Source organism: Aliivibrio logei (assembly GCF_001691055.1).
GTDB lineage: Bacteria > Pseudomonadota > Gammaproteobacteria > Enterobacterales > Vibrionaceae > Aliivibrio > Aliivibrio salmonicida.
In genome coordinates, this window is record NZ_MAJU01000008.1 from 646,618 (window position 1) to 704,288 (window position 57,671).

A 57,671-nucleotide genomic window follows, 5' to 3' on the forward strand; every position below is an offset into this window, starting at 1 on the left:
TCTGGCATATACAACCCTTCAAGCATTGGGTAATTTTGGAAATTCCCTAGTGTTTTATCTTTATTTGAAGCGTCTAATTGAGCGTTTTCCCATGATTTTCCACCCAAACCAAAAATACCATCAATCGATGCACTTTCTACATCAATCGCGGCTAATGCATTGTTCTCTTGTAATGCGACATACAACTTACCGTTATCGGCAAAAGTGAGGTATTCAGGTTCGAGATCTTGGGAAACGCTTGCCGTCGGTGCAGAAATACGAACTTTATCTGTTAACTCTGAATGACGTGAGCCCCCCTTGTCAAACGCATTAAAATCAAGTTGAATAACTGACGCATTTAATGGGCCATTAGCAATATCGATTAACGTTACGCTGCCTTCTGGATCAATTGAATAATCGGCATTCGGCTCCCCTTCATTCGCTGCTGCAATATAACGACCGTCTTTAGAAAAACTCACCATATCAGGCAAAGCACCTGCGGGGTATGTCGTGAGTAGTTCAAGAGAATCCGATCGGAACAAAGCAATAATGCCATTCTTCTGTTTATCTTTGTTTTCAACCGCAACAGCAACTAACCCATTATGAGCAGAGACACTGTTTGCTGCACCAATCTCAATACCAGAACGCTTCGCTGCTGATTGAAGATCAATATACCCTGCCGCCTTTGGTTGGCTATTAGCATCAAGAGTTAATACATCAATTTTTTTGGCTTGAGCGTTTACAACATACAACTTATCAGTACACGAGTCGTAACTGACGATCTCTGCAGCAGAGGTAACAAAGGGGGCATCAGCGATGGATGAACCAACGAACGTCAGTCCACGAATGCCTGAACTGCCGCGCTTTGGCTCTTCTTGTGATTTACATTGAATACCAAAAGTGTCTATTGCTGAAAATGTATTTTCTGATGTTGGTATATTTGATTGCTGGCTACAACCTAACAATGCTGAAGTGACCACCGCTAATGTGGTTAAAGTGAGAGTATTACGATTCATATATCCTCCATGATCAATTTGATTTGGCGATCATAGAATGGTTATGTGACAGTTTGTTTTCGGATTTATTGCGAATTAAAGACAAAAAGGCAATAGCTCGATGCTATTGCCTTTTTTATACCCATCACTTTTATAAGTCCGAGTTTTATATTCTTATTTTTATTGCTAGCCAAAGACGAAGTTAGTAATGGAAACCATTAATACTTCATTCCCGTGCATAATAACAACAAATAAGTACGACGTACAGTTTAATGGCTATTATTAATGACTATAGAACCATACTTGCAAAAACAAAACCAAATATGATACTAAAAACCATACTCAATAAACCAGGGATCATGAAACTGTGGTTAAAGATATACTTACCAATCTTGGTTGTTCCTGTTCGGTCAAAATCAATAGAAGCGATAATTGGACCGTAGTTAGGAATAAAGAAGTAACCATTTACAGCAACAAAAGTAGCTATAATCACTTCAGGTGGAAGACCCAAAGTAATCGCAACAGGCACAAGTACCGCAGTGGTTGCCCCTTGGCTGTTTACCATTACTGATAAGCCAAATAATGCAAAAGCAAATGTCCATGGCGCTACTTCAACTAACCCTGAAACCGCTTCTTTTACCATGATGTCATGACCCGCAATAAACGTATCACCTAACCATGCAATACCAAAGATAGCCACAATTGCACGCATACCCGCATGGAATACAGAACCTTGGGTTATTTCATTACCATCAGGCTTACAAAGTAAAATAATCAACGCTGCCATGGCTAACATGACGATCTCAATCGTATGTGCCATTCCCATAGGTGAGCCATTAAAGTTAGGACGTAATGATGGGAACGCGCCCATAATAACAACCACAATTGCGCCAAATAAGAATAAACCCACGGCTTTTTTAGCGCCCGGTTTAATCTCAATCTCTTCAACTTTAACTTCTGCTTCCATTTCCTTACGAAAGACAGGATCTTGCATACGACGCTGATATTCAGGATCGTCTTTTAGATCCTTACCTAGCTTGTTTACGATGACGCAAGCCAGTGCTAAACCACAGAAAGTTCCAGGGATCGTAATCATTAGTACATCAGCAAGAGTAATTCCCTGCGGCTCTAAAAAAGCAACCAAAGCAACAACCGCTGCCGCGATCGGACTTGCTACAATAGCAAATTGTGATGCGATAACCGCCATACCTAATGGGCGTTCAGGACGAATGCCACTACGACGACTCACTTCTGAAATAACAGGCAATACAGAATAAGCAACGTGCCCTGTACCCGCTAAGAAAGTAAACATGTACGTCACTAAAGGAGCAATAAAGGTAATGTGACGTGGATTTTTACGCAAAATACGTGATGCAATCTTAATTAAATATTCAAGACCGCCCGCCGCTTGCATGGCTGCAGCAGCTGCAACAACCGCCATGATCATTAACATAACGTCGATCGGTGGACTGGTAGGTTGTAATCCAAAAACAAAACTCAGTATGGCTAAGCCAATACCTCCCATAACACCTAAGCCGATGCCGCCAATACGAGCACCAATTAAAATACATACTAATACGATTATAAATTCGATTAAAAACACATCAATCTCCCTGATGATAGCTTTTATATACTTAATTTCTAAATTGCTGCGTTATACCGTCAGCAGTTTAAACTCCAAAAATCGAGAGGATAATAATCAGGTTATACATTCAATAAATAGCTGCAGATCACACATCATTAATAATTATATAAATAAATTAAACACACAAATAAACAACATTTAATTTACTTTAGTTACTATTTTCAATCAAAAAAATCATTATACTGAATACTATTCATGCCGTATTTTTCACTCTATAAATAATCATTGCCAAACCCTACCTTACTTGTCACTTAATTCATTCCTCTACAATAAGTAAACAAAAAAACGCGCTAATTTATTCAAATAACGCATTCTGTCGTAAATATTCAATGCTAATCATCATTGTTCATTCATACTCTTTTCAACATACGAAATAGGAATTTATTAATACTATGATCAGAAAATACAATGCAACAGACATCAATCAAGTGCTCAGCATTTGGCTTAACGCATCAATTAAAGCGCACGATTTTGTGGCTGAAGAGTTTTGGCAATCACAATGTGAAAACATGCGTAATATCTATATCCCAGCATCAGAAACGTATGTTTGTGAAAAAGATAACGCCGTCATCGGTTTTTATTCTTTATATGAAAATCATCTTGCTGCTATTTTTGTTTCTCCAGAACATCAAGGCAATGGCATTGGGCAACAATTAATGACGCACGCTAAACAGCAACGAAATGCACTAAGCTTATCTGTCTATAAACAAAACGAAGCCAGTTACCAATTCTACTTAAAGCAGGGGTTTTCAGTGAAGAGTGAACAAGTGGATGAGCATACTGGATACATGGCGTATTCGATGACGTTTGATGTGAAATAATAAGGGAGGAGAGGTAATTAACAACTACCTCTTCTTTTATTTAAGAAGCAAAACAGACAAAATTCTTATCTTCATTTTTAATACGATTCTGGAAATACAATTGATCATCATCAATCATATATTTTAGATCAAACTCAAATCCTTTTAGGGATTCAATATCTCGAATAAAAATAGGCGCATTCTTAGGTTGTCTATGCCAATCTATTTTCTTATAAACCAGTGATATTTTATTCTTAGCAACCGTTTTGTACCCTAATTCATAAAGCAATTCGTACTTTTCCCTCTCTCCGTTTTTAAACACTAATTCCCCGGATTGATAGAGTGTTAAATTCGAAGACGAAGCAAAATCAAATAAATCTCGTTCAAGAATTTCTTGATACTTTTCATAAGGTGCTGAAGTGAAGCCCGTCGACAATTCATTGCAAGACCAACGAGTCCCAGAAAACTCGGTATTTTCTGGCATCCATTTATAAATACCGGCTCCAATTAAAATTAAGAATAGAACTAGATTTACTATTCGCATATTAATTTCGCTCTTTTTAGGCCGTTCGCAATAATGGTTGGTAAATTTTCATGTGAAAACTTACTTAATGAATAATTGCTATTTCGGTTGCTGTTTTTTGCAACAATGTACCCTTTCAATGAGTAAGTATCGTCATCGTACACAGAGTCATACATACGGATATAAATTTCAGCATTACACTCAACTAAATTTAAAGACTCAAGACCCGATTGAATGGCCTCAATATTATCTTTACCTCTTGTGTTATTAAGTATGTAGAAATCTGTATTTTTGATCTCAAAATGATTGTAATTTTCTTTCACTAAAAAATAAGGAACAGACGATGCTTTCTCATACCAGCACACTGCTGCGATTAATGAGCATAAACAAAAAGCGATTAATGCCGATTTCAAAGAAGGCTTTGTTAATAATCGCACGCGAGAACGGCCGACTTCAGTCGTCGGCAACACCGGCACATCGTTACTGATTGCGACATTATCATTAACCATTAAGGGGTCCTCAGCTTGAGGAGACACCAAAATGGCTTTCGGTTCGATATTATCAATAACTGGCGGTATAATTTTGGGTTCAATTACCGGTTGCATAACGACGGTTTCATCTACGGTCAGTAAATACCCTACTTTACTAACGGTTTTTATCGCAATGCCTTCAGCCTCTAACTGGATAAGATTACGTCTTAATCCAGAGATAACATTCGTTAAGGCTTGATCGGTAACAATCGCCCCTTCCCAACAAACATCAAACAGTTCATCACGATCGATGCAATTTCCTTTTTGCTCTAACAATAATGTGAAGACGTTATAAGGCAAAGGCCTAAGTATAATTGCATCATCCGCATTATTACTTAACCTTCTTGTCGCGGGTTCTAAAACCAAATTTGCAATTGTGATTTTCTGCATTTGAGCCTAACGACAGTTAATTCTATTGAGTCATTTTGCTTATTTGAAAACAAAATCAGATGTAATGTAATTAAAATGAACATTTCGTTACGTTTTTTCTTACTAATATGCCAGTCTACCGAAAAAAGAATACAAATCAACGATTCACTATAACTTTGAAATGAAAATCTACGAATTATTTATAAAACAACGGATTAAATAACTTTCATCTTTCAACAGATTTAGTTATCAACCAATTTTGTTTTTTAAAACTGAGATAATAAATCAAACAAAATTCACATATTTGTATTTAGTGTGGAACTCATTTAGTTTATTTCCATCGTCTATTTACTATGTAGTTAACTTTACCTATTAGATTTATACGGGACAACAAAATGAAAAAATCGATACTATTATTAGCGTTACTGCCTGCTTGTTCATACGCAAATGCCGCAACAAATGATGTCTCTGGCGTTTACTTAGGCGGTGGTTTTGGTACGACTGATTTTGATGATGATGGTGGCTTTGGTGCAGCCAACATTAATGATAATGACTCTACCTTTAAATTAATTGGTGGCTACCAGTTTAACCGCATTGTTGCAGTAGAAATGCAATATACAAAATACGGTGATTTAAAACTTACCCATTATAATTCTCCTATTAACGGAACCGTTGAGCATTCTTCTGTATCACTTGCCGCAAACGTAGGTTATACCTTTGACAGCGGTTGGAGACCATTTGCTATTGCTGGCCTAGGTTCAATAGAACAATCAGGAAAAGCATACGGACTTTCTGATAGCGATAGCGGTACTTCTTTCCACTATGGTGCAGGTGTTGAATATACACCTAAAACATTAGGTGGCCTTGCCTTCCGTGTTGCTTATGAAGGCGACCTCTTTGTTGTTGATTCTGGCAGTAATAATATCGATGATGATTACGCAATGACAATTGGTACATTGTACGCTGGCGCAACTTACAAATTCTAATAATAACGATTGTTGACTAGGCTAGGATACGAATAAAAACGGGGAACTTTTGATTGCCCGTTTTTTATTTCAACTCGAATAACAATATGACGTTAAAAATAGACCTATAATTTATTTATCTCACCCAATGTCATTCCATTGAATTTTTCATCGACCGTTTGTTTAAATCAATAGTTAAATAACGCAACCTTAAACATATTAAGAGAATTTAAATGAAGATATTCCTTACTGGATTAACGTTATTGATTGCAGTTCCAACTCTTGTGCATTCAGCGCCATTAGTAACGCCTAATCAAGCAGGTGTTGCTCAAGATCAGGATTACTACACCCAAGACGTGCGTAATACTCGCCTTATTTTTACAGAAGAAAACAAACAACACGCCGAACATGCTGCAGGTGTTGAGAGCATATTACAGCCAGCTTATGAGGACACCTTTGGCTATCAAATGGATGACCGTTTAAATGTCGGCTTGATGTCATCTTATAATCAAATTGCCAATGGTTTTTCGACTCAATTCCCACTTAACCGACAAATCAACTATATGGGTGGAGCACAACTTCCCGACTATTTCTCATCAAGCTCTTGGCTCGATACCTTGTTGTTTCATGAAACCGCTCATGATTACCAAATGAACGCGAAAGATAACGTAGTCTCTAAGTCTATGTTTGCTGTGTTACATAATGGGTCAATTGGACCGATTGGTATTATTCCTGCTGTATTACCTAACTCAACCTCTTCCAGTTTTATGCTTGAGGGTAATGCTGTTTTAAATGAATCTTGGCATGGTCAAGGGGGGCGACTTTATAGTGGTCGATACCGAGCAATGACACATGTACACGCTAAAGCCGGTAACTTATCGCCAGAGCGCCTTTATAACGACACGCTTTTCTTTCCGTATGGAGAGAGTACTTATGTTTTCGGTTCTCAGTACCAATATTATCTCGCCGATACTTACGGTCTAGATGTCACTAATAAGTATTTCAAAAATCGCTCTCAGCATTGGTTATGGCCTTTTCAAGTTAACAAACCAATGAAGAAAACCGTTGGCGAAGATTTTGATAGCACTTTTGCCGCATGGGTTAAAAAAGAAACCCAAGAGGCAAAAGAGATGCAATTAGCACAAGGGAAGGTCATTGCACGCTCTAAATATTATGGTGAACTGAATACCCAGCAAGGCAATATTCTTTTCTTAACCAATCCGACCGCTGTTCGAGCCCCTACTCTGGTTCATTATGATTTAACCAATAATGAAGTAAAAAAAGAAAGTAGCAGCTTAGATATGGGGAAAGTCTATTACAGCCAAGATAAATACTATACGGTTTCAGGACGTCGTACTTCAGTTTGGCGTACCACTCAAGGTTTATTTAATAACGATGCTCAAATTAAAGAAGGCAGCGAAGGCCGAGTTCATCAAGGCTATATGAGCGATGGAAAAGACGTGTATTTCAAAACCACGGAGTCTTTTGTTCAACCTCAACTTTATGTTGGCGACAAGTTTTATAGCGCAGTTAATTCATCGGTCTTAGTTAAGAATGACAACCTCTATTACTTTGTCCAAAAAGGTAATAATCGAACGTTATATCGTAATAAAGAAGCGATCTTAACCCTACCCGCTTTCTATACCATCGTTAAAGATGTGGATAGCCAAGGCAGAGTTTACTTTATCGCAAACACTGAAACAGGTAGCTCTCTTTATCGAACTAAAGACGGGGAAATTGAACGTGTTCTTAGTGCAGACAACGTAATTGATGCTCGATTGATTAATGATGACAAAGTACTAGCAACAGCGATCTCTGCGGATGACTATTATTATGTTGTTGAAAATATGGAGATAACGGCAGAAGCGCCTTATCAAGTTAAGCTTTTTTGGGATGACAAAGGTGGCCTAGCCGATCAACAGCAGCAAAAATTAGCCAACCTTGAAGACAAACAGCTCAACACCGATACGTCTTATGGGCTGTTCAACAATATTCACTACAGCCGAGGGGCGTTAACGGTTGGCGCAGTGACTGAGAAAAAGGATAACGGTGATAGTAAGCAAAAATTACGTTATAACGCGACGTTTGAGTTTACTGATCCTCTAGAGCGTAGCACCTATAGCCTTTGGGCAATGAATGATGATGAATACAGTGATTTGATCGGTGCTGGTTTCAGCAATAACCAATTTTTCATTATGGGTGGTGTTCGTGCTTATTATGTCTTAAATGATAATTACTCTGATAATAATATCCAAAAAGATCAGACTCGCAGTAGCGGGGTTGCTGCTCAGTTACGTTTGCCCTTCCTGCAAACAGGGTTTTGGAATGCGGAAATCTCTAGTAATTTCTATCAAGATTACAAATTAGATGAACGTGAACCCTTATCTGCTCAGTTAGATATATCTCGTACAGAACACTACGGCAATAGCTGGTTATTAAACAAAGAAGCCGCGGTTTCACTTTATGGCGTTCAAGATCGACATGACATGATTCACGGTGCTTCTTTATCTTTTGGCACTGATTTACCTTCTGAGTTTTACATTAACCTATCAGGAAAGTATTCAGGCAGTGATACAAACAAAGCAGGGATATATGAGCGTCGAGGTGTCGAGCTAACACAAGGCAGTGATTTTATAAATAACGACCCTAGTAGCTTTATTATGCCGTCACTTAAAGACGATGCTTTTGCTGAAACTGCTAGCTTGGCTGAGTTAAAACTATCAAAAGTGATTAACCTATCAGCTTATTCTTTCAAAGGCCCAATATCATTGCGTCGTGAGATGATTGAATTTTCTTACCGACGTTATGATTTAGGAAATGTAAATACTCTGGGTGACGTAGCGATTAACCAAGGCGTTGTTGGGCTTCATTTTGATACCTTAATAATGAATGTATTGCCTATTGGATTTTACACTCAATATATTCACAATGATGAAAACCCAATCACCGATAAGAACAGCTTCCAAGCCGGATTATCCGTTCCATTATAATCGCTAGTCTATAAGTACCAAAAATCCCCTTACTCTCAACAAATAAGGGGATTTTTGTATTTATGACGAAACTTATTCAGTGCATATTTGAAGATAAATTAACGATCAGGATATTGGCGTGACTTTTTTCTTATCGAGGATCACATAAGCCATGTATCCTACAACAATGATATTAATAATGAATGCACCAAAACTCAGAATACTTGTACGGAAGATAATTTCATAAAGTTCAAAAGGGATATAGATAGCCCCGCTGACTAAAGCAAACCATTCAGTCCATACTTGTGCTCGCCATAGTCCATAAGCTTCAACAAGTCGAATGATTGAATACACCACCGCAGCAATGGTAAATAACATGATTTTAGCGTCAGTTAATCCACTCGCAGCATCAATAAATACACTAGGTAAATGACTTGCCGGATTTAAGTGTAAACGACTCACTATTAATTCAGCTAAATGGCGTAAATTATGACCCGCTAAAGCATGCACCCCAAAAGCAACCAATAGAGAGATTATCCCCTTACTGGCTTCCAATATGGCAACCGCACGTAGCCCTTTCTTTATTGTTGTCACATTAACCTCTTTCAACTCAACACTTTCTCTTATAGAAAAAGTCATTCAATAGCACGAGTATCCCCCCTAAATTCTATTTTTAAAAGCTTATAAATACACATAGAAGCAGGAAAAAATTTAGGTTGTAGCCCTATCGTTAATATTAACAATTAAGATAATAAACGCATTTACAATAAACATTTGAAAGTAACGATATGTTAACTAAACCAACGATTAACTCATAAATTAGCGATTTAAACACATTCTCAATAGTGAATGATCCCTAATGTAAACTCATAGGGATCTTATCTATTAACCGCTTTATTTGCCTTTATCTAGTCTTAGTTCGATGACTCTAATGCACTCGATTTTCGGTTTAGTAATAGACTAATAAATACGGTTATCACTACAGGTAAAAACCAACTCGCATGAGCCGAAAAGAGAGGAATATAATGAGTTAATGATGCAGATAAAGAATCAGACAATAAACCCAAAATATGCAGTGCATCTAACCCACCAAATACAACGCTAATCATCACAACACTAACGTATGAAATAGTATTGTGTTTTGTCGTAGGTAAAAACCACGCCGCTAATACTAAAGCAATCGCCACCGGACATAATATGAGTATAGCAGGTAAGCTGATAGCCAAGATTTGCTCTAATCCGAAGTTAGCAACAACGCCCGTCATCGCTGTAACGATAATCGCGGTAATCGCAAACGGAGTGCGGAACGTTTGTTGGCTGTACTCAGCACACGCATTCGTCAACCCTACCGTCGTCGTTAAACACGCCATAATAATAATACCTGCTAATAAGTATTGACCTAGTGGACCAAATATCTCAGCAACATAACGCGTTAATAATTCACCACCATTGGTTGCGCCTTCAGCAATAGACGTTGATGTCGCACCAACATAAGCCATCGCTAAATAACACGCCGACATTAGCAGCGCATAAATCAACGTGACTTTAAGCGTTGCTTGAAAAACATCTTTTGGTGATTCACACCCTTTATCACGAATGGCTTTAATGATGACCCAGCCAAACCCAACGGCCGCAATCGCATCCATTGTCATGTAACCTTGGATCAAACCGCTTGTGATGGCTTTATTCTGATAACTGGCACTCGGATCACCAAGAACACCTAATGGCGTAATAATGGCCGCTAACGCTAACGCGGCTAGCATAAGAACAAGCAGTGGCGTCATGACTTTACCAATGTAATCCACCAACTTACCTCTTTGGAAAGCCAACAATAATGTAGCTCCCACAAACATAACCGAGAAAAGCATTAAATGATCACCAGAAAAGAAAGGCTTGATTCCCATTTCATACGCAACCGTTACTGCTCGTGGCATTCCAAACGCAGGACCAATTGCAATAAAAAGTAATACCCAAAAAGCAATCGCCAATGGTTTCGGTAACGCTTGAGTTAGTTGACCACTGTCACTCAGTCGCCCTAAAACAATCAGCGTTAATGCTGGAAGTCCAACCGCGGTAAGTAAAAAGCCGAGCATTGCTGGAAAGAATTGAGTGCCAGCTTCAAGGCCAAGAAAAGGAGGAAATATGATGTTTCCTGCACCAAGGAACATGGCAAACGTCATTAGACCAATCGCAAGCAAGTTGTGTTTTTTCAATGTACAAGTCCTTATTGCTATTGGGCTGTGCCCTATTAGCTTTATTGTGGACCGTCAGATTGGCTGAAAAAAGAAGAAGAAAATTAAGAAGTCCTCCGTCAGCCTGGCTGACGGAAGTGCCGCCAGCCTAGTTAATAATCACTAGAATGACCGCAATAATAGTTGATGTTACACGCGACACAGCACCGAGCACTATTTGGCACAAAGCAGCAAATTTTGGGGCTGTAGAAGAAAACATGGATATATCCTAGTCATTTATCGTGGTAACCAAATCAATATATAAGTAATAAACCACAATGTAAACACAATAACAGTTAAAAATCTTGCCGCTATCACATGAACCAGTTTGATTCACTTTAAGTATTGGAAAATTCTATTTTTTCTGCCACCCAGTCCAAAAGTTTTTTTAATGCCTCATCGGGCATATCAAGTAGCGTATCGCCAATGTACCACTCAATCTGAACTTGATTCTCTAATGACGTGTATTGTGGATTACCAAACCAGACTCCTTTCTCTCTCGCTAATTGATCACGCATCATCGAGGCTTTCTCATAACTTAAAGGAAGATATAAATGCAACATATTCGCATTGGGTTTCGTTGGGTTAACCGTAAATTGAGAGTAACTATTTAATAATTCATACACAGACTTAGTGCGTTCAAATAAGCTAGGCATTGCTTTTATACGCGTCTCAAATTGCATGGCAGCAGAAACAATATATGGTGTTTTGTGATAAACATTACCACCTTGGCGTTTCATCCATATGTCTGCTTTTTCAATCATGGCTTTACTGCCAAGTAGCATTGAACCACCTAAGCCATTAATTCCTTTGTACAAGGAGACATACGTGCTTTCAAAACCCTTAGCGATCTCTTGGTATGACTTGCCATAATAAGCCGCACATTCCCAAATTCTCGCCCCATCCATATGCAAATGAATCTGTTCTTCTTTGCAATGCTGCTTAATTCGTTTCAGTTCAGACCATAAAGGCAATTGCCCTCCAATTTCTCTCATTGGTAATTCATATACCGCAGCCGCTATTTTATCCGGCCATGCTTTTAAATCATCAACATTCCACGTTCGAAATACATGACCAACAGGCAGAACGTTAAATCGATTTTGCAATTGATAGCCTTGACGTTCATGGCGAAAAATATGACAGGTTTCATGCATGGCAACAATATTGTTATTTTTCTCTTCGCACACCATTTCTAATAACGTGGGCTGAGTCATGGTACCCGTCATCACAAACAAGCCCGCCTCATAACCCAATAGATCCGCGACTTTTTGTTCGAAGGCTTGAATTAATGCTCCTTCACCGTACACATCATGATGAATATCATTATCTCTACACCACTCAGCCATTTTTAAAAACTCATCGGCTGGTTTGTTCTCTTTATTACCAGAAAGTTGAGTATGGCACTGCTGTCGTAATGTTACTGTCATCAAAAATATCCTTATTAACAAATGTGCCAGTTATTCTTAGGCCTACGTTATTGTGCCGTTTATAAACAAAGAAGCAAAGCATTGTAAATAGAATAAGGATTGCGCATCTTTTACTGCCGTATTTGCAAATTGATTACTATTTATCTACATTGATATCTCTTTCGTCATAAATAAAGGAATTTTCATGACTATGCTTTCCGACATCACTCTCACCCCTTTTTCAAATTCACTCAATGTTGCGATTCATTTAATGACCAAAGCCAAATCCCATTTTGAAACGCAAAATAGAGAGCAAAATGACATTGTGGGACTTCAATTAGTTAATGATATGCTTCCTCTTTCATTCCAAGTAAGTTCAATTTGTAAGCATACTCTTGGGGCAACAAAAGCCGTATTAAGCGGTGACTTTTATATTCCATCACCTTTAGGTGAAATTGATTTTAATGGCTTAATTGAATTACTTAAAAATACACAAAAAGAGTTGAGTGAAATTACAGAAAATGAGGTCAATTCACGCTCAGGTGAAACCGTTATTTTCCACTATCCAGAACGACCTATGCCGTTTACTGCTGAGAATTTCATTACCTCATTCTCAACACCAAATCTGTATTTTCATCAAACCACACTGTACAACTTACTTCGAAAAGAAGGCGTGCCATTGAGTAAATTAGATTTCATTGGTGCTTTATCTCTTAGCCCTTCAGAGTAAAGTTCACAATAGCCAATTAAAAAAGCCCTGTTTAGCAATCACTAAACAGGGCTTAAATAGAACCAAGGTATTATTAATCGGTTGTTTTTCTATCCAAGTCCACCACATATTCCAATATATCGCCTGGCTGACATTCAAGGATTTCACACAGTTTATCTAATGTCGCTAAACGAACAGCCTTTGCTTTCCCATTTTTTAAAATAGACAAATTTGCTTCTGTGATCCCAACTTCTTGGGCCAAGTGCTTTAGGCGCATTTTTCGCTTCGCCATCATGACATCTAAATTTATACGAATGGTCATCACGAATCCTTAAATTGTATGCTCGTTTTCATCAGCAAGAATATACCCTTCTTTCATGACCCATGAAATTATTAACGTAATAAAACCAAATAGTAACGTTAAAAAATCCATACCAACAAAACTGATCGCTAATATGCGCTCACCGGGAGGATTATTAAATGATAAAATCACGGACATTGCTGCACCATAAATAACAGAAAACCCTACCCAATAAAACAAGCTATATCCTAATTTCTGATAACTCAATGCATTCTCAAGCGAGAAAATTTCATTACGCTCGTAGTTGCGAAACAAATGAATTAATACATTTAAAGCGTACATCACAACACTGCATAACAATAAACTAACGATGATGGCAAACATACGAGTTGTTAACGTTAGTGGTAATTGCGTATAACTATTAACATCGATCGTAGTCTGAATAATTCCGAATGAGGTAAGAAAATCATATTGAGTTTCAATGGTTAACCAATAATAAAGTACAGCTATCGGTGTAAAAACCAAAAATCCTTGAAAAAGTATACGTGCGCGGCGACTTTGTTTTTGAATATTAGACATAATGAATAACCTTATTGATTTGATACACAGACAATACAGTGCAAACAATGTCAAATCAATATAATTTTATCGCAAAACGATAATAAAATATTAAAAGTCGATATGCAAAATACAAAAAAGGCACTATTTCTCAAAATGCCTTTTCATAAGATTGACTAAATTTTTCCGGTAATATCGACAGTATGACTAATAATACTCGTCCCTTCACCAACGTTCCCGTGTCCAGGAACAACAAAATTTGCTTGAGGGTATTTCGTTAATACTTTTTGAGCAGACCCCGCCCATGCTTTCATATCGGCATCACCAGTCCACCCTATCGTATTCACCTCATTTGCTCGCATTAAACAGCCGCCAAGTAATACTTTTTCTTTTGGTAACCATACCACCGCATTATCTTTAGTATGGCCTCCTCCCGGATAGAAAACTTCAATCTTATTTTCTAACAACACAAAATTATCACCTGAAAATTGATGATTCGTCGCTTTCTTGTTATCACCTTTCAAAAATTTGTTCGTTAATGCAGACGCGTAAGTCTCAAAGTGATGTTCTTGCAGATATTCTAAACCACCAGTTTGATCTTCATGAAAATGAGAAAAGACCGTTTTCTTTAATGTTAATCCTCTGTTTTCAATCCACGTCATCAACTGAGGCATGTTCGACGCATTCCATGGCGTATCAATCAAATACGCATCCTTTCCATCAACATACACTAAAGAATTAGCATCGACCAAAATAGGTTTCTTTGGGCTCTGTAAGTTTTTAAATTCACGATACGATTTAACTAAAAACACATTATTCGTGATTTCTTCAAATTGAAGCGGTTTAACTACAGGCTCTGCTGCTGCATTAAAGCCAATAACCGAGCTTAGTAATGCGAGAGTAAGTTTAAACATAAATTTCATTCCTTTTTAAATATGACCGTAAACATACAATATTCTCCCTCTTGCTACTGTTAATTAAATGTAAAATATTCATTGAGATCAACACGGATTTTTCGTTTATTTTCAATAATCGACTTAATAAAAAACAGTTTTGTACAATCTTCATGTCGATTTAATGAGTTATTGTATAAAGAACTCAAGGATGAAAAAGAAAACTTATGACTTTATTTTTAGCAATGGCAATGTTTGCACTCATCACCTCCCTCTCTCCTGGGCCGGTAAATATTCTCGCTACCATTACTGGTGCTAATCATGGGTATGTAAAAACCATTCCCCATATTTTTGGTGCTACTGTTGGGTTTGTCTCTATTCTTATCCTATTAGGATTAGGGCTGATACAAGTCTTAGATAATTCCCATACGGCAACATCCATTTTAAATTACCTTGGAAGCACTTTTCTGCTTTATTTGGCTTATAAAGTAGCGACGAGCGATAGAGCAGACCAAGATAGAGATAATAAAGGCAATGCTCCAACGATGGTACAAGGCTTATTGTGTCAATGGTTAAACCCAAAAGCTTGGATTGTGTCTTTATCTGGCGTGACCATCTTTTCGAGTAACGGTGTGATTCCTCTCGAAGATCTTGGGGCGTTTAGTATGATATTTTTTATCGTATGTTACTGCTGTATATCGACGTGGGCATTACTCGGGTTAACGATTGGACGATATTTAGAGCACCCTATTCATTATAAAATCTTTAATCGACTTATGGGGTCATTGCTCGCATTAACCGTCGTTTATGTCTTCTTTATATCAAATTAACAATGGACGTTATATTGGCTAATTCAAAAACACATTTTTTACGATCATCCGTTCTTCCGTTTGAGTTACGTTATTCTGGTAATTCAAATGCCTGCTATAAAAAACACTCACATCGCGAATTTTCTATTGGTGTCGTAGATAGCGGCGTTAGTGAATACATAAATCAAAATTCAAAACAAGAAATCAGCATCGGCTCTACGGTCATTATCAATCCTGAAACCGTACATTCCTGTAATCCAAAATCGGGGACTAACTGGAGCTATAAAATGCTTTTTGTTGAACCTGATTGGTTAATACAGTTACAAACAAGCATCACTGGTAAAGAGTATAACGAGTTTCATCCCTTTCAACAAAATCACAGCCGGTGCCCTACTCTGTATCAGAATTTCCAATCATTAACGCAAGTCCTAATTGAAAACGAATCGTCATTATTAGTGGAAGAATCCGCCATCACTTTCTTCTCTACTCTGTTTATTAATGATCTTAAAGCAATGCCGTCCCACAAGACCATTCCCAAACAAGCAACTCATCTCGCATATCAATACATCTCTGATAATGTTGATAAAAACATGTCTATCTCTGAGATAGCGAAAGAGTCTGGTTTGAGCGATTTTTATCTTATCCATTCATTTAAAAAACAATACGGAATAACACCGCATGCCTACCAAATGATGATGAAAATAAATAAAGCCAAAGACTTATTAAAAAAGGGAAATGATATTGCGTCGATAGCCACAGATCTTGGCTTTACCGATCAAAGTCACTTTCATCGACACTTTAAAAGCATCGTTGCCGCGACACCAAAGCAATATAAAATAGACAAGCACTCAACGTTTAATGATTAATGATTAATGATTAGCTATCCACAATTTAGCTAAATCACACCAACCAAAACCGTTCATTCTTACCTCTTTTAGATTTTCAGAGGTGATGAGTTCAAACGAATCTTTCTTAACGATATCAATAACGCCTATCTGTTGTAACCAATCATACAGTTGCTCCAACTCTTCAACCGCTAACGCTAAATCGGGAGTATTTCTTATGTCAGATACCTTATTTAGAAATAAATCATAATCGACGTCTTTAACGATTTTGTTTTTAAACGGATAAAGAGATAAAAAAGCCAGACGACTGTATAACCGATCACTTTCTTCAAGAATGCTACACAGTGCAGTATCCGCTTGATGATGGTAGTCGCCATAAAAAACGTCTTGTAGTGTCTGAGATGAATATAATTTTTTGGCTAAGGCTTTGCATTCATTGTTGTTTTCATAAGTCACTATATTAGAGCAATCCAAGTTACTGCCTTGTTTTTTTATTATCATAAACAAAGAATCATACTTACTTTTATACGTAACTTTCTTTTCTGGAAATGACAAACTTAGCTGATTTTGCGCGCAAACTTTATCTTTTGCCCATTCTTCATACACCCACAAATCCACTCTTTCCAACAACGGTAACACTAAGACATAGTGCTCAAATCGGCCTAATCGGATCATTCTTGGTGACCACACTTCAACCTGAAATGGGCCAGAACCAACGATCTTATCTGTCGATACATGAATAGGATAAATAGAGGCTTCACTCCGAGCCAATAATCTTGGCAAATGAAAGTCGCCCTCTGATAAGGTGATTTCAATACACTCTTCAGAAAGAAACCTAATCCCTTTGAGGTTAGAATAAAGTGGACTCCAATAATAGTTGGCTATCAGTGTTTTTAAACAACGTACAACATCTTTTGCCGTTAACGGATTTCCGTCATGACAGACAACGCCACTTCGAAGATAAAAACGCCACTGTGCTGCAGAAGAATCATGCTCCCAATGATGTGCAAAATCAGGGTGAATAATATCGTTATCAATACTCACTAAACGCTGAAAAATTTGACTCACTAAATAACGCTCGGTACGACAGATTGCGTGATGAGGTAATAAGGAGCCAATCTTCCGATGAAAAGGCATACAAACCGAGCGTGGTACGATGTTATTGGAATGGAGAAGATACTTTTTAAGCTCAATAGAAGCATTACGTCCACCAAAACTGAGTATATTCAAAACAGAGTCAGTATTACCAGAATCGACTACATTAGACACGCAGTCATAACACGCTTCAATCGGTTCTTTATAACACGTTAATTGTGCTTTTTTACTGCGACCCGGCGTTGCTTTCCATTCAATCCAACCCGTATTAACCAATCTCTTAATCACGGTTTGAACATGACGTTCACTCACCTTCAATAGTAATGAAAGCTCTGTAATATTACAGCTTGATGCTACCGGTCCATACTTACGAAAAAGTATTTCATAAACCTCTAGTTTTCTTTTTATATTCTCCATTGCACCCAATTTTATCTTTTCGTTAAATGTGTATATCCGTTGGTGATTAACGCTTGCTCTAGTATAGACAATACCTGCCCACTGATTTCGGTATTAAGCACTGAGGAAGTTTGAGCATTGTTTAATAATAACTCTGAACAATGATCTATTTCATGTTCAAACCCTCCACCACTGCTATGCGTAATGGTGTGAGTATGACCGCTTAAATGTACATCAATTCGTGAAGGGTTCCACCATTTATCATGTATAACGATCTCAACACCATCGCCTTTTAAAATCGCGCTCCTTGGTAAGTTTTTTGAAATTGACGCCCCTATTTTTCCTTTAATCTTTCCATCAAATAAAAACTCCACGTTTTCATCAACTCTCCATTCAGGGTGTTCTGCGGTAATAGAGACCGACGGTGTTGGGACATCTTCACCAAAGAAATGGCATAAATCACAGTAAAACCAAACGCCGTATACTCCGACATCTAGTGTCGCTCCCCCTGACAATTCAGGATTAAATACAAATATATTAGGGTCATACACACTTTCATTACCGAAAGAGGCTTCTATGGAATCCACGACAATCTTGTGTTCATTCATAAAAGCCTTCAACTCTCGATAAGCGGGGAACACAACCGTTTTCATTGCCTCAAGCAATAACACCCCGTTATCTTTAGCAAGTTTCTGCATGTCTTGCCAATCTTGGTAATTAGTAAACGCCGGCTTTTCAACTAAAACGTGTTTATGGTGAGAAAGAAACAACTCAACTAAGGGTCTATGATAAGGATGAATTGTCGCGACATAAACAATATCAACGGTAGGATCCGTCGCTAATTGTTCATAATCACCATAATCAGATACCGCCTTATAACGGGTAGCAAACCGCTCTGCTTTATCAACATCTCTAGCAGCAACGGCCTGTAATTCTCCACATTGACTGTTGCTTGTTAAGTCTTGAGCAAATCTGTGCGCTATGTTCCCAAGCCCTGCAATGCCCCACTTTATTTTTTTCTCTGTCATTATCTCATCCTATTATTTTTAATCGAGACAGTGTAGTCATCTCAACATAAAAGAAAAATAGAACAAATAAGCACATTTGTTCCTATTTAAAAATAGCCAACGATCATTGTTTGAATACAAAGCGGTTCGTTCGTATTTATTTTTAGATGAAAATATAATCGCAACTTATGGTTCGTCATCATTGATAACTTCTACTATAACTGTTTCAATGTAGTTATTAACATCATAGTAACCAAAGGATGACGAAGAATGAACTTACGCTATTTACTTCTTACTGCCTGCATAATGAGTATGCCCGCACAGGCGAAGCTAGCAGAGAAAGAAGGGGTTAGTGGAGAAATTGCGTTAACGACAGGATTTACGTCTTCAACTTCCAATTTTAATACCGAAGGTGATGACACCATTACATCAAACAAACAAAATGCATCCACTGACAGTGGCTTTATGGCCTTTCCTCTTGGAAGCATTGCCTATACGTTTGGCCAAGAATTAAATCAACAAGTTCATGTCGGTACAACACGTCAAGATGTGGCAACAGGTACCGTTGTTCTTGAGGTCGGCTATAAATACCAATTTGAATCAAGAATGGCGATTGATGTTTCTATTCTGCCAACCATTATGTCAAGTAAGACGTGGGCAGACCCATACTTGGAAGGCTCTGCTCGTACAGAAACCGATGCTTCAGGAAACGCATTTCGTTTTAGAGTCGATAACATTGCAGGCTCAAACTTTACCATTGATACCGCCTATGCCACCAAAGACATAGAGAATGATGACGTCGAAGACATACTAAAAAGAGACGCGGATACGATCTACTTAAAAGGTCAATATCGCTTACCACTAAGTCGTACTTCATTCATCCTACCTTCTGTTATTTACCAATCTTCATCTGCGGACGGAAAAGCAAGCTCTTACGATCAATACGGTGCTGAACTGAGTTTTTTCAAGTTAATGCAAAGACACCAGTTGGTATTAACTGCTGGTTACAATCAACGAACATTCGGGGCTGAAAACCCTATTTATGGCGACACTCGTGAAGACAATAAATTAAGCTTCTTTGCTGCTTATGAATATACTAAATTTATGGATTGGCAAGATTGGTCATTCATTTCTTTTGCAGGCTACAGCTCAACCGATTCAAATATTACTTTCTATGACGAATCAGAATATATTGTTACTGTCGGTGTAAACTATAAGTTTTAACCACTTTACGTAAATAAAAAAGCCCTGTTTGATGAGTCTCAAACAGGGCTTTTTCATACTATGTTCTAATCGTATTTAATAAAACTTATAATCACTACTAAAGAAATTAATCAATTTTCTTAATACAATATCTCGATGTTTATCGTCTTCTATCAACATATCATGATACGAATCTGGGATTGTTTCTAAATGACAAAGATGACTGTTCTCATGAAAACTTCGCTGAGCCACATTACTCACAACAAGATCGTCTCCTGCTTGTAAAATCAGCATTGGAATTTTTATTTTATGAGCTTCAGCGATGCATTTTTTTCCTGCTTTTATTGATTCAGTGATCCAATGGGTACTTGGGCCACCTAACCGTAAATTCGGCATACTTTCAAACAGCTCAACAAACATTTGATATCTTATTTTACTGTGAGTTAATACGTTATCGTCATACTCGACTTTCTTAAAATGACTTTGCCCTAATGCATAGTTAGGCTTACTTGCCAACACATCAAGTAAGTTTAGTGTTTGAGTTTTTAGTCCATGCGCTTTCCCTGGTATATACACACCAAACATTGGTGATGTTGCCGCCGATGCCGTTACGGGATGATCAAATTTTGAAAGGTATTGGGCGGTCACCGCTCCCCCCATCGAATGAGAAAGCATAAAGCACTCTCCTTCTAAATTTGGTCGGACAACCTTTTCCATAAAGATATACAGATCCATCACATAATCATGAAAGTCATCCACATGGCCTAATTCGTGATCTTGCGTTATCCGTCCTGACTCACCTTGCCCACGGTGATCATACGTATAAATATTAAAATACTGACTTAACTCAAGAATGGCTTCTTTATATTTCCAATAACTTTCATTACGACCATTAACGATCACTAACGTCTGTTTCTTTTCACCAACGTTAATGTTAATCCACTTCAAGGCAATTCGATCAACACCGAGCACTTCACCGTGCGTTTTGTTGCTCCAAATCTTATCAATCGGATCTTCATAATCTTGTTTTCTGTTCTCTTCTTTCAATCGATCTTCGTGTGTTTTTACAAGAATATGCGGTTGCGGTGCTTGCTCTAAATTCAATTTAGGCGCAATCGCCTCTAGAAATAATTTCCCCACATCTTTACCGTGTTGATAATCGTTATCTAATTGCTCTTTGGTGCTTCCCAGTAATTTAGATTCAAGGTTCTTATTCGGTGAAATCTCATAAATAGTGACATCATCCGGTGGATTAGCTAAAAATGCCTGCGTTTTACGATAGCTTTCTTCGTGATTCATCAACATCACGGCCATTTGATTTAATTTGGCATTTTTAGTCATCTTGGCGACTTTCATCATCCAGTCGTGGTTTTCTTTAAATTCAACCGGAACAGTACGGATAACAACAATGTGACGATAACCTCTATCATAGGCTTCTTGTACGGGAATCGGCGTCGTTAATCCTCCGTCAACCCATTCCATTTTATCCATGATCACCGGTTGTTTATGCAACGCAGGAATCGCGCAAGAGGCACGTAAAATATCTTTCCAATTTGTGGTCGATAAATCAAAGTACTTAGTTTCAAAATTAGTAGCATGAGCAGCAACAGCAAGTACTTGTTTGGTATGTAAGTGCATTTCTCCTACTGTCCAGTTTAACGGAATATCGGCTTCGGTTTTATCGATTAACCAATCCAGATCCATCCCTTCGCCAGAGAGTAAAAAACGAGACAATTTAAAAAAATCAGGACTGCGGGTGATTTGATTAATGATCCGGTAAGCGTGTCCTTTATGCCCACAAATGTAAGAGGCCAAATTCAACGAACCTGCTGATGTTCCAATCAATAAAGCAAATGGATTGAATTTGGCTTCTAAAAACGTATCCAACACTCCTGCGGTGAAAATCCCCCTTTGACCACCACCTTCTGTCACTAAAGCAATCTTATCGACTTTTGTTTTAGGTACACGAAACACATCATAATTTTGTTTACTGATCGAATAATGTTCGCCCATTCGTTTTGCCCATTCTCGATAACGTAATTGTCTTTGTTCTATTATGGCATATCGCTATAAAGCGTGGGCGGTAAATAGAAGCACGATAAATAATGATTTTATAACTCTTTCATAACTAAGGAATGACTTTTATGAATTTATATAAAATTCTATAACTAGATAAAGCTACAATCACAAATTACCTATGTTAAGGTTCTTAAAAATGGAGGGCACATGATGAAAGACTATGAATTGTTCATAAAAATTAACGATGCCATCTTGCTTGAGTTTGATATATTTAAAGCATGGGAAAAATCATTACTTTTAAACGCTCAAAACCAATTGATGGACAGATTCCCTATTTCGGAACCACAGAGAGAACTGCTCACCAAAGTCTTAAATAAAAAAAGACCCAAGAAAAAAAGAGAAAAAAAGCCATATTGCTAATTATCAATATGACTTATCATTTCAGTCGTTCTTTCCACTCTCTTCTTAAGACTTTTTCTAATTAAAGAATCTACAAAAACAATAAAAATCGGTCTTAGTTCTTAAGATTAACCCGCTTCGCGTGGTGCGCGCCAATCATCATTACCTGCCGTACCACACGTTTCGTGAGTCACTTCAATTGCACGGTAAGTAAACTTAAGTACTTCTTCTGTTACACGATCTGACGTTGCAGCATCTTGACAATGAGCCATGCGAGTTTGCATATCTACAAGCAGTGCATCAATCAATTTGATTGTGTAATAGTGCTCTTGCTTACCAGAAATAGACGTACGGTAGAAGTTGATACTGCACTCTGGTAATTTTTCACCTGAAACTAATGAGTTAAACAACAATGGAGAACAACGGTCTTGTTGTTTAGTTACAATCACAGGACGGTGAACTCGTTGACCTGTTGGCTGGCCACTTTGAGGATCACGTGGAACCGTTAATACATGATCAAGTTCTTGAACAAGAAACTCATCAATGTGTGCTTCTTGCCACGTATTCCCGACTGAATCTGCTGAATACGCATCTTTAGTGATGTCGCCCTGAACTTCGCCTTTTATTAACATATACGCTGGAGTTGGCATCTATTTATTCCTTATTTTAAATTCGATTAGAGTCGTGTTAATCACGATATGAATGTAATAGAGCAAGATGGATGCCAAAAATAATAGCCAACAAAATCAGTAAATTAAAAAAATACTAATTTACAATCACAAAATAAAAACAATAAATTGGATCATTTCACAATAAGTTGAACATAAATAAACCTAGTCACGGTGGTGTTGACTAAAGAAATCCAACTCTGGCCCTTTAGGTATAATAAGTGTTGGGTTAATCGTTTCATGACTGCCGTAATAATGCGCTTTTATGTAGTCAATATTAACCGTTTCACTCACTCCGGGTTGTTGAAATAAATCACGTAAATAGCCCCAAATATTCGGGTAGTCAACAATGCGTTTTAGGTTACATTTAAAATGCCCAACATAAACGGCATCAAAGCGAATCAATGTCGTAAACAAACGCCAATCCGCCTCTGTGATCTCATCACCAATTAAGTAACGTTGAGTCGATAAGCGTTGTTCTACCGTCTCTAATGCTCCAAATACTTCGGCAACCGCATCATCATACGCTGCCTGAGTCGTAGCAAAACCCGCTCGATACACCCCATTATTAATCGTTGGGTATATAAATGCATTCAACTCATCAATGTCATTTAATAAGTGCTCAGGAGAAAAATCTAATTCAGTGGCACCAATATCATCAAAAGCAGAATTAAACATACGAATGATCTCTGCCGATTCATTACTCACGATCGTATTGGTTTTCTTATCCCATAAAATAGGAACTGTGACTCTTCCCGTATAGTCAGGAGCAGCCTTCGTATAAATTTCATGCGCATAAGTTGCATGATTTACCGTATCTTCAATAACGCCTTCACCCGGTTCAAATGTCCAACCGTCGTCTCCCATAAACGCATTCACCACAGACATCGAAATCATGTCTTCAAGCCCTTTTAGCTTACGGTAAATCACTGTGCGGTGTGCCCAAGGACAAGCCAGTGAAACATATAAATGATAACGCCCAGATTCAGCATTAAAACCTGACACTCCAGATGGGCCAGCCCTGCCGTCTTTTGTTATCCAATGGCGAAAACTGGACGCTTTACGCTCAAATTTACCGCCCGTTGATGCCGTGTCGTACCAATCCGTGTGCCATTTTCCGTCAATTAAAAGTCCCATGCTGTTTCCTCGCTATTCATTAAAGATAAAAATGTGTATTAATTACTAAAGACGTCTGTTTGTTAGTTAAAACGACCTTGGCTATAATCATCAAACGCTTGCAATACTTCTTCTCTGGTATTCATTACAAACGGACCACCACGCGCAATCGGTTCGTTCAATGGTCGCCCTGCAATCAATAAGAATCGAGTCTCAGAATCAGACGCCATCACCGAGACTTGCTCTCCTTCATCAAACACACCAAGAGATTTCTTTGTTATCTTCTGGGTACTGTCATTCGCCATGGTCACCGCCCCTTCAATTACGTAGATAAACGCGTTATGTCCAATAGGTAAGGCTTGTTCAAAAGTCATTCCTTCTGGCAATTTCACGTCCATATATGTCGGTGTAATGTGCGTATTCTTTACTGGTCCAGTCGTGCCTTCATTAGTTGTACCGGAAATTACTCGAACCTCTGTCCCGTTCTCTCTTAACTCTACTGGTGTTGATTCTGGTGGGTACTCTTGATATGCCGGCGCCATCATTTTTGAAGCCTTAGGCAAATTCACCCATAATTGAAAACCTTTCAATAACCCTTCTTCTTGCTCTGGCATTTCAGAATGCAATACACCTTTGCCTGCGCTCATCCATTGAACACCTCCGGGCTCAACAACCCCTTCATGCCCTGCATTATCTTTATGACGCATTTTCCCATTTAACAGGTAAGTCACTGTCTCAAAACCGCGGTGCGGATGGGTTGGAAAGCCACCGATATAATCCGATGCGTCATCACTTTCAAAACAATCTAAAAGCAAAAATGGATCTAAAATATTCAACTGTTGCGTACCAATAATTCGCGTTAATTTCACGCCATCACCATCAGAAGTCGCTATCCCTGGAAACACATTTTTTAGCGCTCTATTTTTATTTGTCATATTCTATTTTCCCGCTTAATTCTTTTATCTTTAGGCTTATGCCTATCGCTTGGTGTAAAGAATAGTCGTTGAACAAAAGTAGATAAACAGCAATACTGAGGAAACACTGTTCTCATATAAAGAACAATAGATAAATAAGGGGGCAGTAATGGGTCAGCTAGAAAGTATGCACATTTTTACCAAGGTGGTAGAAGCAGGAGGAATAACAAAAGCAGCGGAGCAGTTAAATTTGGCGAAATCGGCCGTCAGTAAACGGCTGAGTGAATTAGAGCAACAACTTGGTATTAAGCTCATCAATCGAACGACTCGTACTTCTAGTCTTACCGAAGCAGGGCAATCTTATTTCATAAAATGTAAATTAATACTTGAGGAAGTAGACGATCTTAACTGTCATGTGTCAGCCATTCATCAAGAATTAAATGGCACCATAAAACTCGCCGTTCCCCTCACCTTTGGTGTGATGCATTTGGTTCCTGCCTTAGATGATTTTGCAAAAGCACACCCTAAATTGAAACTGGATATTGATTTCTCTGATCGCAAAGTTGATTTGGTTGAAGAAGGTATCGATTTAGCGATTCGTATTGGTAATCTCACAAGCTCAACACTGCAAGCTAAAGCCATTGCCCCTATTCATCACGTGTTATGTGCAAGTCCTGCTTATTTAGCTGAACATGGCAATCCATCCACTCCTAATGCGCTTAAATCACATCAGCTATTAAGATACCGTCAACAGCCTTTATCTGGTGTTGAATTACGTGATAATAAAAACCAAGCGATTACGGTTCCAATGGAAACACATTGTATTGCGAATAATGGAGACTTCTTGAAAGCGATGGCGGTCTCTGGGCATGGGATTATTTTTATGCCGACCTTTATTGTTTGGGAGGAGCTTGCGAAGGGAACGTTGCTGCCTATCATGAGCGATTATCACTTCAACTCAGTACACGCTTATGCTCTTTATCCCAAAACCCGATATCTTCCTCAAAAAGTACGTAAATTGATCGACTTTTTAAGTGATTATTTTGGGAGTGAGCCTTATTGGGATAAGTAAATTGATGCGAAAGAAAGTTGCAATATTCGTATCGTAGAACCGAATATTGCAACTGTGTTATTTTAGTATAAGACCATGGTTAGGTAACCTAAGACCAGTACTATCATAGACGTTAACGCATAAGGCACCGGATAGCCTACCGCAGGCATATCACTTTGACATTCATCCTGAGCACCTTTCATTGCAGGTGTACTATTACGAGCACCAGCACATGCACCAGCAAGAATCGCAGGGTTCATTTTGCGGAAATATAAACCATAAATCCAAGCCAACAATGGTGGAAGTAACGCTGCCAATAAACCTAAGCCTGCAATCTTAATCACTACAATACCTTGGAATGACGCCAATATTTTAGGGCCTACTGCTGCTGCTAATACTGCAACAAACAAGCTCAAACCAATATCTTGTAAGAAGCTACGCGCGCCCTCACTCATTGGTCCACCAAACGCGGGATTGCGAGTTCTCAAGAACGAAAAGATGATCCCTGTAAGCATACAGCCCGCAGAGGTTCCTAACGCAAATGGAATGCCACTAAAGGTCACACTTAAGTGTCCGCACACATAACCAATCAATAAAGAAAGCGCTAGATAGAATGTTTCTGTCAACGTGCTCTCAACAATCGGATTACTGTTCAGTTTTTTAGCAGCTTGTTTAACACACCAATCAGAACCAGCGACACGAATAACATCACCGACTTCAACCACGGTTTGAGGTAGCATAGGAAGTTGGTGCCCTTGTCTAAACACCGCTTTCATATAGATACCAAAACCAACTTCTTTACTCATTTCTTCGATAGTTTTGCCTGTGTAAGCTGACTTACCTAAATGAATATCGGCAACTTCGATATCAACATTACGCGCTCTAGGCTCATCAACTTCAACACCGACAGTGGATTCTCCGCCTTCGATTAATACATGGTAGTCACCTCGGATACCGATGACATCTCCAAGCTGAAGTTGTGGGTTATTTACCGCATCAAACACCTCATCACCACGAACGACTTTAAGGATCGCAGCATGGGGATAACGATGAAATAACGCTTCTACATTCTGTCCAACTAATTCTTGGTGATCAACTCTGTACGCTCGAATATCTAGAGGAAGAACACCTAAGTTTGAGAAACCATTCGTGCTTGGTAATGCTTCTGTATCACCACCCGCACCAAAATCGGCTTCAGCATCTTTACCCGCTTTCACCGGATCAATACCAAACATCGCAGGTAAGTATTTAATAAGTAGAATAATGAAGACACTAGAAAGAATATAACTAATGGCATAACCCGCGGCTATGTTGGCACTAATTTGGTCAAGCGTCATTCCTGCAGGTGCTTTAACTGCCCCTGAATTAATGGCAGATTGAGCTACGCCCATCACGGCAGTTACAGTGTAACTCCCCGAAATAATCCCTGCCGCATAACCCGGTGCTAAATCCAGTAATTTAGAACCAAAGAAAACAATTAGGAAATTACTGAACACGACGATAAGACCAATAACAACAAAGTCTATTCCTCCTCGTGCCAATCCAGAGAAAAACTGTGGTCCTACTTTCATACCAATGGCGTACATGAACATCATTAAGAAGATATCAGACACCAAACCCGGCGCATCAATATGTAAACCATAAACAGAGAAAGCAGTTAACGCGATACCAACACCAACAACTAGAGTACCCGCCGTTGAACCTAAGTTGATGCCTTTAATCGTTACTTTTCCTAAAGGATAGCCAATGGCAATGCTTAAGAAAAGAAACACAAAAGGATTGTGGGCGATATAAGTGAACAGAAAACCAAATAATCCAGAGGCTTCATGTTGCGCTAACGCTTCAACCGATTCCGCAGCCATAAGACGACTAGAGAAGAGAAAAAGTGACAGAGTAAGTAATAAAGTCCGGCGTTGAGACTTCATCCAGTGAAAGACGTTACTCAATTGATCAATATTCATAATTATTTCCCATATAGAATAAAGATGAAGCAGGCTTCTACTGATATTGATAGAAGCGCATTAAAAAAATGGGCCGTAAAAACGGCCCAAAAAATATTAACCGTGATTAAAGCCTGAAGATTCAACTTCATCACTACCATGGGAGATTGGGTGCTTATCGAAAAACTCGATGCAATGTTTCAGATCGGCAACCAGTAGATCAGCTTGATCTCGGCTAAAGCCATGACGAACTAAAATACGCATAATCACCAAGTCTTCACGTTTTGGTGGCATTGCATAAGCGGCAATTTGCCAACCGCGAGAACGAATTCGATCTGAAAGATCAAACAAGTTAAACCCAGGATTAACACCTTCTTTAAGCGACCAACTCATTGCAGGGATACCACCTTTGCCATCATAAATAATGTCAAACATGCCCATTTTTTCGATTTCAGCAGAAAGATACACCGCCGTGTCGTAACACGCTTGGTGGATCTTACGGTACCCTTCTTTACCTAGACGTAAGAAATTATAGTATTGCGCTACAATTTGGCCGCCAGGGCGAGAGAAGTTCAACGCGAAAGTAGGCATGTTGCCACCTAAGTAGTTCACGTTAAAAATAAGATCTTCGTGCAATGCAGACGCATCACGCCAAATAACCCAACCCACACCTAATGGACTCAAACCAAATTTATGGCCTGACGCATTGATTGATTTCACACGAGGTAAACGGAAATCCCACTCTAACTCAGGATCACAGAATGGGGCTAAGAAACCGCCACTCGCCGCATCAATGTGCATTGGAATATCTAAACCAGTTTCTTCTTGTAGTTTATCTAACGCTTCATGCACTGCTTTTACTGGTTCATACTGACAAGTAAATGTCACACCCAACGTTGGAACTACACCGATGGTATTTTCATCACAACGTTTAATCACTTCTTCAGGCGTCATAATTAGACGATCGCCTTCCATTGGGATCTCACGTAATTCAATATCCCAATAACGAGCAAATTTATGCCAGCACACTTGAACAGGACCACAGATCATATTTGGTTTGTCTGTTGGTTTGCCAAGTTTTTTCATTTTTTCACGCCAAGCCCATTTTAGCGCCATTCCGCCGAGCATTGCGGCTTCACTTGACCCCGTAGTAGAACAACCTAACGTATTTTCTGCATCTGGAGAGTTCCATAAATCAGCCAACATATGCACACAACGCGCTTCAAGCTCTGCGGTTTGAGGATATTCATCCTTATCGATCATGTTTTTATCGATGCATTCGTCCATTAGTTTGTGGACTTCATCTTCAACCCAAGTTTGGCAAAAGGTCGCTAAATTCTGTCGAGAATTCCCATCCATCATTAGCTCATCATGAACAACTTGATAAGCATGACGAGGATCATGTTCGTGCTCAGGCATTTTGTATTTTGGCATAGATAGGGAAAGGTCAGTTGATGAATAAACATCATCAAGAAGATCGTCTCTGACTGTATCTTTAGAATGAAGAGGCATACGTTTTAGCTCCATTGAATTAAACAAACAATAAAATATAAACTGTCGAATTGATTGGATTCGGCCTTAATGAGTAAATAATTAATAACAGTGTCAATTACTTACTCATTAATCTTTAGTTACACTTTTATTCCCTTTAATTGATGATGTCAATATACTTTGCTACCCATTTTTTAAAACATAGGTGCTTTTAAAATCAATTTTCAGTAGCACGAACATTACGTGAAGCCCCTAAAAACAAGACACCTGCCACATAAACTGGAGAGTGAAAACCGTCTATTTTTGAGAGCGAATAATTTCTTCATCCACCCATTTAAGTAACTGTTTAATTGCTTTAGATAAAATCTGATTCTGCCTAACAATGTAACCTAAGCTGGTTGTTGGGAATTTCGATAATGGCGTTACTGTCGTTTTAAGGTTTCGCTTTGGGTGAATAGAAAATTCAGGAACAATTGCAACACCAAACCCTGCCTCAGCCCAATCAATCTGAGCATCGACACTGCCCACCTCCATGATTCGGTACTTAGGTAAATTCAAGGATGGCAACGCCAAATCAAGTAAATCTCGTGTTCGTGTATCATGACCTAATAATATGAGCGTAGGTTCACTGTCTAAAACAATAGTAGGATCAAAATTCGCTTGTTGCCACTTTTCAAGATTATTCCCCAATGCGCACCACTTTATTTTCTGAAGTTCAGTAAAATGAAGCGGTTGACTCTCTTTTTGAGCAATAACAAAACCCAAATCGGCTTCTGCACTTTTCACTAATTCTGATGCTTGTGATGACGTTGTATTAAGTAGTGAAAAATCGATCCCTGGAAATTCTTGTTTAAATAGTTGAAAAGGTCCGATCAATAATAAACGAGAAATAATATCGCTCGCTGCAATCGTCAACGTTCCACGGCTTAAATCATTAATGGCGTTGAGATCCGCTTGGCACACTTGCAGCTCCATTAATGTATTTTGACTGGTTTCTAATAATCGAACGCCCGCTTCAGTTAAATGAAATGGGTTTCTTTCAATCAACTTCACTCGAGTTGTACTTTCTAACTGCTTGATATGTAAACTAACGTTAGGTTGCGTCATGTGTAGAGCCGTGGCTGTTTTACCAAAGTGTTTTAACTCTGCCAATGTTACAAATGTTTTAAGCCAATGAAGATCAAGCATTCCCATACCCTCTTTTTGAATAGATTTCACGCAATATGTTATATGGATTTCTTATCAAGTCGATAATTATAATTAATTTCTCATATTGCATTATTGGGATTAGCATAGCGTCTTAATCATTTAGGAGTTTGTGTTATGCCGTCTATTGTTGTTGTTGGTGCTAATTGGGGCGATGAAGGTAAAGGCCGTATCGTTGATTTTCTTGCTGCTGACGCGTCTGCAAGCATTCGTTTTCAAGGTGGTAATAACGCCGGTCATACCGTGGTAAATGACTTCGGTACCTTTAAACTACACCAACTTCCAAGCGGTATTTTTAACCCAGATTGTACAGCGATTCTTGGCCCTGGCATGGTAATTAGCCCTGCGGCATTAAGTGAAGAAATCGCAGAAGTAAAAGCGGCTGGTATTACGGTAAAAATGCACATTTCTGACCGTGCTACGCTTTGTCTTCCTCTTCATGCTCTTGAAGATACATTAGAAGAATTACGTTTAGGCGATGGCGCTTACGGTTCGACTCGTCAAGGTATTGCTCCTGCGTACGGTGACCGTGTAATGAAAAAAGGCATCCTTGTTGGTTGGTTAACACAACCTGAAGTATTGCTTGAGCGTATTCAATTCATGCTTGATTGGAAAATGCCACAACTGAAAGCACTATATCCAACATGTGATTTCAGCCAAACCGCTGAAGAAATGACAGAATGGCTTTTAGAAGTAACTGCACCTTGGCGTAAATTCATCTGTAACGTGACTGAGCCTCTAAAAGTAATGCAAAAGAACGATGCAAACTTATTGTTTGAAGCACAGTTAGGCGCGGGTCGTGACTTAGTTTACGGTGAATACCCATGGACTACCTCTTCAAACGTAACCGCAGCTTATGCTGGTATCGGCAGCGGTTTACCTGCTTTGCGTCCTGAACGAATTATTGCCGTTGCTAAATCATTCAGTTCATCAGTGGGTACGGGTACTTTAGTAACCGCAATGGAAGAGCAAGATAACTTCCGTGAAGCGGCTAACGAATATGGTGCTGTAACAGGTCGTCCACGTGATATGGGTTATTTTGATGCAGTAGCAACACGCAACGGTGTTGAACTACAAGCAGCCACTGAAATCGCATTAACAAAAATCGATTGCTTAAGTGGCATGGCGGATCTTAAAATCTGTACGTCTTACGCTGGCGAACACACTGAGAACCCAATCTGGCCTCAAACCGCTGCATTAAGCCCTGTATATGAAAACATGGAAGCATGGCAAGAAGACATCACTGGCTGTCGTACTTTTGAAAGCCTACCAAAAGCAGCTCAAGCGTATGTATTACGTATTGAAGAGTTAATGGGCGTACCAGTAAGTATGGTGTCAGTAGGTCCTGAACGTGAGCAAATGATCCTTCGTTAATCGAGTCATATAAAACACGTACATTTGCAAACAAAGAATTAGAAAGCCGCACTCCCCTATTTTGTGAGAATTTTAGGGAGTGTGGCTTTTTTTGTATCAAATTGTCGCTTTTATTCAATCTTCTTTTTTCATTTATATCTACTATTACTCCTAAGAAATAATTCAAAATAATAAACAGATAAATGATGGCCTGATGCGTCATTTAGTCTTTCTCTATACAGGTAGAAACAATGATTAATGTAATAAAAATTGAAGAACTGAATGAACTTAGCACTCTAAAAGCAGAATATATAAATCAAGCAACAGCACCATTAGATGGCATGTGGCTCTGTGGTTTTGTTCCAATGGCAACTCATTTTGGTTTTTATAACAATGAAGAATTGATAGGCTTTTGTTGCGTCAACAGTGATGGTTACTTATTGCAGTTTTATGTAAATCAACGTCATTACGTACACGCGGCTGACATTTTCACTTCTGTTATTAGCAAAATAGAATCGCCAGTAGGTAAAGTGAATGGAGCTTTTGCAAGTACGGCTGAATCTCACTATTTTTCACTATGTCTTGATGAACAACAAGAAATGCAAGTGAATGGATTCATGTATCAACAAGTGAAAGCACTCACGACTCCTCAAGATTCATACCTTACCATGGCAGTGGCAACGCTAGATCAACTCTCTGAGTTTGTTGAATTTGCAAAAGAAAACATCGGCGCACCCGAAGAATGGGTATCTGGCTATTATGCAAATTTAATCAGTCGCCAAGAACTCTTTGGCCATTGGAATGGATCTCAACTTATCGCAGCAGGCGAACGTCGCTTATTTAATGAACATCAAACAAACTATGCGGATCTCGGGATGGTTGTTGCCACATCTGAACGAGGAAAAGGACTGGGTGCACAAGTATTAAGGTACTTAGTTGCATTAACAAACAGCCAAGGATTAGCGGCCATGTGCTCAACTGAAAAATCGAATATCGCCTCACAAAAAGCCATTACTCATGCAGGTTTTTCCTCATCACACCGTATTGTTCAGTTTGATTTTTAATCTTAGCGTTAATCACTAATCATCAAAAAAGCTAACCAATCAACTCTAATGGTTAGCTTTTTTATTTCTATTTATAACGACTCAATACCACCATAAATATCAATGGTCAAATCTCTGTTCTTTGCGTATTCCTTCGGCGTTACGCCCAAAGTGCTTTTTAAATAACGGATCAAGTGAGGTTGATCGCTAAAGCCAAATTCATGCGCAACCGTCGTCCAATTGATCTCGTGTTCTTCACGCTGATATAAGTAGGTAAGCATCGCTTCTAACCGGTTCATTGATTGACATTGCTTTAACGTAAAACCCGTCACGCGTAAAAAACTTCGTTCTAATGTTCTTTGCGAACAATGAAGTAATTCTCCTAACTTAGCAATCGGGGTTGTTGCTAATAATGGGATAGCCTTTCTTGTTAATACGTAGTGCTTATCTTCTTTTACCGCAGTAAATAAAGACTGAAAAAGATCATCTAGCTGAAGGCTTAATTGTTCTGAATCGCTCTTTGCCTGCTGCAATAAGAGCACTTGCTCTCCCTCTTTTACGCACAGAAAATCACTAATATTTGTATCTACAATCTCATTAACAACAGGTTGTTTTGGCTCAATACCTAATAAATACAATGCCCCAACCTGAAATTTTATCCCAATAATAGAAAACCCTTTCGTGTGATCCATTTGTAAGGTCTTACTGTAAGGGAACAGCCAATGACTACCCTGCCCTTTTTTTAAATCGGACTCAATATCATAATTATATCCTTGCGTAGAGGCCGCAATAATTAAATGTCCCGCAGGCTCAGGGTTCAATTTTGGAAATGGGTTACTGTCTGAATCATCCGTTCTTTCTAGAAACCAATAACAATCAATGTATTTAGCTACATCTGGGTTTTTAGGTGTCTGAATCCAATTAATCATTCAATGGCCCATAAATAGTAAGAGAGTCTCTATTCTAGCATTCACTTTTACTTATCTCATTAACAGCACACTAGATCGCAACAGAACGCTATATCATGTCGTCAATAGTTGAGCTAGAGATCTAATTTTGGACAAAAACTCAACAGAATTAAATGTAAGCATAACAAGATCAGGTAAACTCTGCCTCCTCACTTCTACCAAGGATAGGAAAATGAACACGATTCGTATTGGAGAAAAACGAATTACACCAAGTAAATTGTTGTGCGTTGGCCGAAATTATCATGCTCATATCAATGAACTAAACAATGCGGTTCCTGAGCAAATGGTCGTGTTCAATAAACCCAATTCTTGCATTAGCTCTACGCTGTCTTCTTTTCACCAAGAAACCTTACATTATGAAGCTGAAATCTGTTTTTTAATCGAAAATGGACAACTGTCTGCAGTGGCTATTGGGCTTGATCTGACTAAGCGTGAGTTACAATCTTATCTAAAAAAGAAAGGATTACCGTGGGAAAGAGCAAAAGCGTTCAATGGCTCGGCCCTATTTAGTCGCTTTATTCCCTTAGACACGATTGATATTAATACACTTCAAATTGAACTGTTTATAAATAGCATCCGCGTACAATGCGGCAACGTAAGCCAAATGATTTATTCTCCAGAAACCATCCTTGCAGATCTACAAAGTTATACTCAATTATATGATGGAGATGTGATCATGAGTGGAACCCCACAAGGCGTAGGCGAAATCCACTGCGGTGATATTTTTCTTAGTCGCTTAAAATCAGGCGATAAAACCCTAATAGAAACAGAATGGGTCGCAAGATAGCCTTACCCTATAAATACCCATAAATTCAGCACTAAAAACACCACCATGCTCACAATGGTCGTCAATAATACATTCTTAGTTTTCCATGCGATTACTGCCGCAATTAATGCGCCCCATAAGTACGGGTTAGAACCAGATAGAGACAACTCATTGTTTGGCATAAACACAATTGGAGCCCAAATAGCGGTTAACACCGCCGGACTAGAATAACTTAATAACCGTTGCGTTTGAGCATTAAGTCGCAGTGGGAGTTTAGGTTCTAAAAATAAATAGCGGCTTAAAAACACCAATGTCGTCATAGCTAAAATCGATAAAAATATCATGATTTACCCCCTCTTAGCGTTTCCGTTAAATACCCTAAACACATGCCACCAATGCTTGCTATCATCAAACTCCCTTCCACTGAGAAATAATTTAATACGACAGAAAGTACTAACGCACTCAACACTGAAACCAATACTGGTATGTTTTTTATGGTAGGTACGACAATCGCGATAAAGGTAGCGGCAACAGCAAACTCTAACCCCAATTCATTTAATAAGGGAAGGTAACTGCCTGCAATAATTCCAGCCAACGTAGCAACATTCCAAAAGAAATAGAAACTGAACCCTGCCCCTAATGCATACCACCGATTAAACTGTTTTTTTGATTGATGCCCGCATACCGCAAATAATTCGTCCGTCAGCAGAAAGCCCAACGACAAACGCCAACGAAGTGGCAAAGGACTGATCTTATCTCTCATCGACACGCTGTAGAGAAAGTGGCGTGACGTAATAAAAAACGTGGTCAATAACATCGTGGTTAGCCCTGCTCCTGCTTTGATCATCCCCATAGCAACGAGCTGTGCTGATCCTGCGAATAATATAGCGGAAAGTGCTTGGCCTTCAAAAGGCGTTAATCCAACATCTATTGCAAATGATCCTGCTAATAAGCCCCACGGTAATACTGCAATACTAAGAGGGAGCATAGCGAATGTGCCTTGCCAAAAAAGACGAGAATTAGAGTCGCTTAACGGGGGTTGAAAGGGATAGGTGTTCATCGTTATTCTTCACTGAATGATTATTGTCCATTTTGTCATTGTAACGCACTCTTATTATTTTTCTCATACAAAAAACACATAGAAGGCCGCGATAACAATCACATCAGTTAACATTGTTATCAGTATTTTTTAATATATCGTATTATTATCATCCGTTAATTTTTTAGCCATGGAAATTATCACTTCACTACTATAAAATCCGCTCCTTAATTTATAATTCAAAATATAATAATGATTGATATATCTATTCTTCCAGTTTATTTGACTGCAGTAATTGCCCTTTTATTACTGCCGGGCCCAGACATGTTATTAATTGCAAGCTCAAGCATGAGCTATGGCCGTAAGGTTGGCTTATTTGCTAGCTTGGGGAATGCTACATCTGGCATCATCTTAACGCTGCTTGCCGCTTTAGGCGTTTCAGCCTTAATTGCAATGAGCCCGCTCGCATTGAAAGCCCTGCATCTATTAGGTGGCATATATTTATTAAAAATGGGTTGGGATTGCATTCGGGCTGAGGCTGATGAAGCACCAGAACTTGCTGATAGTTCAAAAATGGCGACCACTTTTTACCAACGAGCTTTAGTCAGTAATTTACTCAACCCTAAAGCATTGGTTTTCTTTGTGATGTTTTTACCACAGTTTGTTTCAACGAATATTGCCGCAACATCTGGTGAGCAAATGCTAGCACTTGGCTTATTACTGAATGTACTTGGCCTGCTATTCAATTTACTTTTGGTTGCTTTAGTCGGTAGCCTTGGTAAATCATTAATTAACAACATAAAGTTTAGAACGTATCAACACAAATTCATGGGAGGAATATTTATTATTCTCGCCTTATGGATGTTGAGCACGTTCTTCATCGCGTAATAATGAAAAAAGCCAGTAACTGATTACTGGCTTTTTTCATTTCGACTCTCTATTGCTGAGTTATTTAAAAAAGTAACCAACTCCTCTATCGATTCCATATTCAAGGATAAATTGGTGTTTAAACGGTTCCCTACCTCTATAAAGTTATATAAGAATCGATACACTTTTACCCACTGCATTAAATAACGATGACTTATTTTTCTTGTACTCTCATTTGAGATCCATGAATGAAAACCATCCCAAAATAATTGATTCCAATCAGGGTGTGTTGGAAATAAAGCAATCAAACCATCAACCTTATCTTCTTTCTTTTTTGTTAATGATCCCACCGCAATTGACCACGTCTTATCATTGTATTGATGATTAAAACGATGCCATGTTTCGCCCCACCAACTTAGTGGCTTACCTAAAACAACATCATGAATTTTTTCTGGTAGCTGAATGGGATCTGGCCATTCATAAATATGGGAATAGTATAAATTAGACAGCCCTTTTTTACCTCAGAACTCAGCGTCGTAATTGCTGCACCTCGAATAAAACTTTCATGCTCTAAAACACAGATATAAATTTACATAATTACCTTTTGAGTTGGTAAACTTTTAAGCTGATAATAAAAAACGGTAAGCTTATACCTACCGCTTTAGATGTAATAACTCATATATCTTGAAGCGAACGCCTCGACAACTTCATCACCGCCCAGAAACCTAGGAATGACTGTTTATGACTTCACTTGAGGTTTCATTGCTTCATTTTTATCCCCTGTCATGACAAAACTTAAATCACCACCCGCTTTAAATTCTTTATGCTCAAAGAATAAACCGCTTTCAAGTTGCTTTCCGTTAATCGTGACCGATTTGATATACATATTTTCATCCGCGTTATTCGCGGCTCTTACCGTAAAGAACCCATTTTTAACAGGAAGACGAATCTCATCAAATAATGGACGTCCAACAGTATAGATAGGTGCCGCGCCATTCACTTGGTAAAAACCCATTGCAGACATCACGTACCAAGCTGACATTGAGCCGACGTCTTCATTACCAACAATACCTTCAGGTGTCGCGTGATACATTTCATCAAGAATGTAATCAACGACTTCTTGTGTTTTCCAGGGCTCTGAAGTCCAATTATATAAGTAAGGAATATGGTGTGACGGCTCATTACCAAAAGCAACTTGACCAATTAACCCCGACATATCGGCCGTTTCTTGGCCTGAAGGTTTCGCTAAAAACGTGGCATCTAAGTTTGTTAGAAACGCTTTGTCCCCGCCCATTATCTCTTTTAATCCATCAATATCGTGAGGGGCAAACCACGTCCACTGCCATGCATTACCTTCGGTATAATTCCCCGTTTCATGCGCTGTTCCATACGGGTCAAAAGGGGTCATAAAATCACCCGTTGCCATTACTGGGCGCATAAATCCTGTCACACCTTCTGAAGCGTATTTGTCTGGATTGTTATCAAAATATCGTTTAAATAATGCGGCGCGATCTAAATAAAGAACGGCATTTTTCTCATCCCCCACCATCTCTGCAATCTGCGAGATACACCAATCATAGTAAGCATTCTCTAACCCATAAGATACGGATTCGATTGTGTAATCGGGGTCCACCGCATTACCTTCTGCATCTCTTTGAATAGCAGGAGCAAAGCCAAACGCGGGGTCTTCAATGTATTTAACGTGTGTGGTTAATGTTTTATCAAGAACTTGTTTATCCCACTCAGGAAACTCTTCAGGCTTATACGTTGACGAAGCGATAGCCGCATTCAGAGCTTGAACCTTCTCTTCTTGCGAGAATTCTTCTGGGTACTTAGTCATGGCATCAGCAATAACAGCAACCGCGGGATAACCTACCATTGTTCCAGTTTCGTCACCCATATGCTCCCATTTAGGTAGCAACCCACTTTCCATTTGCTTTTGAACTAAGTTCTTCGCGTATTGAACCGCTCGGGTCGGCTCTGTAATCGTTTTTAAAGGATGCAGCGCACGAAAGGTATCCCATAAAGAATAGACCGTAAAATTAGGCTTTTCGTCAGTGGCGGTTCCATAAGTAATTCGGTATTCCCCCTCCCCATTACGCATAGAACCAACCCCCATTCCTCGGAAGCTATTATCTACGTCTTGATATACGATTGGGGCAATTTTAGTGTGGTACAATGCCGTATAGAAAATCTCTTTTTCTTCTTCGGTTCCGCCTTTAATAAAGAAGTTTAACGCTTTGCTCCATTTTTTAACCGCATTACCTCGGGCAAGATCAAATGGCGTTAACTTACCTTCCGTATAAGCCTCTGCATCGTGATTTCCTTTCGCACCTTCAGCACTCACGCCAGAAATAGCCACTTGTGCGTTCAATTCTTGACTGTCACCAGATTCAAATTCTATATAGGCAGTTACATCGGCTTTTGTTCGCTTAATTGCAACACCTTCATCGTTGTAAATCAGCTCAGAACGGTGCTCCGCAATCAAACCATTTACTTTAACGCCACCAGCTAATAGATAAACGTCTTTAATTTTCTTATCGAAAGTGGCATGGAAAAATACTTTTTGATTCTTCGCCCAACCAGAAAAGTTCGCCGAATCTTTTTCGCCCGTAATCGTGTAGCCGTCGTTACTTATCTGCAATTGATTACGAAGAGAGGTTGAACCCCAATCAGAATTTAAGATAGAGTTTAAATCTATCTTAAGCTTTATGGCTTCGCCTTTAGGGTAAGTATAACGGTGAAAGCCAACTCGTTCAGACGCGGTAAGTTCTGCTTTAATCCCATTGTCGGCGATTTCTACAGAATAATAACCCGCTTCAGCGACCTCTGTTGTTTTATCTAACTTAACAAATTTTGCCTTACGATAATCATCGGATTCATCAATGTACTTTTGATTCTCTTCTGTGAATGGAAGGAATTGAATATCACCAAGCCCTCCCATTCCCGCACCGCTAATATGAGTGTGAGAAAAGCCGAATAATGTATCTTTATCATAATGGTACCCTGACGCAGAATGCCATCCGACTAATTCAGTATCTGGAGATAATTGCACCATGCCTTCTGGTACAACAGCACCGGCAAAAGTATGACCATTAAAGCCTGTGCCTATAAATGGATTAATGTAAGCGACGTTCCCTTCAAGCGCTGGAAATGGCAATGTGACTGGATTATCAGAATCATTGGCTTCAGAATAAACATTATTCACGGTTTCGTCACCGCATCCAATAAGACCGAAAACCACAGCGAATGTTAAGAAAGAGAGTTTAAATTTCATGTAAATCCTTATACTTAAAAAAGTCACTGGCGCTGCATAAACAGCACCAGTGTAGGGTTATTTTAGATTCGCTTTCATTGCTTCTTTTTTATCGCCAGTCATCACAAAATGCAAATTACCACCGGCTTTTATATCACTGTGTGCGAATGAAAAATCAGTCAGTGGTTGGCCGTTGATCGTGACCGATTTAACAAATTTATTATGCGGACTGTTGTTATCCGCGGTAACCGTGAACTCCCCTCCTTTGACTGCCAATACTGCTTTATCAAATAGTGGGCGTCCAATGCTGTAAGTTGGATCAACAGGAGTCACTTGATAGAACCCCATCGCTGACATGATGTACCACGAGGACATTTGGCCAACATCTTCATTACCGACAATTCCGGTTGGCGTTGCTGAATACATTTCACTCATGATACGGTCTAAGTACTCTTGTGTTTTCCAAGGCTCATCAGTCATGTTGTATAGATAAGGAATATGGTGTGATGGCTCGTTACCATGCATATATTGACCAACATACCCTGTTAGATCTGGCAGTTCTTCGCCCGTATTTGCAGAGCTTGCATTAAAAAGTTCATCAAGATCTTCACGGAACGCCTTCTCCGGTGAGGTCTCTTTCCCTTTTGTAATATCGGCTTGATAGATGGCTTCTTTTAGCCCTTCAAAGTCATGCATCGGCTGGAACTTCCATTGCCATGCGTTACCTTCAGTAAAGGCGAACTCGTCTACATAATAGGGATCAAATGGTTCGAATATGCACTTTTCAACCCCATTATCCAGTCCACAATTAGCAATTGGATGGTTAAACTCTGAGGCGGGTTTTTCTGGACGAGTACTTTCTGGATGGTTTTTTGGACGTAAAAATCCAGTTTCCTCATCCCAATGGTTTTTCCAGTTATCAGCACGAGCAATAAACTCGTCTTGAAGTGCAACATCACCACTCATACGAGCAATTTCAGACATTGCCCAGTCACCATAAGCAAACTCTAATGTGTAAGAAGCCGAGTTCCAATAACCATGATGTACAAACCCATTTTCTTCATACACTTTTACTTGCACTACGTTCGCGGCACCTAAGTTCTGATCTTCTGTCCAGCCTGCGTTAACGAACTGTGCTTTCTCTTGGTAACGAGCCGTAAATTCAGCGGCTTCTTTTGCTTTTTCAGGATCAACATTAAGGCCTTTCGCCATCGCATCAGCAATAATAGAAATCGCAGGAAAACCAATCATCGTGCCCGTATAGTGACCATGCAATTCCCACTTAGGAAGAATGCCACCATCTTCATATTTACGAATTAAATCATTCGCGTATTCTTCTGCTCGCTGTGGATTAATGATGGTCTGCAATGGGTGGAATGCACGGAACGTATCCCACATAGAATAAATAGAATAATTTGGCGTTTCCCCAGCGTCTTTAATTTCCTGAGTACGCATTGCGCGATATTTACCATCAGCATCTTGAAAAATCATTGGTGCAATTGATGCGTGGTAAAGCGAGGTATAAAAAATCTCACGTTGTTCTTCTGTGCCGCCTTCAACTTTTATTTTGCTTAATTCTTGGTTCCAAGCATTTAAAGACGTATTACGAACTTTAGCAAAATCCCAATGAGGAATTTCAGTGTCTAAGTTACCTTGCGCACCCTCAACACTAACCGGTGAAATAGCCACTTTCATTTCAACGGGTTTATTTGATTTCGCAAACTCTAAATAAGCAATGGTATGAATCGCTTCGATACTTACGTCATTTTTAAGCGCGATTTCAATTTCAACATCATCAACCAGAGCGGTTGCTTTAATGATTGGCTGACTAAATTTTGCATAAAAATAAATATGCTGATTATTAGCCCAACCATCAGAACTTCGTTTACCGCGGATCGTGTATTCATCCACAATTTCAATATCGCCAATGGTCGTTCTATTTCCCCACGATTTATTTAAGGTATGATCAAGATCCAACTTAATAAAAGGGGTGTTTCCATCTTTAAAAGTATAACGATGATAACCAACACGAGGTGATGTTGTTAACTCTGCTTTTATTTCACCATTATTAAGTTCAACAGAATAATAACCCGCTTGAGCCACTTCATTTTTCTTATTAAATGTATTAAACGTTGCACTCGATTTATCTATAAACGGAAGTACAAGAACATCACCTAAATCCGTAATACCCGTACCCGATAAATGCGTATGAGAAAAACCATACACTGGAATATCTATTAATTTACCATGGTCAAAATAACCCGCAGCTGACCCCCAACCATCCATTTCGGTATCAGGTGATAATTGAACCATACCTGAAGGATATACTGCACCAGGGAAAGTGTGACCATCCGCGCCAGTGCCAATAAAAGGATTTACATATTTAGCAACACCAGAAACCTGTGGAATAGTGACAGAAGGTACATGGGGATCAGCATTAGTAATGTGATTCACAGTTTCATCACCACAACCGGTGAGACCAAAAGCGATAGCAAATGCGAGAAAAGATCGTTTAAACTTCATATGAGTCCTTCATTACTTATAGTGAAATGACACTGACACGCTACTGTGTCGTTGTATTCTCTAGATATTTAGCAAATAGGAACGAATATGAAATACGCCTTTCTCTTAAAAAATGACCTTATTTCTACGACATTACCTGACATGCTTAATTATCACGTTGGTATTTATCTCAACAATAAAGAGCACTAAAAAACGCCGCTCGATACTATTAAAAAATGTTAATTAAATTCAACATGGATTTAATTAACACAGAGATATTAAGTATTAAACAACCATATAGTAAGTTGATATTTAGACCATTTACTGGATTTTTGAAGCATCAAAATCAATTTGTGATACGTTGCCAAACATTCAAGTGACAAGTCAAAAAATAAGATATATAAATCACACAAATAATATAACGGGCGTAATTATGCTTATATTAGGGGAATAAAATCCGTTATTTATCACATAAAAAATGGCCTCAAATATAATTTGAGGCCATTAATGATTTAAGAAATAGATACAGTAGATGTATTTATAGACTTTTTTGATGCTCTGCAATTAAATGAGACATGGCTGCATTCGCTTTTTCTTGAACGGCAAGATAATCATCCCCTTCTGAAAAAGCTTGTACGACTTCATAGTAACATTTCAGTTTAGGTTCAGTGCCTGATGGACGGACAATGATACGAGCCCCATTATCTAGATGATAAATAACAACATCACTGGCTGGTAAGTCAATAACGTCTGTTGTTCCATCAGCCATGAACCTTAATGACGCGTTAAGATCGTCAGTAACCACCACAGTAAAACCCGCAATTTCTTTCGGTGGATTAGCTCGAAGCTTGTCACCAATAGACGGCGAGTTTGGCGCCAATGCAATACTGCGTTGGGCATTAACATATACACCGTGCTGGCGGTAAATCGCTTCTAACTGATCCCAAACAGTTTTACCCTGAGTCGATAACTCGGCCGCCAATTGAGCAAAGGCAACCAGAGCAGACAAACCATCTTTATCCCATACTTTACTGCCTACGGTGTAGCCAAGAGCTTCTTCATAAGCAAATAAAAATTGCTTTTCTTCACTCTGTTTTTGCATGGCTACATTCGTCAACCATTTAAAACCAGTTAAGGTTTGAAAGTATTCCGCCCCCATCGATTCGGCAATTTTTTTCAACAATGTCGAAGACACTATCGTATTGCCTACAAGTTGTTTACTCGCGTCAGTGTGATTCAATAAATAATGGCCAAACAAAATACCAACTTGATCACCCGTTAGCATTTGATAAGTACCATCGGCTTTTCTGGCCGCTAATGCAAAGCGGTCGGCATCAGGATCATTTGCACAAGCCAACTCTGCATTTACAGACTGCGCTAATGCAATCACCATATCCATCGCCCCCTTTTCTTCTGGATTGGGGAAGTTTACCGTTGGGAATGTTCCGTCTGGTTCTCTTTGCTCTGGTACGCTGTACACATGGTTAAATCCAGCATCACGCAACAAGGTTTCTGCCATATCAGCACCCACACCATGCATCGCTGTATAAGCGATTGAAATCGCAGATGGGTTTGTATGATTAGATAACAGTGGATTGTTATTCATGGTATGACGATAACTTTGGTAGTAATCATCTTCTAGCCAGATCAGTAGCCCTTGTTCTTTCGCGTCATCTAATGACAAATATGGAATGGGTTTTACAGAAGCCGTATCAATGTCACTTGCGATACCAGAGTCATGTGGGGGAATAATTTGTGCGCCATTTTCCCAATACACTTTAAACCCATTATATTCTGGTGGATTATGACTCGCCGTAACCACCACGGCACCTGCGGCATTAAAATGCTTAATCCCGTACGCGACAATTGGCGTTGCAGCTACGTTACTGGTTAAATAAACGCGGACACCTAATGCTGTTAATACACTGGCAGTATCATAAGCAAATTGTTGTGAATCTGTACGTCCATCATAACCAATCACAACACCACGTTGTTTCGCGTCAGTAATGTGTTCAATTAAATAGTGGCCAAGACCCGCTGCCGTTTCTTGTATCACTAAGCGGTTCATTCTATTTGGCCCAGCACCTACCATGCCTCTCAGCCCTGCAGTACCAAACTGTAGACGAGATTGAAAACGATCAGTCAGTTCTTCTGTGTTGTTTTGATCAACTAGCTGTTGAAGTTCTTCACGAGTTTTAGGATCTGGATCTCTGGATAACCAGTCAGTAATTTTCTGCATCATAATAGGAACCCTATATTTAATTGTTCAGTGAGGATAAATGATATCTATTATCAATTACTAGAACGCAATCGCTAAACTCCCTATTTATTCATGTATTTTCACCCTAAATAGCCTAGACCTGTTCATATATCAACCAATTATAGTTCTGAGATGCATTTTCACCTTATCTATTCTCTTATATTTATTCTAAATAGTGGTAAAGTGTAGGTAGACACTATGAATATAACCCATTTATTTGTAAGGATATTATATGAAAATCGCGATGTTTAGCACTAAGTCTTATGACGAATCTTCATTTAATAGTATCAATGAAAAGTATCAGTTCGAATGTCAGTATTTCAACTTTCAACTAAACGAAAGTACAGCGCCTATTGCCGATGGCGCTGACGTTATTTGTGCGTTTGTAAATGATGACTTATCGGCTCCCGTATTAAAAAAGCTGGCTTCTCAAGGCACTAAATTAATTGCCATGCGTTGTGCAGGTTTTGATCGGGTTGACCTAGATGCAGCAAAAGCCCTTGGTTTACAAGTGGTTCGTGTCCCTGCTTATTCTCCAGAAGCCATTGCAGAACATGCTGTTGGACTGATGATGTGTTTGAATCGTCGTTTCCATAAAGCGTATCAACGCACGCGTGATGCTAACTTCTCTCTAGAAGGCTTAACTGGATTTAACTTCTTTGGTAAAACGGCGGGCGTCATTGGCTCTGGTAAAATTGGTTTAGCGACAATGCGAATTTTGAAAGGTCTTGGCATGAACATTTTGTGCTATGACCCTTACCCAAGCCAAGTAGCGATTGATTTAGGTATTACGTACACATCATTAGACGATATTTTTGCTCAATCAGATGTGATTACTCTGCATTGTCCTTTGACTGCAGATAACACGCATCTTTTAGATACCGATTCTTTCGCTAAAATGAAAGATGGTGTCATGATCATTAATACCAGTCGAGGTGGGTTACTGAATTCAGCAAGCGCAATTGAAGCACTTAAAAGCGGTAAGATTGGCGCTCTTGGTTTAGATGTTTATGACCAAGAAAAAGAGCTGTTTTTCCAAGATAAATCGAATGACATTATTACGGATGACGTTTTCCGTCGTTTATCAGCATGCCATAACGTGTTGTTTACAGGACACCAAGCTTTCTTAACTGACGAAGCACTCGATAACATTGCATCAACGACATTGGGGAATATCAACGATTTCCATCACAATGAAAAATCAGGTAATGAATTGATTTAAAGAAATTACCTTCCTGTTCTGAACGATAAATTGACTCGCTTGCAGGTAACGATAATGCAAGCGAGTTTTTTATATCTCACATTAAAATACGATTAACGTAAACGAGCAAGTACCACTTGTTGATCTAAATGCTCTTGATAATCGGTATATTCCAAGCCTTTATCAAAAATATACTCCGTAATTAAACGTCGAGATAACGCTAATAACTCACTCGCATTCCACGGTTTCTCAATGTAACTTTCAATACGTGCTCGGTTAATTGCCGTAATAGTATCTTGATGTGTCGCCTGCCCGGTTAACAACACTTTCTTTGTTCTTAAAAAACGATAGTCTTGAGAAATTTCAGTTAACAGCTCAACGCCACTTTTCCCCGGCATAACATGATCAGATAACACAAGAGCAATATGCCCGCCTTCGTTATCCAACTCTTCCATTAAATCCAACGCCTCAGATGCTGATTCACAATCTTCAATGTTAATCCATGACTTCAATGGCGCTAAATCTTGCAGAACCGCACTCAACACTTCACGTTGATCGTCTACGCAAATCAGATTAATTTTTTCCATGACCGTCCTCGACTGGCAATTTAATTCTAAAAATGGTTTTCTCTTGATTGCTTTTTACTGCAATAGATCCACCGTATCCACTGATAATTCGTTTTACGATGGAGAGCCCCAACCCCAATCCAAAAGAGAGTCCGCCTTTTTTGGTTGTAAAGTTAGGCTGAAAAATTTTCCGTCTTGTCGCTTCATCTATTTCAGGACCATTATTCGCAATAGTCACCAGCACAAAACGGTTTGAAACACGGGTTGATATTTCAATAACAGGTTCGTCAATATCAACCATCGCATCACTGGCATTTTTAATTACATTAGCCCAAATTTGAACAAGCTCGGTAGCTGATGCTCTAATCATAGGTAATGCGGCGGGACTAAGATGTACTGACACTCGACGTAAATCACTTTGTAATAGCACGAGCGCTTTATTAATGCTGTCATTTACATCCAGTAGTTCATCGGTATCGATGTCTGTTCTACCAAGTTGTTTAACTGAACGAACAATACCAACAGAGTGTCTTGCCGCTAATCTCATGTCATGCAAATCACGGCCAATATTCCAATAACGAATGGCTTGCTCTGGGCTATTTAACCAATAATGAGATAACTCACCACTAGGCACCGCTCTTGCTAATTCACGTGCGGTGTCTCTATCAAAACCATAGTGACTTTCTAACTCTCGCCCTCTGATACGTACTTCAGAGGAGCTGATATTTTGTCCGTGTAATAAACCCTGATCAACAAACTGACTGGCTTCTGGGTGTATCTCTTCTAACAGCTCTAAAATAATATTTTGTAGCCGATCTGTTTTACTGCTTAATACACCAACCGCATTATTTAATTCATGCGCAATGCCTGCTGCCAATTGACCTAACGTTGTCATTTGCTCTGCGGTGTATAACTTTTGTAATGCGTTTTCTTTTTCAATCGCTTCTTTTGTCGCCCTTCGCTGCCTGCGAGATAGCTCATTAACGATAACAGGAGTAAATTGTGCACTTAATGGACCATAGCGATCAAAATCAATAGCAACGGTATTGGTATCTATCCAACTTAACTCGCTGTCGGTTTTACTTATCACGGTTGAAGATGCAATGAACGTTTCAGAAAATAAACTGTGTACGCCAATAAACGCCCCCTCTGATGCACTGAACACCTTAACGGAATGCGTCGCCTCTTCTTCCAGATAAAACCCCTCAAGCTCACCTGAACAAACATAATAGAGACGCTCATTATTCTCCCCCTGAACCAGTATCGTCTCCCCTGCTGGAATCATGATTCTACGTTCAGGTTGATTAAAATAAACATCAATAATACGCTGTAATTTCGCTTGATTCATAAGTTAACCAATGTGTCCGACTGTATGTAAAACCCACACCATAACAAAACTCAATAACACACCAACAATACCCAATATAACGCCCGTTTTTGCCATTTGGCTGCTTTCGACATTACCTGTTGCGTGCGCTAATGCATTCGGTGGCGTACTAATTGGTAACGACATACCTAACGACGCAGCAAACGTCACAATTAAGATTAAAGTAAGCTCCCCACCCAATGGCGTTAATGACGTCATAGACGTGCCTAGCGCCGCCATAATCGGCATTAATAAATTTGCTGTCGCAGTATGAGACATAAAGTTAGCCATAATTAAACACAGGAAGGCGGCACCAAATAAAACAACATAAGGTGAGTACGCATCAAATGGAATACTATGAACCACTAACTTCGCTAAACCGGTCTTATCCAAAGCCAAACCAAGTGCAATACCCCCTGATACTAACCATAGAACATCCCATGAAATTTTCTTAAGATCTTCTTTATTAATGATCCCTGTTATTGAGAATATCGCCACAGGTATTAAAGCAACCGTATAAGAGTTCATGCCATGACTTGATCCCATTAACCATAATAAGATCGTTCCAGCAAACGTAATGTAAACCATGATCGCTTTCGGTGTTTTTAAGAACTTACCTTTAATGTCTAAATTCATTACCGTCTGCTTTGCAGGGTATAAGTAGGTAATTAAAAACCATGCTAATGCCATCATGACGATAACAAATGGCACACCAAAGACCATCCACTCACCAAAGGTAATTAAATTATCTCCAACTAAGTATTTCAACGCTATCGCATTAGGTGGTGTTCCGATAGGAGTACCAATACCACCAATATTCGCCGCAATTGGAATACACAATGCAAAAGCAATACGACCTGGATCTTTAGGTCCAAATACGGCAATTACAGGCGTTAAGATAGATAACATCATTGCGGTAGTTGCGGTGTTAGACATGAACATTGAGAAAATGCCCGTAATCAACATCAAACCAAGCATGACAAATTTTGGATCTTTTCCAAATGGCTTCAACAATACTCTGGCTAAGTTAACATCTAAACGGTATTTCGTAGCGGCCATTGCCAGAAAGAATCCACCTAAAAACAACATGATAATTGGGCTAGCAAACGTGGCCATGATGTCGGTGTAATTAAGAAGCTCGCCAAATTGCGGCGCATCTTGATTCAATTTAAATATGAAAAGGCCTTTATCCGATACCATTAGCAGTTCTAAAACAATGATAACAACGGAAGTGGCGTAAATAGGGATTGGTTCAAATACCCAACATAATGCAGCGAGTAAGAAAATAGCGATCACCCGTTGCTGAATAACTGTCATGCCTTCAAAAGGAAAAGCAGACAATGGCATCAAAAGGATGATAAGAGGGATAATTGTTGGGATTAAATACTTCATGTATTGACGCATAACGCTACCGACTTCCATAGAACAATAAATGGTGATGGCTATTATTATCTACTTGAGCGCGCGTTCGGTATGACGTGTTAGATCAATCATTATTTCGAAATAAGAATAAATATGAAATTTTGTGACAGTGGTATCATAAAAAAAGAGCCGCATATCTGCAGCTCTCATTTATCTATTTCTGATTATAATGTCTTAATTATTAAGACTCTTTCTCAGCTTTTGGCTTTTTACGCTTATCGGTAACAGCCCATTTCCCATCAAGATACAACCCCGTCCAACCTGATGGCTTACCATCAGTTTCAGTACGAACGTAATTTTCTTTAGTCTTACGGCTAAAACGAATTACGGCTGGTTTACCGTCTGGATCGTGCGTTGGCGCTTCCGTTAAGTATAAGAACTTAGGTGATAGGCGATCTTTAAAGCGAACTAACTCTTCCACTAATGGCGCACGTGTTTCACGCGATTTAGGGAAGGTACTTGCCGCTAAGAATAACCCAGACGCACCATCACGCAATACAAAGTACGCGTCAGATTTTTCACATTCCAATTCAGGAAGGTGTACTGGATCTTCTTTTGGTGGCGCAACATCGCCATTTCTTAGGATCTTACGTGTGTTTTTACACGTCTCACTCGTACAATCCATGTATTTACCAAAGCGACCGTTCTTAAGTTCCATATCAGAACCACATTTGTCACATTCAACAATGGGTCCATCATAGCCTTTAAGTTGGAATTCACCTTTCTCAACAATATAACCATCACAGTTCGGGTTATTACCACAAACGTGCAGTTTACGATCTTGATCGATTAGGTAAGGGTCCATTGCTGTTTCACACTTAGGACAACGTTTTTTGGCACGTAATGCGGCCGTTTCTACGTCTTCTTCAAGAACATTTATAATGCCCTCTTCATTACCTAAGTTAATCGTTTTCTTACAGCGCTCTTTTGGCGGTAATGCGTAACCTGAACAACCAAGGAATACCCCAGTTGATGCAGTACGAATACCCATATTACGGTCACACGTCGGACACTTAATATCAGTTTCTACGATATTATTTGGTGACATGCCGCCTTCTGATTCATCAAGCTCAGCTTTTGCTATATCGTCAGTGAAGTCTTGGAAGAACGCATTTAGCACTTCTTTCCAATCTTTGCTGCCTTCAGCAATCTTATCCAAATTGCCTTCCATGCGAGCAGTAAAATCGTAATCCATTAAATCATCAAACGATTGATTTAGACGGTCAGTAACAATTTCGCCCATTTTTTCTGCATAGAAACGACGGCTTTCAACACGAACGTAGCCACGGTCTTGAATCGTTGAGATGATTGATGCATAAGTCGATGGACGACCAATGCCTTTTTTCTCAAGTTCTTTAACCAATGCTGCTTCAGTGAAACGCGCTGGTGGCTTAGTAAAGTGTTGTTTTGGATCAAGCTGTTCTAGTTTTAGCTTATCGCCAAGTTGAACGGCAGGAAGCAATTGATCTTCATTTTTACCCATTGGACGTTGCACACGAGTCCAACCATCAAACTTAAGGATACGACCTTTCGCTTTTAAGGTGAATTCATCGGCTTTTACGCTCAATGTGGTTGAATCATATTGTGCTGGCGTCATTTGACATGACACAAATTGATTCCAAATTAAATTGTAAAGTTTATGAGCGTCCGCTTCCATACCTTGCAGGTCGTCAACTTTCACATCCACACTAGAAGGACGAATCGCTTCGTGAGCTTCTTGTGCGCCTTCTTTGCTTCCATAAATAATTGGAGCAGCCGGTAAATAGCTCTCGCCATACTCAGAACCAATAAACTCACGTAACGTCTCTACAGCTTCTTTACTCAAGTTAGTTGAGTCAGTACGCATATAAGTGATGTAACCGCCCTCATAGAGGCGCTGAGCTAGCATCATGGTCTTTTTAACACCGTAACCTAAGCGTGTACTTGCTGCTTGTTGTAGTGTCGACGTGATATAAGGTGCCGATGGCTTACTTTTCGTTGGGCGATCTTCACGTTTACAAACTTCGTATTCCGCTTTTTCAAGAATACTTACCGCTGATTCTGTATCCGCTTGATTCAGTGGTTTAAATACCGAACCATTACGCTGTGCAACTTGCAGACGGAAATTTTCTTTTCCAGACGTCAGTGTATCAGCATGAATATCCCAGAACTCTTCAGGAATAAAGGCATTGATTTCACGCTCACGCTCAACCAAAACTTTCACGGCAACGGATTGAACACGACCAGCAGACAAACCACGTGCCACTTTTTTCCACAATAGCGGAGAAGCCATGAAGCCTACAACACGGTCTAAGAAACGACGTGCTTGCTGTGCATTAACCCCCGGCATACTTAATTCGCCCGGAGTTTCAAATGCTTGTTGAATCGCATTTTTTGTAATTTCGTTAAAAACGACTCGTTTATAGCGTGAATCATCACCACCGATGATCTCGCGAAGGTGCCACGCAATAGCTTCCCCTTCACGGTCTAAATCGGTTGCGAGATAGATAGTGTCTGCGTTTTCAGCCAGTTTTTGTAATTCTGCTACGACTTTTTCTTTGCCAGGAAGAATTTGATAATTCGCCGCCCAATCATTATATGGGTCGATTCCCATTTTATTGATCAGGTTCTTCTTGTCTCTTTCTTTTTTAATGCGTGCTTTATCTTCAACACTCATACCTTTGGTTGACGCTGCCGCCGTTTTCTTTCCGGTGCTTGTCGAACCCATAGGCAAATCACGAACGTGACCTACACTGGATTTTACGATGAAGTCTTTGCCAAGGTATTTGTTAATAGTTTTAGCTTTGGCTGGTGACTCCACGATAACTAGAGATTTACCCATAATGTCTCACTAACGCCCTCGTGCTGAAATACAAAACTGTCGAAAATAATATTATCCACAGCTATAAATTGAGATTTTATCTATATATTACTATTGAGGGTGTATGCCATCACGTCAACCACTTTTTTTACAATTGATGTTAACCGCTCGCACTTTGGACAGTTGTTAAAGGAATGTAATGGCCGATTACTTTGCTCAATATATACAATCATAACGCTGCGCACCTATTAGCATTTACTGACAAATAGCTCAAAAATATTGGTCCAATACCTTGCGGTTGCTCACAATAAAGTTCGATTTTCTCGCTCTTTTTAATTTTATTTACGATGATGTACATCAATTGTGATTTCGGTAAATTCAGCTTAAAATCCCTCTTTTATATCATTAACAATGAGTGACTTATGAGCGTGAAAAAATCCATTTCTGAGGCTGATTTACTGTTAATCGCCAATCAAATCATTCAAGATCACGAAAATTACCTCGAAGGTATGCGTGCAACTGGCGTTGAAGAAAAAGAAGAAGTACTCGTATTTAAAGGCGAGTATTTTTTATCAGACCAAGGCTTACCAACAGAAAAAACCACCGCTGTTTTTAATATGTTTAAATATTTAGCTCACCAATTATCAAAAGAATTTACCATTAAATAATGTCGATAAATTTGGCAATAAAAAAGGCTGAATCATTCAGCCTTTTTTCGTTAATTACTACAACTTAAAAATTTAAACAATCGGTCGTTGACCAATATTGATCATACGCATGAAGACATTTTCTGCTGACTGCCCTGCGATGCCCGCAATTTTTGCACCCAACTTTTTCTTCTGCACATAATGAATCGCTAATACTTCACGATCTTTACATGCTTGAGTTACATAATCATCAGAGGTTTGTATCGCATCAATGAGACCTAACTCTAGCGCTTGCTTTCCAAACCAATGCTCACCAGTCGCCACTTTTTCAAGATCAAGATCGGCACGATGTTCATGAATGAAGTCTTTAAATAACACGTGTGTTTCTTCCAATTCCAATTGAAACTTCTCACGTGCTTTATCGCTATTTTCACCAAACATGGTTAACGTACGTTTGTATTCACCTGCGGTCAGTTGTTCGAATTCAATATCATTTCTTTTCAACAACTTACTAAAGTTAGGCAATTGCGCCACAACCCCAATAGAACCTACAATCGCGAACGGTGCAGCAATGATTTTCTCACCGATACACGCCATCATATAACCGCCTGAAGCGGCAACTTTATCCACTGAAATAGTCAGCGTAATATTCGCATCACGTAGACGATCTAATTGTGATGAAGCAAGGCCATAACCATGAACCATCCCCCCACCACTTTCAAGACGAAGAAGCACTTCATCCCCTTCTACGGCAATCGCTAAAATTGCTGACACTTCTTCACGAAGGCCCGCAACTTCTTTTGCATCGATGCTGCCTTTAAAATCTAAAACAAATAAACGAGCATCACGCTTAAGCTCTAATGTTCCCGCTTTAGCGGCTTGTTTTATTTCTTTCTGTTTTGCTTTCTCGGCTTCTTTATCCGCTTTTTTTTCTGCTTTATCACGCGCTTTTAATTCTGCGTCATCAAACAAATGATATTCTAAATCAGCCACTGTCTCTTTATATTGCTCAGTCAGATTAGTGACTTCTAGTTCACCTTTTGCGCCAGTCGATTTTCCACTAACGGCTTTAGCTGCCACCAAAATGGCAATAATAGAAACAACCACTGTTGCTATCTTTGCTAAAAAGAGACCGTAATCAAACAAAAATTCCAATGTAATACCCTCTTAACTATGTTTCGTGTATTGTACCTAACTTAACCCTAAGTTAATTCATCTTATTGATAATAAATCGCACTAAACGCGCATTTTATATCAATTTATTGCGATGCTTACGTAATAAAGATCATCAAGATGAACGTTCAGATACAAGGATGACAAAGTGAACTATCACGTTTCAGCTAATGCACTAAAAAATAAAACAATTCTCGTTACTGGTGCTGGAGATGGTATTGGTAAACAAGCTGCATTAAGTTACGCAAAACACGGCGCTACGGTTATTTTATTAGGCAGAACTGTCGCTAAATTAGAAGCCGTTTATGATGAAATTGAAACCGCTGGCTACCCTACCCCCGCCATTATTCCTCTGGATCTAAAAGGCGCAACAAAACAGCATTATATTGATATGGCAGAGACCATTCAAAGTCAATTTGGCAAACTTGATGGACTGCTTCATAACGCTGGTCTATTAGGTATTCTTAGTCCTTTCGAACAATTTGAAGAATCTATTTTTGATGAAGTAATGCAGATTAATGTAAAAGCGCAATTCTTAATGACTCAAGCTTTACTGCCTGTCTTACAAAAATCCGACGACTCTCGCATTATTTTCACGACGTCAACGGTCGGACATCAAGGACGTGCTTTTTGGGGGGCTTACGCTATCTCTAAATTTGCGACGGAAGGAATGATGCAGACACTAGCGCATGAAATGGAAGGCACTCACGTAAAAGTGAACGCTATAAATCCAGGTGGTACTCACACCCGTATGCGTGCTCAGGCTTTTCCTGCTGAAGACATTAGCTTACTTAAAACACCAGAGGACTTAATGCCTTTGTACGTTTACTTAATGGCTCCTGAGAGTATCACGGTTAATGGTCAGTGCATTGATGCACAACCAAAATAATCAGTTGGTGTGATGTACTAACAATAATAGATTACACCAGACAGTAAAAAGGGTTGAAACCATGTGGCTTCAACCCTTTTTTAATTCATCGAGAAAGCGTTAATTAACGCTGTCTTGGTGCTGACTTTGGTGCTTTACCATTTGGTGAAAACTTAGTTCTGATCGGTTTTGCACCATTAGCTGAAGGTTTGCCCTTTGGCTTACCTTTACCGGCAGGTTTTGCACTTTCAATGCTTGTAGGTTTCTTCGCTGTTGGCAATGAACCACCGACTGGCTTTTTGTTATTACGGCCACGACGACCACCAGCGGTATTACGATCTTCCGTTGTACGCTCATCATGACGCTTAACTGCACGGCGGATCTTTTGAGATTTAGATTTAGCACGCTTACGTGATTCTTTATCTACATCTAATAAACTTTCTTTTTCGTGTGGTAATTCAACCATATCACGCAAGTAGTTTACTTCTTTAAGCTCAAGTTCCATCCAACCGCCACGTGGTAATGCTTTCTCTAAGAAAATATCACCGTAACGTACACGTTTTAGACGGCTTACTGTTACGCCTTGTGAATCCCATAAACGACGAACTTCACGGTTACGACCTTCATTAATCACAACATAGAAAGTGTGGTTCATGCCTTCGCCACCAGCGTACATTACATCTTCAAAACGAGCTTCACCATCTTCTAGTTTTACACCAGTAACTAGGTTTTTAACCATTTTGTCGTTAATGTCACCGAATATACGACACATATATTCACGTTCAACTTTGCGGCTTGGGTGCATTAGACGGTTTGCAAGTTCACCATCTGTTGTAAACAACAATAAACCCGCAGTGTTGGCATCCAGACGACCAACAGATACCCAACGAGAATCTTTAATTTTTGGTAAACGGTCAAAAACAGTACGACGACCTTCTGGATCATGACGTGTACATAATTCGCCTTCAGGCTTGTGGTAAGCAAGCACTCGACAGATCACATCAGTAGATTCTTTTACTGATACTACATGGCCATCGATGCGGATTCTTGCATCAACGTTTTCTAGGCGATCGCCTAATTTTGCTTTCTGACCATCAATACTAACTCGACCAGCTTGAATCATCGTTTCTAACTCACGACGAGAACCAAGACCAGCTCGTGCTAATACTTTCTGTAATTTTTCGCTCATTTTTTACCTTATGTCGCCTTCACAGGCGTCAATTATTTTCTTGTTAATCAAGGGCCTAAGTGAAAATCACTCTATCCCTCAATCACTATAAAATTCTATGGAAGCCGATTATACAATAAGGAGACACTAATCGGTAAGTATTTAAGAAAAAATAAATATTAATTTCTATTTAAAAGCGAGCAACGACCACGTAAACCCTTTGACTTATTTCGCTATACTGAAATCACTGAGATTCTCTTATTTCTCAGTGTTTTTAATAACTTATCTATCATTAAGGATTTACTATGAATAACTTAAAACACTTATTATCAACTTTCGATTCTCTAACTGAAAGTGAAGGAATCGAAAAAAAACCTGCAACATGAGTTTATAAAAGAACTTCATGAATATTGCCACCGAACTCAAAATTACAATCTGCTACAACATTTAATTTCAACAAGAGAAGCAACTATTTTATCTCGCCTTCATCATACTGATATTGGCAACTTGGGTCATAATTTCAATACACTACAAGCAACAGAAATTATAGGAAAACAACCTTGTGCCTCTCTTCCTGAGAGTTATTTTATTATCGAACAATTAGCAATGAAGATTTTTGGTTGCCTACTTATCTGCAGAACTGAATATGAAATATTCAAAATAATTCATCATTCAACTCACTCTTTACACAAAAAATCAGTGTCCACAAATCAATCAAGTCATAAAAATACAATAAATGAGAATTACCATTACGAGTTGGTTTCTGATATTGCGCTAGAACAGCGTTATTTCCAAACTGAATACAGTGACGCCCCACTTCTTCTTTCGGATGCCATTGTTCTCATTAACATTGTAACGTTCATTAAAGAACACAAGTGGTACGAAATGCTCAATCACTTAGCACTTTCATCGCAAGGAGAACATTTTATTTTGTACCAATATGAGGATCATACACATGCTCCAATGCTTATCTCTTCAGCATTGATCGAGTCTTACAAAAAAAAAGACGACTGGTTATTTTTTGATGACTTTTTCCAAAGTAATAAATGGGTAAGTGAAAACTCGTTCAATACAATATCGAGCTACTTTCCAAAACTTGACTCCCTATTAACGTCAACTCAAAAGCACTTATCTTTAGTCTCCGTTTCTGAACTAGAGAATGCTATGTTTCATTCAATAGAAGACAAAACAAGTATTTGTGGTGTAATTCGTTTCACTATTAGTGGTCAAACATCAAAAATTAACTATCATATGTACTTAGCACAAAAAGGGTTAGCTAATGCACTATACGATACAGGACGTGATATGATTTTCTCCATCATAGAGCAACCTGCAATGGTACTTTTTTATCAGGCAATGAATTCTGTCAACAAT

The 57,671-nt window shown here is 39.1% G+C and carries 49 protein-coding genes (2 of these 49 only partly in view); 17 read left to right on the plus strand and 32 right to left on the minus strand.

The window, feature by feature from the left end; translation table 11 throughout:
- Window positions 1-995: the 5' portion of a choice-of-anchor I family protein gene (locus A6E04_RS07075; RefSeq protein WP_065610677.1), read on the minus strand. It extends 811 nt beyond the left edge of the window; only the first 995 of its 1,806 coding nucleotides appear in the window; the start codon lies at window positions 993-995; its stop codon lies off the left edge, out of view.
- A gap of 268 nt (window positions 996-1,263) precedes the next feature.
- Entirely contained in the window at window positions 1,264-2,577 is a 1,314-nt protein-coding gene (locus A6E04_RS07080) for an anaerobic C4-dicarboxylate transporter family protein (RefSeq protein ID WP_017020569.1), read from the minus strand.
- Between the two features lie 434 nt (window positions 2,578-3,011).
- On the opposite strand from A6E04_RS07080, the gene A6E04_RS07085 reads away from it, so the two are divergent.
- On the plus strand, window positions 3,012-3,440 hold the full coding sequence (locus A6E04_RS07085) for an N-acetyltransferase (protein WP_065610679.1): 429 nt from the start codon (window positions 3,012-3,014) through the stop codon (window positions 3,438-3,440).
- Between the two features lie 40 nt (window positions 3,441-3,480).
- On the opposite strand, the gene A6E04_RS07090 is transcribed toward A6E04_RS07085, so the two are convergent.
- Both A6E04_RS07090 and A6E04_RS07095 read right to left on the minus strand, forming a co-directional pair.
- The gene (locus tag A6E04_RS07090) at window positions 3,481-3,963 is read right to left on the minus strand and encodes a hypothetical protein (protein WP_017020571.1); all 483 of its coding nucleotides are present in this window, start codon (window positions 3,961-3,963) and stop codon (window positions 3,481-3,483) included.
- Entirely contained in the window at window positions 3,954-4,862 is a 909-nt protein-coding gene (locus tag A6E04_RS07095; protein WP_065610681.1) for a winged helix-turn-helix domain-containing protein, read from the minus strand. Before A6E04_RS07095 ends, A6E04_RS07090 begins: the two co-directional genes overlap by 10 nt.
- Window positions 4,863-5,236: 374 nt before the next feature.
- On the opposite strand from A6E04_RS07095, the gene A6E04_RS07100 reads away from it, so the two are divergent.
- Complete coding sequence (locus A6E04_RS07100; RefSeq protein WP_065610683.1) at window positions 5,237-5,827, plus strand: porin family protein; 591 nt, start codon at window positions 5,237-5,239, stop codon at window positions 5,825-5,827.
- A gap of 212 nt (window positions 5,828-6,039) precedes the next feature.
- Complete coding sequence (locus A6E04_RS07105; RefSeq protein WP_065610685.1) at window positions 6,040-8,796, plus strand: hypothetical protein; 2,757 nt, start codon at window positions 6,040-6,042, stop codon at window positions 8,794-8,796.
- A gap of 105 nt (window positions 8,797-8,901) precedes the next feature.
- Here A6E04_RS07105 and A6E04_RS07110 read toward each other — a convergent pair whose 3' ends face one another.
- The 3 genes from A6E04_RS07110 to A6E04_RS07120 all read right to left on the minus strand — a co-directional run bounded on the left by A6E04_RS07110 (window position 8,902) and on the right by A6E04_RS07120 (window position 12,433).
- The gene (locus A6E04_RS07110; protein ID WP_241802833.1) at window positions 8,902-9,369 is read right to left on the minus strand and encodes a DUF2127 domain-containing protein; all 468 of its coding nucleotides are present in this window, start codon (window positions 9,367-9,369) and stop codon (window positions 8,902-8,904) included.
- A gap of 320 nt (window positions 9,370-9,689) precedes the next feature.
- Complete coding sequence (gene brnQ / locus A6E04_RS07115) at window positions 9,690-10,988, minus strand: branched-chain amino acid transport system II carrier protein (protein WP_065610687.1); 1,299 nt, start codon at window positions 10,986-10,988, stop codon at window positions 9,690-9,692.
- 356 nt (window positions 10,989-11,344) lie between these two features.
- Window positions 11,345-12,433 (minus strand): threonine aldolase family protein, encoded by a 1,089-nt coding sequence (locus tag A6E04_RS07120; RefSeq protein ID WP_065610689.1) that lies wholly within the window; start codon window positions 12,431-12,433, stop codon window positions 11,345-11,347.
- Window positions 12,434-12,617: 184 nt separating this feature from the next.
- On the opposite strand from A6E04_RS07120, the gene A6E04_RS07125 reads away from it, so the two are divergent.
- Window positions 12,618-13,142 (plus strand): DUF1993 domain-containing protein, encoded by a 525-nt coding sequence (locus tag A6E04_RS07125; RefSeq protein ID WP_017020578.1) that lies wholly within the window; start codon window positions 12,618-12,620, stop codon window positions 13,140-13,142.
- A gap of 73 nt (window positions 13,143-13,215) precedes the next feature.
- On the opposite strand, the gene A6E04_RS07130 is transcribed toward A6E04_RS07125, so the two are convergent.
- From A6E04_RS07130 to A6E04_RS07140, 3 genes are all read right to left on the minus strand, one after another.
- The gene (locus tag A6E04_RS07130) at window positions 13,216-13,443 is read right to left on the minus strand and encodes a helix-turn-helix domain-containing protein (protein WP_017020579.1); all 228 of its coding nucleotides are present in this window, start codon (window positions 13,441-13,443) and stop codon (window positions 13,216-13,218) included.
- Between the two features lie 9 nt (window positions 13,444-13,452).
- Entirely contained in the window at window positions 13,453-14,001 is a 549-nt protein-coding gene (locus A6E04_RS07135) for a DUF2975 domain-containing protein (RefSeq protein ID WP_065610691.1), read from the minus strand.
- A 155-nt stretch (window positions 14,002-14,156) separates the two neighbouring features.
- Window positions 14,157-14,894 (minus strand): subclass B1 metallo-beta-lactamase ALI-1, encoded by a 738-nt coding sequence (locus tag A6E04_RS07140; RefSeq protein WP_026025287.1) that lies wholly within the window; start codon window positions 14,892-14,894, stop codon window positions 14,157-14,159.
- Window positions 14,895-15,100: 206 nt separating this feature from the next.
- On the opposite strand from A6E04_RS07140, the gene A6E04_RS07145 reads away from it, so the two are divergent.
- Together A6E04_RS07145 and A6E04_RS07150 are read left to right on the plus strand one after the other, a co-directional pair.
- The gene (locus A6E04_RS07145; protein WP_065610693.1) at window positions 15,101-15,703 is read left to right on the plus strand and encodes a LysE family translocator; all 603 of its coding nucleotides are present in this window, start codon (window positions 15,101-15,103) and stop codon (window positions 15,701-15,703) included.
- A 14-nt stretch (window positions 15,704-15,717) separates the two neighbouring features.
- Complete coding sequence (locus tag A6E04_RS07150; protein ID WP_241802835.1) at window positions 15,718-16,548, plus strand: AraC family transcriptional regulator; 831 nt, start codon at window positions 15,718-15,720, stop codon at window positions 16,546-16,548.
- A gap of 3 nt (window positions 16,549-16,551) precedes the next feature.
- Here the strand turns inward: A6E04_RS07150 and A6E04_RS07155 are convergent, their stop codons facing one another.
- On the minus strand, window positions 16,552-18,039 hold the full coding sequence (locus A6E04_RS07155) for an ABC transporter substrate-binding protein (protein WP_065610982.1): 1,488 nt from the start codon (window positions 18,037-18,039) through the stop codon (window positions 16,552-16,554).
- A gap of 11 nt (window positions 18,040-18,050) precedes the next feature.
- Window positions 18,051-19,046 (minus strand): Gfo/Idh/MocA family protein, encoded by a 996-nt coding sequence (locus A6E04_RS07160; protein WP_065610695.1) that lies wholly within the window; start codon window positions 19,044-19,046, stop codon window positions 18,051-18,053.
- 249 nt (window positions 19,047-19,295) lie between these two features.
- On the opposite strand from A6E04_RS07160, the gene A6E04_RS07165 reads away from it, so the two are divergent.
- Complete coding sequence (locus tag A6E04_RS07165; RefSeq protein ID WP_023603064.1) at window positions 19,296-20,249, plus strand: DUF2860 domain-containing protein; 954 nt, start codon at window positions 19,296-19,298, stop codon at window positions 20,247-20,249.
- A gap of 75 nt (window positions 20,250-20,324) precedes the next feature.
- Here the strand turns inward: A6E04_RS07165 and A6E04_RS07170 are convergent, their stop codons facing one another.
- The gene (locus A6E04_RS07170; protein WP_017020586.1) at window positions 20,325-22,241 is read right to left on the minus strand and encodes an alpha/beta fold hydrolase; all 1,917 of its coding nucleotides are present in this window, start codon (window positions 22,239-22,241) and stop codon (window positions 20,325-20,327) included.
- Between the two features lie 213 nt (window positions 22,242-22,454).
- Between A6E04_RS07170 and A6E04_RS07175 the strand changes: the two genes are divergently transcribed.
- Window positions 22,455-22,667 carry a hypothetical protein gene (locus tag A6E04_RS07175; RefSeq protein ID WP_012549942.1) on the plus strand — a complete coding sequence of 71 codons (213 nt, stop codon included), beginning with the start codon at window positions 22,455-22,457 and terminating at the stop codon, window positions 22,665-22,667.
- A 107-nt stretch (window positions 22,668-22,774) separates the two neighbouring features.
- Here the strand turns inward: A6E04_RS07175 and A6E04_RS07180 are convergent, their stop codons facing one another.
- The 3 genes from A6E04_RS07180 to A6E04_RS07190 all read right to left on the minus strand — a co-directional run bounded on the left by A6E04_RS07180 (window position 22,775) and on the right by A6E04_RS07190 (window position 25,365).
- On the minus strand, window positions 22,775-23,296 hold the full coding sequence (locus A6E04_RS07180; RefSeq protein WP_065610697.1) for an Hcp family type VI secretion system effector: 522 nt from the start codon (window positions 23,294-23,296) through the stop codon (window positions 22,775-22,777).
- A gap of 183 nt (window positions 23,297-23,479) precedes the next feature.
- Complete coding sequence (locus A6E04_RS07185) at window positions 23,480-24,451, minus strand: glutathione S-transferase family protein (RefSeq protein ID WP_017020588.1); 972 nt, start codon at window positions 24,449-24,451, stop codon at window positions 23,480-23,482.
- Between the two features lie 62 nt (window positions 24,452-24,513).
- On the minus strand, window positions 24,514-25,365 hold the full coding sequence (locus tag A6E04_RS07190) for a pirin family protein (RefSeq protein ID WP_017020589.1): 852 nt from the start codon (window positions 25,363-25,365) through the stop codon (window positions 24,514-24,516).
- A 148-nt stretch (window positions 25,366-25,513) separates the two neighbouring features.
- Here A6E04_RS07190 and A6E04_RS07195 point away from each other — a divergent pair, with 148 nt between their 5' ends.
- Window positions 25,514-26,416: a LysR family transcriptional regulator gene (locus A6E04_RS07195; protein WP_017020590.1), complete on the plus strand. Its 903-nt coding sequence runs from the start codon at window positions 25,514-25,516 to the stop codon at window positions 26,414-26,416.
- A 62-nt stretch (window positions 26,417-26,478) separates the two neighbouring features.
- Here A6E04_RS07195 and A6E04_RS07200 read toward each other — a convergent pair whose 3' ends face one another.
- From A6E04_RS07200 to A6E04_RS07210, 3 genes are all read right to left on the minus strand, one after another.
- Window positions 26,479-28,356: an aspartate:alanine exchanger family transporter gene (locus A6E04_RS07200; protein ID WP_017020591.1), complete on the minus strand. Its 1,878-nt coding sequence runs from the start codon at window positions 28,354-28,356 to the stop codon at window positions 26,479-26,481.
- A 96-nt stretch (window positions 28,357-28,452) separates the two neighbouring features.
- Entirely contained in the window at window positions 28,453-29,847 is a 1,395-nt protein-coding gene (gene gad, locus A6E04_RS07205) for a glutamate decarboxylase (RefSeq protein ID WP_012549936.1), read from the minus strand.
- Between the two features lie 276 nt (window positions 29,848-30,123).
- Window positions 30,124-31,014 (minus strand): LysR family transcriptional regulator, encoded by an 891-nt coding sequence (locus tag A6E04_RS07210; RefSeq protein WP_065610698.1) that lies wholly within the window; start codon window positions 31,012-31,014, stop codon window positions 30,124-30,126.
- A gap of 135 nt (window positions 31,015-31,149) precedes the next feature.
- On the opposite strand from A6E04_RS07210, the gene A6E04_RS07215 reads away from it, so the two are divergent.
- Window positions 31,150-32,406, plus strand: coding sequence for an adenylosuccinate synthetase (locus tag A6E04_RS07215; protein ID WP_065610699.1), 1,257 nt, complete (start codon window positions 31,150-31,152; stop codon window positions 32,404-32,406).
- Between the two features lie 230 nt (window positions 32,407-32,636).
- Window positions 32,637-33,449, plus strand: coding sequence for a GNAT family N-acetyltransferase (locus A6E04_RS07220; RefSeq protein ID WP_065610700.1), 813 nt, complete (start codon window positions 32,637-32,639; stop codon window positions 33,447-33,449).
- A 71-nt stretch (window positions 33,450-33,520) separates the two neighbouring features.
- On the opposite strand, the gene A6E04_RS07225 is transcribed toward A6E04_RS07220, so the two are convergent.
- On the minus strand, window positions 33,521-34,357 hold the full coding sequence (locus A6E04_RS07225; RefSeq protein WP_023603056.1) for a helix-turn-helix domain-containing protein: 837 nt from the start codon (window positions 34,355-34,357) through the stop codon (window positions 33,521-33,523).
- 211 nt (window positions 34,358-34,568) lie between these two features.
- Between A6E04_RS07225 and A6E04_RS07230 the strand changes: the two genes are divergently transcribed.
- Entirely contained in the window at window positions 34,569-35,183 is a 615-nt protein-coding gene (locus tag A6E04_RS07230) for a fumarylacetoacetate hydrolase family protein (protein ID WP_065610701.1), read from the plus strand.
- Window positions 35,184-35,185: 2 nt separating this feature from the next.
- Here the strand turns inward: A6E04_RS07230 and A6E04_RS07235 are convergent, their stop codons facing one another.
- Window positions 35,186-35,506, minus strand: coding sequence for an AzlD domain-containing protein (locus tag A6E04_RS07235; protein WP_017020598.1), 321 nt, complete (start codon window positions 35,504-35,506; stop codon window positions 35,186-35,188).
- Window positions 35,503-36,222: an AzlC family ABC transporter permease gene (locus A6E04_RS07240; RefSeq protein ID WP_083198928.1), complete on the minus strand. Its 720-nt coding sequence runs from the start codon at window positions 36,220-36,222 to the stop codon at window positions 35,503-35,505. Before A6E04_RS07240 ends, A6E04_RS07235 begins: the two co-directional genes overlap by 4 nt.
- A 231-nt stretch (window positions 36,223-36,453) precedes the next feature.
- Here A6E04_RS07240 and A6E04_RS07245 point away from each other — a divergent pair, with 231 nt between their 5' ends.
- The gene (locus A6E04_RS07245) at window positions 36,454-37,089 is read left to right on the plus strand and encodes a LysE family translocator (RefSeq protein ID WP_017020601.1); all 636 of its coding nucleotides are present in this window, start codon (window positions 36,454-36,456) and stop codon (window positions 37,087-37,089) included.
- A 23-nt stretch (window positions 37,090-37,112) separates the two neighbouring features.
- Here the strand turns inward: A6E04_RS07245 and A6E04_RS07250 are convergent, their stop codons facing one another.
- The 4 genes from A6E04_RS07250 to A6E04_RS07265 all read right to left on the minus strand — a co-directional run bounded on the left by A6E04_RS07250 (window position 37,113) and on the right by A6E04_RS07265 (window position 45,068).
- On the minus strand, window positions 37,113-37,418 hold the full coding sequence (locus tag A6E04_RS07250; protein ID WP_065610703.1) for a hypothetical protein: 306 nt from the start codon (window positions 37,416-37,418) through the stop codon (window positions 37,113-37,115).
- Between the two features lie 389 nt (window positions 37,419-37,807).
- On the minus strand, window positions 37,808-40,345 hold the full coding sequence (locus A6E04_RS07255) for a GH92 family glycosyl hydrolase (RefSeq protein ID WP_139078773.1): 2,538 nt from the start codon (window positions 40,343-40,345) through the stop codon (window positions 37,808-37,810).
- A 57-nt stretch (window positions 40,346-40,402) separates the two neighbouring features.
- On the minus strand, window positions 40,403-42,847 hold the full coding sequence (locus A6E04_RS07260; RefSeq protein ID WP_017020605.1) for a GH92 family glycosyl hydrolase: 2,445 nt from the start codon (window positions 42,845-42,847) through the stop codon (window positions 40,403-40,405).
- A 517-nt stretch (window positions 42,848-43,364) separates the two neighbouring features.
- Window positions 43,365-45,068, minus strand: coding sequence for a phospho-sugar mutase (locus A6E04_RS07265; protein ID WP_065610704.1), 1,704 nt, complete (start codon window positions 45,066-45,068; stop codon window positions 43,365-43,367).
- A gap of 250 nt (window positions 45,069-45,318) precedes the next feature.
- On the opposite strand from A6E04_RS07265, the gene A6E04_RS07270 reads away from it, so the two are divergent.
- Entirely contained in the window at window positions 45,319-46,308 is a 990-nt protein-coding gene (locus tag A6E04_RS07270) for a 2-hydroxyacid dehydrogenase (RefSeq protein WP_065610705.1), read from the plus strand.
- 92 nt (window positions 46,309-46,400) lie between these two features.
- Here the strand turns inward: A6E04_RS07270 and A6E04_RS07275 are convergent, their stop codons facing one another.
- The 4 genes from A6E04_RS07275 to topA form a co-directional block, all read right to left on the minus strand.
- Window positions 46,401-46,874 carry a response regulator gene (locus A6E04_RS07275; protein WP_017020608.1) on the minus strand — a complete coding sequence of 158 codons (474 nt, stop codon included), beginning with the start codon at window positions 46,872-46,874 and terminating at the stop codon, window positions 46,401-46,403.
- Window positions 46,861-48,201, minus strand: a complete 1,341-nt coding sequence (locus A6E04_RS07280) for an ATP-binding protein (RefSeq protein ID WP_017020609.1) — start codon at window positions 48,199-48,201, stop codon at window positions 46,861-46,863. The genes A6E04_RS07275 and A6E04_RS07280 overlap by 14 nt, the downstream gene beginning before the upstream one ends.
- A gap of 3 nt (window positions 48,202-48,204) precedes the next feature.
- Window positions 48,205-49,623 (minus strand): SLC13 family permease, encoded by a 1,419-nt coding sequence (locus A6E04_RS07285; protein ID WP_065610707.1) that lies wholly within the window; start codon window positions 49,621-49,623, stop codon window positions 48,205-48,207.
- A 199-nt stretch (window positions 49,624-49,822) separates the two neighbouring features.
- Window positions 49,823-52,462, minus strand: a complete 2,640-nt coding sequence (topA, locus tag A6E04_RS07290) for a type I DNA topoisomerase (RefSeq protein ID WP_017020611.1) — start codon at window positions 52,460-52,462, stop codon at window positions 49,823-49,825.
- Between the two features lie 401 nt (window positions 52,463-52,863).
- Here topA and A6E04_RS07295 point away from each other — a divergent pair, with 401 nt between their 5' ends.
- Window positions 52,864-53,109, plus strand: a complete 246-nt coding sequence (locus tag A6E04_RS07295; RefSeq protein WP_012549906.1) for a YciN family protein — start codon at window positions 52,864-52,866, stop codon at window positions 53,107-53,109.
- A gap of 72 nt (window positions 53,110-53,181) precedes the next feature.
- Here A6E04_RS07295 and sohB read toward each other — a convergent pair whose 3' ends face one another.
- Window positions 53,182-54,243 carry a protease SohB gene (gene sohB, locus A6E04_RS07300; protein WP_012549905.1) on the minus strand — a complete coding sequence of 354 codons (1,062 nt, stop codon included), beginning with the start codon at window positions 54,241-54,243 and terminating at the stop codon, window positions 53,182-53,184.
- A gap of 166 nt (window positions 54,244-54,409) precedes the next feature.
- Here sohB and A6E04_RS07305 point away from each other — a divergent pair, with 166 nt between their 5' ends.
- Complete coding sequence (locus A6E04_RS07305) at window positions 54,410-55,150, plus strand: YciK family oxidoreductase (RefSeq protein WP_017020612.1); 741 nt, start codon at window positions 54,410-54,412, stop codon at window positions 55,148-55,150.
- 103 nt (window positions 55,151-55,253) lie between these two features.
- Here the strand turns inward: A6E04_RS07305 and rluB are convergent, their stop codons facing one another.
- Entirely contained in the window at window positions 55,254-56,318 is a 1,065-nt protein-coding gene (rluB, locus tag A6E04_RS07310; RefSeq protein WP_012549903.1) for a 23S rRNA pseudouridine(2605) synthase RluB, read from the minus strand.
- 333 nt (window positions 56,319-56,651) lie between these two features.
- Between rluB and A6E04_RS07315 the strand changes: the two genes are divergently transcribed.
- Window positions 56,652-57,671, plus strand: partial view of an acyl-homoserine-lactone synthase gene (locus tag A6E04_RS07315; RefSeq protein ID WP_017020613.1) — the 5' portion only. Its footprint extends 171 nt past the window's final position; only the first 1,020 of its 1,191 coding nucleotides appear in the window; the start codon lies at window positions 56,652-56,654; its stop codon lies beyond the right edge, outside the window.

Coding starts and splice junctions, on each gene's coding strand:
- A6E04_RS07085 (WP_065610679.1), top strand. CDS start 3,012: ATGATCAGAAAATACAATGCAACAGACATCAATCAAGTGCTCAGCATT.
- A6E04_RS07090 (WP_017020571.1), bottom strand. CDS start 3,963: ATGCGAATAGTAAATCTAGTTCTATTCTTAATTTTAATTGGAGCCGGT.
- A6E04_RS07095 (WP_065610681.1), bottom strand. CDS start 4,862: ATGCAGAAAATCACAATTGCAAATTTGGTTTTAGAACCCGCGACAAGA.
- A6E04_RS07100 (WP_065610683.1), top strand. CDS start 5,237: ATGAAAAAATCGATACTATTATTAGCGTTACTGCCTGCTTGTTCATAC.
- A6E04_RS07105 (WP_065610685.1), top strand. CDS start 6,040: ATGAAGATATTCCTTACTGGATTAACGTTATTGATTGCAGTTCCAACT.
- A6E04_RS07120 (WP_065610689.1), bottom strand. CDS start 12,433: ATGACAGTAACATTACGACAGCAGTGCCATACTCAACTTTCTGGTAAT.
- A6E04_RS07125 (WP_017020578.1), top strand. CDS start 12,618: ATGACTATGCTTTCCGACATCACTCTCACCCCTTTTTCAAATTCACTC.
- A6E04_RS07130 (WP_017020579.1), bottom strand. CDS start 13,443: ATGACCATTCGTATAAATTTAGATGTCATGATGGCGAAGCGAAAAATG.
- A6E04_RS07135 (WP_065610691.1), bottom strand. CDS start 14,001: ATGTCTAATATTCAAAAACAAAGTCGCCGCGCACGTATACTTTTTCAA.
- A6E04_RS07140 (WP_026025287.1), bottom strand. CDS start 14,894: ATGTTTAAACTTACTCTCGCATTACTAAGCTCGGTTATTGGCTTTAAT.
- A6E04_RS07145 (WP_065610693.1), top strand. CDS start 15,101: ATGACTTTATTTTTAGCAATGGCAATGTTTGCACTCATCACCTCCCTC.
- A6E04_RS07155 (WP_065610982.1), bottom strand. CDS start 18,039: ATGGAGAATATAAAAAGAAAACTAGAGGTTTATGAAATACTTTTTCGT.
- A6E04_RS07160 (WP_065610695.1), bottom strand. CDS start 19,046: ATGACAGAGAAAAAAATAAAGTGGGGCATTGCAGGGCTTGGGAACATA.
- A6E04_RS07165 (WP_023603064.1), top strand. CDS start 19,296: ATGAACTTACGCTATTTACTTCTTACTGCCTGCATAATGAGTATGCCC.
- A6E04_RS07170 (WP_017020586.1), bottom strand. CDS start 22,241: ATGGGCGAACATTATTCGATCAGTAAACAAAATTATGATGTGTTTCGT.
- A6E04_RS07175 (WP_012549942.1), top strand. CDS start 22,455: ATGATGAAAGACTATGAATTGTTCATAAAAATTAACGATGCCATCTTG.
- A6E04_RS07180 (WP_065610697.1), bottom strand. CDS start 23,296: ATGCCAACTCCAGCGTATATGTTAATAAAAGGCGAAGTTCAGGGCGAC.
- A6E04_RS07185 (WP_017020588.1), bottom strand. CDS start 24,451: ATGGGACTTTTAATTGACGGAAAATGGCACACGGATTGGTACGACACG.
- A6E04_RS07190 (WP_017020589.1), bottom strand. CDS start 25,365: ATGACAAATAAAAATAGAGCGCTAAAAAATGTGTTTCCAGGGATAGCG.
- A6E04_RS07195 (WP_017020590.1), top strand. CDS start 25,514: ATGGGTCAGCTAGAAAGTATGCACATTTTTACCAAGGTGGTAGAAGCA.
- A6E04_RS07200 (WP_017020591.1), bottom strand. CDS start 28,356: ATGAATATTGATCAATTGAGTAACGTCTTTCACTGGATGAAGTCTCAA.
- gad (WP_012549936.1), bottom strand. CDS start 29,847: ATGCCTCTTCATTCTAAAGATACAGTCAGAGACGATCTTCTTGATGAT.
- A6E04_RS07210 (WP_065610698.1), bottom strand. CDS start 31,014: ATGCTTGATCTTCATTGGCTTAAAACATTTGTAACATTGGCAGAGTTA.
- A6E04_RS07215 (WP_065610699.1), top strand. CDS start 31,150: ATGCCGTCTATTGTTGTTGTTGGTGCTAATTGGGGCGATGAAGGTAAA.
- A6E04_RS07220 (WP_065610700.1), top strand. CDS start 32,637: ATGATTAATGTAATAAAAATTGAAGAACTGAATGAACTTAGCACTCTA.
- A6E04_RS07225 (WP_023603056.1), bottom strand. CDS start 34,357: ATGATTAATTGGATTCAGACACCTAAAAACCCAGATGTAGCTAAATAC.
- A6E04_RS07230 (WP_065610701.1), top strand. CDS start 34,569: ATGAACACGATTCGTATTGGAGAAAAACGAATTACACCAAGTAAATTG.
- A6E04_RS07235 (WP_017020598.1), bottom strand. CDS start 35,506: ATGATATTTTTATCGATTTTAGCTATGACGACATTGGTGTTTTTAAGC.
- A6E04_RS07240 (WP_083198928.1), bottom strand. CDS start 36,222: ATGAACACCTATCCCTTTCAACCCCCGTTAAGCGACTCTAATTCTCGT.
- A6E04_RS07245 (WP_017020601.1), top strand. CDS start 36,454: ATGATTGATATATCTATTCTTCCAGTTTATTTGACTGCAGTAATTGCC.
- A6E04_RS07255 (WP_139078773.1), bottom strand. CDS start 40,345: ATGAAATTTAAACTCTCTTTCTTAACATTCGCTGTGGTTTTCGGTCTT.
- A6E04_RS07260 (WP_017020605.1), bottom strand. CDS start 42,847: ATGAAGTTTAAACGATCTTTTCTCGCATTTGCTATCGCTTTTGGTCTC.
- A6E04_RS07265 (WP_065610704.1), bottom strand. CDS start 45,068: ATGATGCAGAAAATTACTGACTGGTTATCCAGAGATCCAGATCCTAAA.
- A6E04_RS07270 (WP_065610705.1), top strand. CDS start 45,319: ATGAAAATCGCGATGTTTAGCACTAAGTCTTATGACGAATCTTCATTT.
- A6E04_RS07275 (WP_017020608.1), bottom strand. CDS start 46,874: ATGGAAAAAATTAATCTGATTTGCGTAGACGATCAACGTGAAGTGTTG.
- A6E04_RS07280 (WP_017020609.1), bottom strand. CDS start 48,201: ATGAATCAAGCGAAATTACAGCGTATTATTGATGTTTATTTTAATCAA.
- A6E04_RS07285 (WP_065610707.1), bottom strand. CDS start 49,623: ATGCGTCAATACATGAAGTATTTAATCCCAACAATTATCCCTCTTATC.
- topA (WP_017020611.1), bottom strand. CDS start 52,462: ATGGGTAAATCTCTAGTTATCGTGGAGTCACCAGCCAAAGCTAAAACT.
- A6E04_RS07295 (WP_012549906.1), top strand. CDS start 52,864: ATGAGCGTGAAAAAATCCATTTCTGAGGCTGATTTACTGTTAATCGCC.
- rluB (WP_012549903.1), bottom strand. CDS start 56,318: ATGAGCGAAAAATTACAGAAAGTATTAGCACGAGCTGGTCTTGGTTCT.